The sequence below is a fragment of the Polynucleobacter sp. genome, from assembly GCF_030693775.1.
Taxonomy (GTDB): domain Bacteria; phylum Pseudomonadota; class Gammaproteobacteria; order Burkholderiales; family Burkholderiaceae; genus Polynucleobacter.
Window position 1 is genome coordinate 1 of sequence record NZ_JAUXZY010000005.1, and the last position, 57,671, is coordinate 57,671.

Below are 57,671 nucleotides of genomic sequence, written 5' to 3' on the forward strand. Positions count from 1 at the left end.
CCCCCCCGAAAAAGAAGTAACGCTCTGTGAATATAAACATACCCAATAGCAATTTAAAGGCAAAAATGGGGTCTAGTCCTATCAAGATTTTTATACTGGGATATTTTGCAAAACTCTTAATAAATGCAATTCTTAATCCTCTCTTCGCATCAATGTATAAGCTGGTCAGATGAAATCAAATTTTTCTTCTTGGCTCAATATTAAAAATGAGGCGCCTAAATTAATACCTATAATTTGGATACATTGGTGTAAAAAAAATAGACTTTTTTCTTCAATCGTACTCATACCAACAGTCCTATCTGTACTTTATTTTGGAATCATTGCATCCGATATATACATTACTGAATCAAAATTTGTAGTTAAATCAACTGAACAAAGTAGCGTGCCATCATTAGATGGACTCCTAGGGCGTATGGGCGCTGGCTCGTCAAATACGGACGCCTGGGGTGTTCAGTCTTATAGCCTATCTCGGGACGCCTTATCGAAGCTAGATAAAGAGCTGGAAATTAAACAGCACTACTCTAGCTCTGAAATTGATCCTTTTAATCGTTTTCCATCTATACGCATTTGGGACAAGAGCTTTGAATGGTTTCATGAATATTACCTTGGCAAGGTTACTGTACTCGTTGACCCAATTACTTCGGTCAATACCCTAACCGTTAGAGCCTATAACCCTGAGATTGCTTTAAAAATAAATCAATCCTTACTTGGCCTTAGCGAAGAGCTGGTGAACCAGCTTAACCTCAGGGCAAGACAAGATTTAATGAAATCTGCCCAGCGTGAAGTGGATATCGCTAAAAATAAGATACAAGACGTATCGAAAGAAATTAGCTTAATACGTAAGAAAGAGGGAATTAAAGATCCCGATGCGCAAGTAATTCAACTTCAAAGCCTGCACCTTGAACGTGAATTCGCTGACAAACAACTGGCGGCATCGCTATCCAGCCTTGAACAAGCCCGAACGGAGGCGTTAAAAAAACAAATTTATATAGAGCGGGTTGCTAACCCGATACTGCCCGATAACGCCATGGAACCAAGACGGATTCGCGGGATTATTTCTACCTTTTTATTGGCTATGGTTCTGTGGGGGATTCTATCCCTTCTCATTTCTGGGGTCAGAGAGCACCATGCCTAGCTCAAATATTGAACCCAAAAGAGCAAGACAGGACCTCAAATCTGCCTTTGATGTTCAAATTCGCGTGGTGGGCGCCCTCATTCTACGAGAGGTACTCACCCGCTATGGTAGGAAAAATATTGGTTTTTTGTGGCTCTTTATAGAACCCATGCTGTTTACCCTAGGCATCGTCATCATCCGAAACATCATTTTGGGCAATAGCGCCCTGAACCTAACGAATAATCAGCAGTTTTTTGGCAGCATGTCGTTTGCCGGATTTCTTTTGACTGGGTATTCTGGATTTATTTTATTTAGAAATATTTGCAACCGAATAAGCTCAACTTCCAGCAGCAATAGAGGGCTTCTTTACCACCGCAATATTCGAATTTTGGATCTAATTTTTTCAAGATTCATTCTAGAGCTCGCAGCTGTTAGTGCATCGCTCATCGCCCTCACCCTGACTTTTCATGAATTTGGCCTGATGAGGCTACCTGAAAATATTCTTAATGTGATTGTGGCTTGGCTACTGCTGGCATGGTTTTGTTTTGGCTTTGGTTTGATTGTGGGCTATCTCATGGAAGCCAGCAGCTTCTTTGATCGTATTTGGCCAATCATTCTGATTGTGTCATTGCCTTTTTCGGGTGTTATCTTCATGCTCAACTGGCTTCCAGCCAATGCTCAAGCCTTTCTATCCTGGTTTCCGCTCGTTAATGCCTTGGAATTTCTACGCGAATCCTATTTTGGGCCATCAATCAAGGCGATGTATTCAATTACTTATCTAGTGTCTATTAACCTGGTATTGACTTTTGTTGGCCTAACACTCTCCCGAAAAATTAGGCGGGTTCTGGAGTCCGAATGATTGAGTTGCAAAATATATCAAAATCGTTCCCCACCAAGATCGGACTCAATCCGGTCCTGCAAAACGTCAACTTAAGGCTCGAGCAAGGCGAAAAGGTGGCCGTGCTGGGTTCTAATGGATCTGGTAAGTCAACCTTAGTCAAGATCATCAGCGGTACATCGCTAGCCGATACGGGCCAAATCAAGAGCAATATGAGTATCTCTTGGCCATTGGGCCTGAGCGGAGGGTATCAAGGCAGCTTAACGGGGGTTGATAACCTCAAGTTTTTGTGCCGAATTTACAACGTAGCGTATGAGCCCACCATTGAATTTGTTCGTTCGTTCACCGATTTAGGGCATTTCTTAAATGAGCCCATCAAAACCTATTCATCGGGCATGAAAGCCAAATTTGGTTTTGCAGCATCCATGGCAATCGATTTTGATTGCTATCTGATTGATGAAGTTTTGGCCGTTGGCGATAGTCAGTTTCAAAAAAAATGCCACGAGCAATTGTTTGGACAAAAAGCAGACCGCAGCCTCATGCTGGTCTCGCATCAAGAAAAAATCATCCGAGAATACTGTCAAAAAGCTTATGTCCTGCATAACAAAACGCTGCACCCCTTTGAATCCATCGATAATGCTTTTCAGTATTACAAGGAGACCTTGCAATGAAAGTGTTTAAGGTACTTTTTGTCGTGTTATGCATCTCCGCATTAGCCGGCTGTTCGGTTTTAAGTAACTGGCTACCCTCCTCCGGCCCTAGCACCAGCTCCGTTCAAAACGCGGCAATCGATAACTCCGTAATTGAGGTAATTCCACTCAACGGGGAAGTGATTTCAAAAATCAATGCAAGCTCCAAGCAACAATTGTTTTCAGAGGTGTTTGGTAATGCCACGCGCGACTATTTAATCCGCCCCGGTGATGTATTGGAGATTAATGTCTGGGAGGCCAGCCCGCCCCTGCTGTTTGGCGGAGCTACGTTCCCCGGAATGACTGGCTCATCCGGCAGCCGTAACTCAGTCATACCGGAGCAAATGGTAAATCAAGATGGATTGATCTATATGCCGTTTGCGGGGGCCATCAAGGCACAAGGCAAGACCCTAACCCAACTTGAGTCCGAGATTCTGCTGACCATCCGCGGAAAAGCAAACTTTCCGCAAGTAATGGTGCGCATGTCAAAAAATACATCCGCCGTCACTGTTGTGGGTGAAGTCAATAACAGCACCATACTCCCATTAACTCCCAAGGGAGAGCGGGTATTGGATGCGATTGCCAGCGCGGGTGGGGTAAAACAACCCATCAACAAAATAACCCTGCAGCTCAGCCGAGAGTCCAAGAGCCATACCATTGCACTAGAAACCGTCATTAAGGATGCCAAGCAAAATATTATGCTGCAGCGTGGCGATGTATTAACCGCCTACTTTCAGCCATATAGCTTTACGAGCTTAGGCGCTACCGGAAAAAATGAGGAAATTCAATTTGAGGCCAACGGCATTACATTAGCTCAGGCACTTGGAAGAATGGGCGGTATTCTAGATAATCGAGCCAATGCAAAAGGCGTCTTCATCTTCCGCTTTGAAGATCCTACGCTAGCCCAGCAAAGCAAAGTCCGAACTCCAGATGGAAAAGTTCCGGTCATTTATCAAGTCGATATGACAAACCCAAGCACCTACTTTTTAGCGCAGAGCTTTAATCTAAAGAACAAAGACGTAGTGTACGTTTCCAATGCGCCATCCGTAGAACTACAAAAGTTACTCAACATCTTAATTTCTGTGGTGTACCCCTTGGTTAATGTAGGCATAATTCTTCCATAATAAAACCATATACGCTCAATGAAATTAAGCCTTAGAGCCAAATCATATAAAAGAAAAGTGTCAAGTGGTGGGCAAAACGAAGGATTCAAACTGAGTATTTTGCGGTTAGCAAAATTCAGTCTTATAAACCCATTTGGATCGCACTGAGAGGTCGAAATAATAACTAGTAATAATGCTTAGAGTGCTGCGTTTGATACCAGTATTAGTCGTGGACTTTATAAAATATCTTATATAAAAATTCCAAACTAAGTTGGAGAATTTCGATATAAAAGTTTTATTGTCAACACTTTATAAAGATGTTGAACCAATCGGAGTATTTCAATGAAGGTGATTATTTTAGGTGGCGATGGATTTTGCGGATGGCCTACTGCACTTCACTTAAGTAAAGAAGGTCATGACGTAACGATTCTAGATAACCTTTCAAGAAGATCAATTGATGATGAATTAGGTACGAATAGCCTAACAAACATTCCGTCAATTCACAAAAGACTATCAACATGGTCAAATCTCGGAAATTCTAAAATAAAGTTTATAAACATTGATATTGCAAAAGAATTAGGAAATCTAATTGACGTATTTAAAGAAGAGGAGCCAGAAGCTATTATTCATTTTGCAGAGCAGAGGGCCGCTCCTTATTCAATGAAATCAATGACTCATGAAAAATATACTGTTCATAATAATGTTTTAGGAACTCATAATGTACTTTTAGCAATCAACAAAATGCCAAACAAGAAAGCTGATTTAGTACACCTTGGAACTATGGGCGTATACGGCTACGACGGTGCTGAGTTTCCGATTCCCGATGGTTACCAAAACATTTATATCGAGAATGAATCGGGAGAAAAAATAAAAAAGGAAATCCTATACCCAGCAAATCCTGGGAGCGTTTATCACATGACAAAATGCATAGACGCACAGTTATTTCAGTTCTACAACAAAAACTATAAATTAAAAATAACAGACCTTCATCAAGGAATTGTATGGGGATGCAATACCAAAGAGACCCTAGAGCATCCTGATTTAGTCAATAGATTCGACTACGATGGCGATTATGGGACAGTATTAAATCGTTTTTTAATACAAGCATCCATAAATTACCCTCTAACTGTTCATGGAACAGGAGGTCAAACTAGGGCTTTTATCAATATAAAAGACACAGTTAAATGTATTAAGCTAGCCATTGAGAACCCACCAAGTGGCGAAAGGGTGCGGATTGCAAATCAAATGGCAGAAACGTTTAGTGTTAAACATTTAGCTGAAAGAGTTTCAAATCTTACCGGCGCGAAAATTGCATTTGTCAATAACCCACGTAATGAACTAGAAGAAAATGAACTCAGCGTAAAGAATGAAGTGCTATGTAATCTTGGATGGAATCCAATTAAGCTAGATGATAGCGGTTTACATGAAATTTACAGTTATGCCAAAAAACATGTGGGCAATATAAATTTAGAAATGATTCCCGCAACAAGTTGTTGGAATGAATCAAAAATGCCCGGCATTCCAACACTATGATTGTAATCACTGGTGGCAGTGGTTTTATAGGGACAAACTTATGCTTAACTTTAGATGCATTGGGTTTGGAATATCGGGTAATTGATAAAATAAGAAGCTCCCTTTGTATAGAACAAAGAACTGATATTGCATCAATATGTGATTATGAAGCGATTAAAAAATTAATAAGCCATAACGATATCATCGTCCATCTAGCAGCTGCAGGAAATGTTATTGAATCAGTTAAAAACCCAGACACCTGTTTTAACAATAATATATTGGGAACATTTAACGTATTGAAAGTGTGTAAAGATGTAGGAATAAGAAAATTAATCTTTGCATCTACTGGCGGAGCTATAGCGGGAAATAACTCAGGCTTAGTTACTGAAGAGACCCTACCAAACCCTATCTCGCCATATGGGGCATCAAAAGCAAGTTGCGAACAGTTATTGGCAGCATTTTCTGCTTCTTACGATATGAAAATTCATATTTTGAGGTTTGCAAATATTTATGGTCCTTATTCCGCTCATAAAAAAGGTTTAATTACCTCAATAATGAGATCGATTATCAATAATGAGGAGCTCTTAATCTATGGTGATGGCAATTCAAGCCGAGATTATTTGTATGTTGATGATCTAATTAGACTCATCATTTTCACCATAACAAATGAACTAGAATTCAACAAATTAAATGTAGCAACCTCTAAATCCCTCTCTATTAATCAAGTTTTGGATACTACCGAATTAATTCTTCAAAAAAAAATAAAAAAGAAGTACATGATGAAAAGAAATGGAGAAATTTATATTAATTCTCTATCTGGAGATCTAGCCAAAACACTTTATGGATTCCAACCAAAAATAGACTTTCAAACTGGAATTTTAAAAACATTTCAATGGTATGAGGAGAACTTAAGATGAAAAAAGGAATACAAGTAAATCATAAAATTCCGAGAACAATGACTTTAGAGGGTCTATGTTATTTGGGAGCAATGGCAAAACTTGTACCAGAGAATGGAATAATAGTAGAGGTTGGACCACTCTATGGGAGCTCAACCTGGGTTCTTGCAAAAAATGCACATCCAAGTGTAAAAATATTCTCAATCGACACATGGCAAGATGAACCTTGGGTTCAGTCATTCAGATTAAAAAAATATCCGGATGCCCCACCTCTATCTATAGATGCATTTAAAAGGTATACCGAAGATTGCACGAATATCTACCCAATTCAAGGCTGGGCTCCAGATGTTGTGTCAGCCAGCTGGGACAATAAGATTGATCTTTTTTTTGATGATGCCTCTCATGGTAATCCTGGACTTCAGAATAATTTAAATTTTTTCAAATCACATTTAAATAATAAATACATAATTTGCGGGGATGACTATTCATCTGGATGGAGAGATATTATTAGCGAAGTTACTTTGTTATCCGAATCACTTAATCAAGACCCTTATATTATGGGTAGGGTTTGGGGAATTTCTAATCATCCTTTATTTAGCAGCTCAATATTCAAAATTCTCAATGATAGTGAAATTAATACTAATGTAAGCATCAAATTCATGTCAGGCGAAGAGACGCTTAGCGATGGAATATTTTGGAGCGGAAAACTACACAAATTCGATATTGCCAATAAGATTAAAATTTTTTTTAATAATCTTAAGAGGGGATTAAATGTTACCGGAACCGCAATTTATTCTGATAATACTGTATTAATGGATACAACGTTAGATGGTAAAAATATTATCGAATTTTCACGTAATGAAAAAATAATTGGACTTAAATTTTCTTTGAGTGGAATTGATTCTAAAAATTATCAAATTAAGTATCAAATTGGAACTATAAATATGATGCTTGGAAAAAATTACCCCAACTCCAAACTAGTTACCGGGCCAATGCAAGTTAGCGTTGATCAAGATTCGTTCATAAATGCTTTAAGATTATTTGTTATAAAAAAAGATGAAATTAATCACTGATCGACATTATGTCGGAAACGGGGTTGCAGTCTATTCATGTCAAAAAAATGAGCAGCTCAGACTACCTTTCTTCCTAGAGTACTACAGGAAACTAGGAATTGAGCACTTTTATATTGTTGACAATGATTCTAGTGATGGCTCATTCGAATACTTAAAGAACCAAAGTGATGTAACGCTTTATCAAACTAAGGAACGGTATAAAGATTCATATGCAGGAAGGCTCTGGACCGACTACCTAAGAGATCAACATGGTATCAATAAATGGTGCTTGACGATTGATACGGATGAATTCTTAGTGTACCCATATTCAGAAATTTACAATATAAATGACCTTATTAAATACTTAGAATACGAGAAAGTAGAAGGTCTATTTTGCATCTTACTAGATCATTATCCGTCGCAAAAAATTTCTGAAGTTAAGTATAGTGAGTCAGACTCAGTCTTTAGTAAATATCCATATTTTGACTGCTCATCGAATTACACCATATACCAAGCAGAAAATTTTCCCTACATTCAAATTAAGGGCGGAGTAAGGCAGAGAAAAATGTGGTCAAAAAATGACTACAAGTCAGGCCCCTCTCAAAAAAAATTACCACTTATCTTATATAAAACTGGGTTTAAATATTTACATTCAACCCATAGCTGCACGCCTATAAGGCTAAGTAAAATAACTGGGGTTTTGTCACACTTTAAATTTATACCAAGCTTTATTGCATATGCAAAAAATGAAGTTAAAAATGGTGCAAGGGTGAACCCGAATGACTATAAAAAATACATAAAACAATTAGAGGGGGATGAAATGCTGTACGACCCTAATAATTCCATAAAATTTATAGATTCTACAACATATATAAGAAATAATTTTTCATCATGCAACATGAATTATTTAAGCATGATAAAAATATTGTCTGGGAAAAAAAATTTAAAGTTGGATTTATTTACAACTCCAAACCACACAACGCTTGATAATTATATTCTAACAAAAAATCTTGATCTTAATTATTCGATAAGCATAGAATCAAAAGATGAGATTCCTTATAAGAAAATGATCAAGCAAAAACCAAATAAATTCAATCTCAGCAATTCCCGATTAGACTTAGAAGATCAATCTGCAGCATCAACTTACATTAATCAAGAATCAAATAAATTCAATCTCAGCAATTCCCGATTAGACTTAGTAGATCAATCTGCAGCATCAACTTACATTAATTATCGAAATAGCATTAGTGATACTTATATATACACTAGCGACTATGTTGACTCAATCGCACTTAGGTTATTGAGATATAAATCGCTAAAAATAACTTATAAATTGCGAAGGCTTTTATTCTCAATTGGAATGATTTCCGAGAAATCATTAATAGAAGATAGATTAATAAATCTTATTAATAATAAAAATAGCTCCTTTCAAATTCATCACGCGTATGAATCAATATGGTGGGATATCACCTCTCCAATCCGGATCATTGGAAAAATTTTAAAACGGGTAAGATAAATGCCATTTTCTGAGTTAGACAAGAAAATTCTGAGTTTAAAAAATAAATATGAAAACGGTGGTGACATATCGTTAAACATTGATGAGCTTTTAAAGATCTCAAAGTCTTTTTTACAATTAGAAAAGCCTAGTCACTTCAAGCCATTTATTGAAAACCATTTTTTATCTTTATTACAAAAATATAAGATTGATTCTGGTTGTATCGCTGAAATTGGTGGCCATAAAAATTCTTTTTTACACCGGTTTGTCAAATTCGACACAAAATTTATATCTCTTTTCCCTTTTAAAGATGAAAGATATATTGTTGGAGATATATCAAATTGCCCTCACATAGAGTCCAATACCTTCGATGCAGTAATCAGTGTAAGTGTACTGGAGCATGTAAAAGACATTAGAGGCGCAGCAAATGAAATTTCGCGAATACTAAAGCCTGGAGGGGTTACTTTTCATGTAGTTCCTTTTAGCTATTTTTTTCACGGTGCGCCAGTAGATTACTGGCGTGTAACAACGTCGGCAATGGAGGATATGTTCCCATTATTGGATACGGAAGAGTGTTTTTTTTACTCCAAAAATCGAAGGCGCAATAATATAGGAAGCAATACAAATCCAGTGGATGGGGATGGAGGAGCTCAATTCCAGGTTGATGCATTAGGTGGCTGGCGAGAAAACTGGTTCACAGTTTATACAGGCATAAAGCCTGAGAATGGGTTGAAGAGATTTAAAGAAAAATTGCAAAACCAAGCAGCGGTTGACCTAGTAAAAAAATTCTCAGAAGATGGATTGGATATAAATGCATCAGTTCATCTAACTGAAAATATACTTAAACACATTGATTTTGATTTGACCTCAAAATTTATTATTCTTGACATGCCAAATAAAAACGCGTCAACATTAAATTTCCATAACATTTGGAATCTATGGGTCAATAGAAGTAAAAAAACATATTCACCTTCAGTGCAAAGACATAATCTTTTTGAAGTTATCAAGCATAAACATTTTTACAAGGCATACACAAATTTGCTGAAATAATACAGCCAATGCAATTAAAAATTAATAATTTTTTAAAGACTGAAAACTTACATAGTACGAACAATATAAAGTTTTTAATAATTAGCATAAAAAGGGTTAGCGCAATTTGAATGCAAGGATTTTCTTCATTGGTTTTAAGAGGTGGAAATTTCTAATGCTTCGCCTAATTTTTTCAAGCAATGAAAATCAATGTATTTTCGTAAAAAAAAATACTCTTGAAGGCATAGAGGTTAATGCCAAAGATTGCTTTGTTTTTTGGGGGCATACTGTACCTTTTGAAATTCTGAAAATTGCAAATCAGCATAAAGTAAAGATTCTAAGATTAGAAGATGGATTTATTAGATCAGTTGGATTGGGCTCAGATCTTATTCCACCACTCTCGTTAGTTGCAGATCAATCTGGAATGTACTTTGACAGTAGTAAACCAAGCGATTTAGAAGAGCTACTCCAAAGGCATTCATTTTCAAATAATGAGTTATCTAGGGCCAAAGAAGTTCACCGCATGATAGTGCGTAATAAAATCACGAAATATAATATTGAGCCTAACAGAACTGTCAGCTGGAATACTTTAAACAAAGTAGCCGTCCTTGTAGTTGGTCAGGTTGAAAATGACGCATCGATACTTGCTGGCGCCAAAGGAAGAGTTCGAACAAATTTGGAGCTGCTTAAAGCTGCACATGAAATGCATCCAGATGCATTTATTGTATACAAACCACACCCTGATGTGCACATGAATAATAGGAAAGGTTATATCAACCCCAAGCAAATTTATCTTTATGCAAACCATACTGAAATAAATGCATCAATCATAAGCTGTATTGAGGCTTCGGATTTTATCCATACAATTACCTCACTTTCCGGATTTGATGGCTTACTAAGGCAAAAAAAAGTCTTTGTCCATGGAGATCCTTTTTACGCGGGGTGGGGACTCACAATAGATCTTGGCTTAAGCGAACAATGCCGTCAAAGAAGAACTCGCAAATTAAGCATTACTGAACTCATTGCAGGGGCTCTTATAAAGTATCCACTCTATTGGGATTGGAATACAAAAAAAATTACAACTTGTGAAGCGACTGTTTTAAGCATTACTAAATATAGTCGTAATATACATTTGGATATAAATCGTAGTAGATCTCGAATCATTTTTCTTAAAAGAAAGTTTAATAAATTTATGATGCTCTTCAAAATATACCTTGGTCATTTATAGCCTCATTTATTCTGATAAATTTTTTCTTTAAAATTTCAACAATATTTTTAAAGATAAACAATAGATGCCTTCGTCTCCCGCTCTTTCTTTTTATTCAAATTCTCCATCCCCATTGCATCCTTTTAATGAGACAGGATCTTGTTTCGGAGTGCTATCTTGGGGGATCTATCGTCAGGATGTAGGAAATTTTTTTCCGAAATGTGATTTAAAAAGTCCGCTTGGTTTGCGATTTTCATATAAGTTAGATGGGGTCCTTACCTGGGGAGCAAAACCTAGTGGATTTTCGGCAAATGCTTTGGCAACGCGCCTATCTATCCCTTTGCTGCGAATTGAGGATGGTTTCTTGTACGGCCTAGAGCCAGCTTCACGCCGCATGAGTTTAGTGGTCGATGATGTAGGCATTTATTACGATGCGAGGCTTCCTTCTAGATTAGAGTTGTTAATTTCTGACCCCCTCAACACAGATCAACTTGTTAGAGCCCGGTCGGTGCAAGCTCTATGGACTCAGTATGGCATCTCGAAATACAATCATGCACCCAATTGGCTTCGCAGCAATGATGCCTGGTTTAGCTCTCCCTTTATTTTATTAATTGACCAAACCCGCGGCGATCAGTCGATTACTGGGGCTTTAGCCGATGAATCCTCTTTTACAGCCATGCTTGAAGCTGCGCTAACCCAAATGGCAATCGAACATATTGTGATTAAGGTTCATCCGGAGGTGGCGCGCGGCACGAAATTAGGGCACTTTGATGTCGCTCCAGACTCCGCTATTGCGTGTAATCCACGCATTCGGGTACTGGTGGATGACTATAGTTTGCCAAGTGTTATCAAAGAAGCCAGCGCAGTTTATACCGTTAGCTCGCAAGCAGGTTTTGAGGCCCTCTTATGGGGTAAGCAGGTGCACACTTTTGGTATACCCTTTTATGCAGGCTGGGGGCTAACTCAGGACTTTCTTCCCAAACCTAGACGGCGCTGCGACATTTCTTTAGAGCAGCTCATTCATGCCGCTCTCATTGCCTACCCTCGATACCTTCACCCAGAAACCAGTCGCTTATGCGAGGTTGAAGATCTAATCGCGTATTTGGGGTTTCAGCGCATGATGCGAAGCCGCTTTCACCTACCACTGATGCCGCTAGGTTTTTCTAAAAACAAACTACGTCACTTAAGGTGCTTTACTCAGGGCGCTCAGTGGATTGATGGCAATCATAATGATCATCCCTCACTAGGTGGCAATTCGACTGATGACACTTCTGGTCATAAGAATGGCATCGAGGTTCGCTGGGGAGGCGCGCATTCGCACAACACCGATTTCTCTGTCAATTTTGAGCGCATTCAGGTTGAGGATGGGTTTATACGGTCCATTGGCCTTGGGGCGGCACTAGCCAAACCTTACTCTTGGGTTTTTGATCGCCGTGGCATTTACTATGATGCGCGTTCGATTAGCGATCTAGAGCATATTTTGCAGAGCACTGTATTTGATAAGCAATTGCTGGCTAGGGCTGCTTTATTGCAAGTGCAGTTGATTGCACTGGATATCAGTAAATACAATTTAACAAAAACGAAAGCTGCACAAAGTGATTTAGCGGCATTAAAAATGATTCGGGAAGTACATCCCAACCGCTCTTGTTTACTTGTCATCGGTCAAGTCGAAGCCGATGCATCGATCAAGTATGGAGGCGTTGATGTACTCACCAATAGCGCTCTTCTGGAGGCTGTTCGAGAACAATATCCCGATGCATTTATTGTTTATAAACCCCATCCAGATATTGCTACATCGGCACGCTTTAGCGGTGGTGACTCCGCTGATCATCAAAAAAAATATGATCTAATCATTTCTGATATTGCGCTAGTTGACTGTTTGCCATTCGTGGATTCACTCCATACCATCAGCTCGCTCTCTGGATTTGAGGCATTAATCCGGGGCACTCCTGTTTTTTGTTATGGTCTACCGTTTTATGCAGGCTGGGGGCTGACGCAGGATCGCTATCAAATCGATCGTAGAACCCGGAAACTAACGGTTTTGGAGTTGATTGCGAGTTGCTTAATTTTGTACCCCAGTTACCTCCATCCAAAAAGTGGGTTGTACTGTACTCCTGAGTCATTAATTGCCGCCCTGCAAGCCATGAAACGTAATCCAAAAAGCTTGTTTTACACGTTATCGAATGGATTTATCGCCGCTTGTTTAGCTAAGCTAATGGGGCTCATCCATCGCCTCAAGGGAATATAGGAGGATCGTTGTATTGCGTTTGAGCGAATTTAGGCATTGCCCCACTTTGTTGTTGTTTAGAAATGAATACAACTTTAGTTGTTATTTAGACTGTTACTAAAAATTACAATAAAATTTTATTTGTGGAGTCTCCAGATGCCTATTGCAAAGTTTAATCTTCGCCTTACCTTAGCTCTTGCATGCCTTAGCGGTGCATCAGCATCTGCCCTCGCCCAAAACGCATTGGCGGGTTTTTATGGTCAAGTAGGTATTGGGTACGAGCGAACCAATACCAGCAATAATTCGGTTGTCTCTAGTGCTGGAGGCAGTTCTGTAATCTTAAACCCGACCGGATCTAATCCGCACCGCTCTAACTTTGCCGGCGCTATTGGTATTGGTCTGTATGTACCCATTCATGCTGATTTTTTGCTTGGCTTAGGCGCCGAATATGAGCCGCTCAGCCAGCAGACATCTAGCTACACGGTTGCTAGTCCTGGTCAAGCTTCGCTCAATGGTAGCTATAAAGTATCCAATCGATACAACCTCTTTTTCTCCCCAGCCATTGCAGTGAATCAAACGGGGCTTGCATATGCCAAGGTTGGCTTTACAGGACAAACTCTACAAGGCAATAGTGGGTTTTTAAGTCCGCTGAATCAAAATCAAACGGGTTATTCACTGGGTTTAGGCTATCGCCAAGTAATTCAGGGTGGTCTGTATGGTTTTGTGGAAGCCAACTACTACAGCTATAGCAAGCCAAATGCCGGTATTACTTCAGGTAATACCACTTATGCCGTTAATCCAGGCGTTAGCGCATACAACGGCTTGATTGGGGTTGGGTATCGGTTTTAATTCGGGGCATTCGCATGGCTTATCTGAATGCCGAACTGATAGACAGGCGGGCACCATCGCCCGCCTCGACTATTAGGCGAGCCATTCGGCAGGATGGGTTTAATCGCACTTTATTATTCAGTGATCTACCGAATTACAGCGATATTTTACTTTTGCAAGGGCCCGTTGGCCCGTTCTTTTCGAAGTTAGGGCACTACTGGCGTAATCGCGGAGCGAAAGTAACTAAAGTCAACTTCAATAGCGGAGATGACCTTTTCTACCCCCCTATTGGTCATTCGGTTATTCAGTACAAAGGTCGACTTTCGCATTGGCCTCAATTCTTAACTTCTTTATTGGTTGAGCGCTCTATACGAGCTGTGTTTCTTTTTGGTGACTTCCGCAAAATTCACCAGCCAGTTCACTCCCTTTGCGAGGCTCTTGGTATTGATGTATTTGTATTTGAAGAAGGCTACATTCGACCAGATCGCTTTACACTTGAAAAAAGTGGTGTGAATTACCACTCCATGCTAAGTCAGATGAATATGGATGCGATTCACAATCAGCGTGAATCAGGTCATGAGCCACCTATCAAGCGGCACTACGCCAACTCATATTGGTATATGGTGCGATGGGCAATTGCGTATTGGTTTCGAGGCCTCCGGAATCAATCGCATTATCCCGATTACACGCATCACCGTCATCTAGATGCTCGTATGGGATTGCGCTGGACAAGGGCTTTTTTGCGGTACTGGCTATACAAGCTAAGCGAATATTCCGTTAAAAGTCGACTGCTGCATTCAAAAAAGCAAGACGCGAATTCTCGGTATTTTTTAGTACCCTTGCAAGTGCATGATGATGCTCAAATGACTGCTCATTCAGACTTTACTTCAATTGAAGAAGTCATTGAAACGGTGATCAGCTCATTTAGTACGCATATCCACAATTCCAAGCGATCAGACATCCTCATTATCAAGCACCATCCAATGGATCGGGGACACACTAACTTTAAGCGCTTTATCCGCGATATAGCCAAGCTATACCGACTTGAGCAGCGCGTGATTTACGTGCACGATTTATCACTACCGGCTCTACTTGGCAAAGTATCGGGCTGCATTACCGTTAATTCCACCATCGGGTTACAAGCCCTCTATCGCAATGTGCCTACCATTAATTTAGGGCGGTCTTTTTATGACAAGCCCGGTATTACTTTTCAGGGGACGCTAGATGAATTTTGGTATAGCGAGGCCAAAGTGGATGGGGAGAAGGTGAAAGCGTTACGTAACTATCTCCTACACCACACCCAGGTAAACGGATCTTTGTATGATCCAGCCTACCAAATTGACTGAGCACTACATCCCGATTGCTAGTACCAGGTAATAGCTTAGCACCGCACCCCGATATGGACAGGCATGAGACAAGTCAAATATAACGTGCTAGAAAACCAAAACAAGGGATTTCAGGCTTTAAATGAAGGGGCTAGAATCGGTTGAAATTAGCTAAAAATTGTATATAATCTAGTTAAGGACTGGGGATTCTCGGTCGACATTAAGCTCCGGTTTTCCGGGGCTTTTTGTTTTTTTGTTTAAGGAAACTTCTTTAAACCCCAGCCATCGACTCTCCCACCCTTCTTCAATAATTTGTCCTTGAGCCCTTGAACTGCCCTATTGGGTTGCTCGGGTTTAAGTACAGAAACGCCCACTGGCCTTGCTACCAAGTCAGCAATTTGCAGGCCGCTTGAATTAGATTTCTTGTCGGCAAAGATGATCTCAAAGTTCAATTTTTCTCGGTCATAGTTCGCACCCCCACAGATACGCCTAAATTCCAGCTCTAGCTCATTGTCTTCAGCGTTGCCTCGCTTTTCGACAATGACATGTAAGGCAGGGTTAACGAACGCTTTGGCCGGATCAAAATCAGCCCACTCACCCTCTTGAATCAAAAATGCCTTTACCCGCTCGAGACCAAACTCTAAACCCAAGTGATATGGGTTTATTGGATTTGTATATTGCTTTTTATGTTCATCTTTATTAATCACAACACAAACCATATGAAATGGAAGCTCTTTAATAATGTCTGTCAGCTCATTCAAGAAAGCCTCCTTTAAAGCAGGCTTTTTTAGAAACGCAAAATGGCCGACATCCCTTCTAATGTCCCGCTCATGCAGAATGACTTGATCATGGCCAAAGTGGTTAAATTTAAACCGCTGAATAGCCGGAGTTATCTTGGTCATATAGTCGGTCTTTTTTGCAATCAAAAAAGCCAAAACAAATAATGGGTAATCAGGGTCAATATTACCCATGGATGGAGACCCGCTCTCATCCACAAATACCAAATAATTGCTCAACCCTCTGCTCATTTAAAACTCCTATGCAATAGGCCATTTTAAATCCTCTAAACCGTTACTTAAAGTAACGCTTATAAGATCGAAATCCGACCCTCAGATTCAAACTTTGCACCAAAATGCAATCGCACACTCAATCGCACAGTCATTTTTTAGCCATGTAGACCATTGATTTACATATAGTTTTGAAGAGCCACGACTTCTTTTAATCCGTTGGTCGCGAGTTCGAATCTCGCCCGACCCACCAGTAATACAAAGGGATCACAGAAATGTGGTCCCTTTTCTTTTGGCTGCATGGAATGTGTTGGCAACTGTGTGGACTCAATAGGTGATTTATTGGACCGTGATGGATCAGGATGAGAGGCGCTGGGTTACCGTTTGGACTATGAGCGTCTCTTGCTAGTGGTAGAGCGGCCTTCAATGTAAATGCTATAGTGAGTCAGAGGAATCAATCTATATATGGCGCTAGCACAAAACCCAATAACTCTAAGTAAACAATTTCAAATTGATCGCGAAGCCCTATCCCGATTAGATGTTCTTGATATCACGCTAACACTTGATACCAAACTCTTTGTTGATCCCCTGTTGCTCAAAGAAAGTCGGCACTCTGAATTCAATAAAAACGCTGTACAACAATATCGAACTCATTTTGAAACGATCATCAAATTACTAACCGGCAGTAAATATAAAGGTGATGCCGCTTGGCGAGCTTCAGAAAAAATGCTCGCATTCCCAGAGATTAATGGAACATGTCTAGGCTATGGTGGCGGCTCTATTCATGGGAGTGGATTTGGATCAAAATTAAGCGATAGAATTTTGAATGTTGCATCAGAGATTATTCAGATTGGCATTGATGACCCTGATCTCTTTATTGCAATGTCTATATTTGAATCAGATATTGGCCCCGATAGAATCAGCGATATGACAACTAACATTGTCATAAAGGCCATTTCCGAATTTAATGCGCGAATACTTAAGGAGCTGGGTTTAGAGGGTGAGGATTTTGAACATGGATGCTACCTAAGGAATCCATTTGAGAGCAAAAGCACTCCTATCATTTTGCTGCCAAAAGATATTCTTCGAGACCTGCCAATAGCCTCCGATTGGGATGGAATTGCAGCAGCAGCTAATCATAACGATGAGTTAAGGAGCAGAGTAAATAATCAGATTGCATCGATATGGACAGTTAAATCCAAGAGAGAAAAGGGGCAATTGAAAGCTGAAGCACTTGCATCTCGAGATGCATTTAACACATTGCTGGATAGCATTAAAGCAGTAAAACCTAATCCATATGATAGCGATAACGATCCCTCTGGATTGGTTTCATGGGCAGCCAGAGGAGAAGAATTTACAAAACGATTCCCGATTAATCTACTTCATTGGAAATCGGGCGAATCAGTTGATGGATTTAATGTGGTGAAGGAGATTATTAAGCAATTTAGACATCTGATTGAGCATCTAGGAATGAACAAAGAACTTTATCAATCGGATGGTAGCCCAAGGAATGAGTCGTCTGCTCAACATTACTTTTTTATGGTTGCTTATTGCTACTGCAAGGCAAATAATTTAGATATATCTCCAGAGATTGATACGGGCACTGGGAAGATAGATTTTAAGTTTTCCAGAGGATTTAAAGAAAGGATTTTGGTTGAAATTAAACTATCAACAAATAGCAAAACTGTTGCTGGATATACCAAGCAACTAGAAATATACAAAACCTCACAACAAACTATGAAGGCATTTTATGTGGTTATAGATGTTGGCCTAATGGGGAATAAAGATAAAAAGTTGATTGAAACCAGAAACCAATATAGAGCAAATAAACTACCCATTTCAGAACTAGAAATGATTGATGGGACCATCAAAGCATCTGCAAGTAAGCGCCAATAGAAATGTCGTGTTTCCCGACAAACTATGTAATTCTTCCGGCTGCTTCAACTTTATCAATAATTGCTTTAACCGCCCTATCAATCTTTCCACTAGCTGAATAATCAGCTACAGCCGATAGATTTGCTCTGCCCTCCACAATTAGATTTTCAGCTTTTGATTTAGCACCCTTCTTCTTAGGGCTAAAAACAGCTATGGAATGACCGCCTTGATCCTTAATTAATCGCATACAAGGAATGTCAGTCTCACCATCCCCAATAAAAATCATATTTTCAAATGGGACGGGCCTCTGCTCTTTTGGGACAAACTTATTAATAATAGTGTTGTCGTGAACATCAAGACTTCCTTTATTGATTCTGAACAAGTACTGTGTTTTAGTCGTGTAATTCATGGCAATAGCTGGCCATCGAGCAATACCGTTGTGATCGTACATAAATCCAGATGCATAAACCTTAGAAAATTCTTTAAATATCTTTGTGCCCTCAACCATCTCTCTCAGGCCAGATGAAATGATGAAGTGCTCAACCCGGACGCCTTTAGATTTGCCATATTGATTAATTCTTTTAAACCAAGAATCAACCCCAGGAAATAAATTAATCTTAGAGCCGAAATTCTTAAAATCAGCCCTACGTACGCTCACCTGCTCACTATCTGCTTTTCTCAACATCACATCCATATAGGCCAGGATTTCATCTGCATCTTGTTCTTTTGCCTTTTTCTTGACCTCATTCCAAAATTCTTTCGACTTCATTTGCAAAGCAGGGATAAAGTCATATTCCTGCATATTTCCAGGAGCTAAAGTCCCGTCAAAATCATAGGCAATGGCAAGAGGAATTAATTTTTTTGGCATAAGCTTGTTCACTAGAATCACAGATTATTATTAGATTTAGCATAAATCAAATAGAGGTCAAATGCCATCATTCTCGAACTTTCTCGCTAGTCTAGACAACGACTCTGGCCGTCGTGGAAAAGAATTCGAATATTTTGTTAAATGGTTTCTAAAAAATGATCCCGAATGGGCTACACAGGTCGACGAAATTTGGCTCTGGGATGAGTATCCTCAAAACTGGGGGAGGGACTGCGGCATTGATTTGGTGTTTAAACATAAAAATGGTGAGATATGGGCTGTACAAGCAAAATGCTACGCATCTACCACCTCAATTACCAAAGCTGATATCGATTCGTTTATTAGTGAATCGAATAGGCCGGGAATTGATAAAAGACTACTTATAGCAACTACAGATTTAATAGGTTCAAATGCAAAGCAAGTCTGTGATGCTCAGGAGAAAAAAGTAACCCGTTTCCTACTTTCCAATTTTGAAAAATCAGGTATTGAATACCCCAACTCATTAAACGAGTTAGCAACAAACAAGCCCAGAATAAAACCAACGCCAGATGCTCATCAACTAGAGGCCATTGAACAAGTTGTCACGAATCTCAAGAATGAAGAGCGCGGGCAGATGATTATGGCTTGCGGTACAGGGAAAACTTTTACTACTCTTTGGATAAAAGAAAAGCTTAAAGCCGATTCAACATTGGTCCTACTTCCCTCATTAGGACTGCTTTCCCAAACTTTGCATGAATGGACAAAAGCCGCAAATGAAAGCTTTGAAGTTCTCTGTGTATGTTCTGATGAATCTGTAGGGAAAAATGGGGTTGATGAAATAACCCACTCTATAGCGGACCTAGCCTTTCCAGTAACATCTAATGTTGAGGAAATTAAATCCTTTATTGGCAAGCCGGGTAGAAAGGTAGTGTTCTCTACCTACCAATCTTCGCCCCTTATCGCTAGAGCCCAGCTGGAAAAGGATGTGCCATTTTTTGACCTATCAATTGCCGACGAAGCTCATCGTTGCGCTGGAAAAGTTTCAGGTGATTTTTCAACAATTTTAGATTCACAGAAAATTCGATCTAAAAAACGCCTCTTTACAACAGCCACTCCCCGAACTTACTCAGCAATTATTAAAAAGGGGGCAGAGGAAAGGGGTATAGACATTATCGGGATGGATGATGAGCAAATTTTCGGCAAAAAACTATTCACCCTCAGCTTTGGTGATGCAATAAAAAGAAAGCTTTTGGCTGACTATCGAGTAGTTATTCTTGGCATCAATGAATCAACTACAGCAACCTGGATTGCTAACCGGGATTTACTAAAAGCAAATGACTCCTTAGAAATGGATGCAGAAAATCTTGCTGCGCATATTGGATTACTTAAGGCTATTAGAGACTATGATCTTCGGAGAATAATAAGCTTCCATAGTCGCGTGAATCGAGCGGAAAATTTTTCCATTGATTTCTTAAAAGTGGCCAGTTGGATTGATGAAAAATACAGGCCAAGTGGAGATATTAATTCCGACTTTGTATCAGGTGCAATGCCCACTGATAAACGTAGACGAAAATTACAGCAACTTAAATCATTAAATGACAACGAGCGCCGCCTCCTTACTAATGCACGCTGCCTTTCGGAAGGTGTTGATGTTCCCAGCTTAGATGGGGTTGCATTCATAGATCCACGTGGGAGCCAAATTGACATTATTCAGGCCGTAGGAAGGGCAATCCGAACAAATCGAAATGCCGCTAATGAAAAGATAGGGACAATAATTCTTCCGGTCTTTATTGGGAATAATGAAGAGCCTGATCAGGAGCTAGAAAATGGAAATTTCAAGCCAATTTGGGATGTATTAAATGCCTTAAAAGCACATGACAACGTTTTGGCAGATGAACTAAATGATTTTAGAGTGAGCCTAGGAAAACGTAACTCAAATAGCCCATCTATTACGTTCAATAAAATTGAGTTTGATCTACCTATATCAATTACCCAATCTTTTAGCGACTCTATCAAGACAAGATTAGTTGAAAACACAACAGATTCTTGGCCAGTTTGGTTGGATCAAACCAAGCAATATGTAAAAAATTTCAACAAAATTCCTATTGTCACAACTATTTTCAATGACTTTAAGATTGGTGCCTGGGTTGCAACCCAAAGAAATTCTTACCGCTCTGGTAGTTTAAATAGAGACAGGATTTGCAAATTAGAGGAGATTGAAGGTTGGTCATGGGATCAGCGTGACGATATTTGGAGCGAAAGATTTTCTTTACTGCAAAAATTTATCCAATTAAATGGTCACAGCAATGTTCCGATTAGATACCGCGAAGATGGCATAAACCTTGGTAACTGGGCAAGCACTCAAAGAGTTACCTATAAAGAAGGAGGCCTTAGTCCGGATAAGATTAAAAAATTAGAATCGCTCCCTCATTGGAAATGGGATTTTTTAAGCGACAAATGGAATGAGTTTTATGAAGCATTAATACAGCTTTCGCAGACCACCCCACCAAATAGCATTAAAAAAGGGGAGGTTTTTAAAGGTCTTGAAATTGGATCCTGGCTAAGAAACCAACGTAACAGCTATAAAAATGGCGACCTTTCAGAGGATCGAATAAAGAAGTTGGAATCGATTGATGGATTTACCTGGAAGGTAATTGATGCAAAGTGGGATAAAAACTTCAACCTCTTGCAGGAATTAGTTAGAGCAACAAATGATCAAAGCTTCCCAACTCCAACAGCCATCAATGAAAGCGGCTTGACTAACTGGATTCTGAATCAAAGATCCTCATATAAAAAAGGAACTCTCAGTGGCGAGCGAATTCAAAAGCTTTCCAAACTAAATGGATGGACCTGGACATCTAAAGCGGATTTATGGGATGAAGGATTTAAAGAATTATTGAAATATTTAGAGGTAATGCAAACAGCAAAAGTTCCAAGCAAATTTGTAACCTCAGGCGGCTATCAACTCGGTGCCTGGACTACGAAACAGAGGGCGCAATTTAAAAAGGGTGTACTAGCTGAGGATAGAATACAAAAACTTTCCCTTTTGCCGCATTGGATTTGGAGCTGATAATCACCAGCCCTTAACTACAGGGGCTTGTGGCACTTGCCTTGGTGCATTAATAGAGGTGTTTGGCTGCATAGTTACAGGTGCAGTAGTCGCCCCTTGATATTGCCCTTGAGGGGAATAAAAGCTAGTTTGTCCATTGTCTGTTTGAAATGACTGAACATTCTGCCCTTGAGCGTTATATACATTAGTCACGCCACTGGGGGATGTTTGGGTATAGCCCTGGTACTGCCCTTGTGGGCCATAAACGGCTTGAGAAAATCCAATCGCTGGAATAAACATCAAAACCGCTGTAATACGCTTCATATAGGCCTTATTGGTAATGCACTTGATTAGCTCAGTTTAGTTATGGGATCGATAACTGTCTAGCCCGGTTTATAAAGGTTAAACGACATAGAAGTGTCGCGTTTCGTGACACTTATTCCAATATAGTTGCATAGCTAATCAATATCAGTTACACTACCTCCATGTTTGAACAATGCCTCTATTTCAATACCACCAGCCTAGCTCGCCAGCTAGAGCGGGAATGGACTAGTGCATTTAAGCCTTTTGGCCTTACTCCTTCTCAAGCCTTTATGCTCAGGGTGGCATTGGATAAGGCTCCACTTCTACAAAGCGAACTAGCACTGGAAATGAATATCAGCCGCCCTACTGCTACTAGAGGTTTGGATGGCCTAGAGAAATTGGGTCTGATTAAACGACTAGCTTCTGAGAAGGATGGTCGGGAGCAAGAAATTCATCCAACCAAGAAGGCGGTTGAGATGAAAGAGGCTATTAATGCAGCAAGCAGCACCGTTACCAAACGTCTAAAGAAAGCATTAGGGAGTAGCCATTTTGAAGATGTTGTTGGACAACTTAGGGGCATTAGCTCTGCCCTGAAGTAATGGGACTTTTTATTTCCCTAATAGTTGCATAGCTAACTTATTTTATTAATTTTTAAAGGAGAATTACATGCCAATCTTGAACGTGAAAGTCAGCGGACAAAAGAATATCGAGACCACTAAATCCATTAATGAGCTGCTGCTAGACCTTACCTATCGAATTCTGGGGAAGAAAAAGGAAGTGACTGCCATTGCCATTGAATATGTAGATACAGACTGCTGGTTTGTAGGTGGCAAGCTATTAAGCGAGCAAGGCAAGAACAGCTTTTACTTTGACATCAAGATTACCGATGAGACCAATACCAAAGATCAGAAGGCTCAGTACATCAAGGAGGCATTTGAGGGTTTTGAAGGCATCCTAGGTAATCTTCATGAAGAGAGCTATATCTATGTGCAAGATGTCAGGGCTGCTAGCTATGGGTATGGCGGGAAAACTCAGGAATATCGATATCACCAATAATCCCTTAAATACCGCCGTAACCCAATGAAATATATGGGGTTACGGCTATAGAATTGGGCAAAATTTCCTAGGAAATCAGCCCCAAATCTACTAAAATAAACCTATGCCAACTAAGTTTGCCACCCAAACCCAAGCCCGCCAATACAACGTGTCTAACGCTGTGGCATCTGCTCGGATTGAAGGTATTGTTCCAACTAAGCAGTTAGAGCAAAACCTCACTGATTACGTTGCCGGCAAAAAAAGTATTGCGCAAATATTAGAAGAAACTAAACAACGCTATGTCACGCTACGACGCGGATGACACTTACTGCTACCCAGGTACAGACGTACTTCGAAACAAAGCAGAAATAACTAACGCAGAAGATTTAGACGCCTACGAAGGTGAGCTATCTACTTTGCGATCAATTGAGATTCTAGAAAACCCCATCGCAGGTCAATTTGACCTTGCTCATCTTCAGCGCATTCATTCAACCCTCTTTCAGGATGTATATGACTGGGCCGGGAAGATCCGCACAGTAGATATTAGCCGTGGCAATAGTCGTTTTGCCAATGTACGCTTTATTGAATCTGCGGCAAACGACATCTTTAACAAACTAGCTCGTGAAAACTGGCTCAGAGGCTTGGATGCCCACTTCCTATCAAAAAGATTAGCTCACTACTTATCAGAGATAAACGCCCTTCACCCTTTTCGAGAGGGAAATGGTCGCGTACAACGCATATTTATCTCGCAACTTAGTCAATCAGCAGGCTATCAACTGGACTACTCCGACCTAGAGCAGGAGCAAATTTATCGAGCAATGGAGCTAGCTTTTAATGGAGATGAATCCATTCTTGCCAATCTCATTCTGGAACGTTTGAAGAGCAGTGACTAGGTTTAAGCAATTTACTGACCTGTCTGCGCCAATTAAGCCTCTTTGAGCCCGTTGGTCGCGAGTTCGAATCTCGCCCGACCCACCAGTAATACGAAGCCTCTGAATGAAAGTTCAGGGGCTTTTTCTTTTACCTCGCAAATCCAATGCACATCTACACGCCGATTTAACCCACAAGCTTGGTCCTAAGCATCACCAACTTAAAGATCTCATACGGCGCACATTGATTAAGCGCGTCTTGCAATACGGTTCAGAAAAATCAGTCCCAACACAGGGCCTGGTAGCAATAACCAGGTGATGTAGTGGCCCATCAGGGGGAGAACTACCGTACTGATTTGAATTGAAATCATCGTAATCGTAAAGCCAATGGCATTTTGGATGGTCAGTGCAGTACCCACGATTTCAGGTGGACATGCTTGCGCTGATAGCGCCGAGAATTGTGGTGAATCAGCGATGACACTCATGCCCCAAACAATCCAAAACAGAATTTGTACCCACAGTGGCAATCCAGAAATCCATGGATAGAGTAAGCAGCAGATGCCAGATAGTACTAAAGCGCTTGAAGCAACTTTCACACCCCCAATGGATTTGCTCAGTTGCCCTCCTAGAAAGCAGCCAATCGCACCAATCCCAATGACAGCGAACGCAAGTCCCGATAAGTTAATGGGATTTTGAACTGAGTAGCTACTCGCAATCAGGAATGGCACTAGCGCCCAGAACGCATAGAGCTCCCACATGTGGCCAAAATACCCCAAGGCCGATCGACGATATTCCGCAATGGCAAAGAGCTCTCGAAAGCCGCTCAGTTTGACCCGTGAAGCACTACCTAATTTGAGGTGGGGGCCATCGCCAAGCCAAAAAATTATCCCCATAGCAACAAGAGCAAGGAAAGAAGACAGCAGAATCACCTCTTGCCATGGCCAATCCACACCGAAGTAGCGGGTCGCGTGCGGGATCGCTGTTCCGATGGTCAGCATTCCAACCAATTGAGCAATCCGCGAGCCTGCTTTTTGGGGGTCCCAGGTCATGATGAGTTTCATGCCAATCGGATAGATACCGGCCAAACAAATTCCAACCAAAAAGCGTAAGCAAGATCCGATCCAAAGGCTGTCCGCCAATAAAGCAAATACGGCATTAAACAAGGCCCCAAGCAAGGCACATACAGCAAAAAGATGGCCGGGCTTAAACCGATCTGCAATCCCACTGAGCGCAAAGACCAGAGTGCCGGCAACAAAACCGAGTTGCACCGCATTGGTCAATATGCCTATACCGGCAAGATTGATATTCCACGAATCAATTAAATTATCAGCTACCCCATTGATGGAAAACCAGAGTGAGGTACCCATCAACTCCGCAATCACAATCAATAGCGAGGCTACATTAGGGCTAATGGATCGAGAGGGTGTCGTATTAATCAATTGAGGATTAAAATATTAAGTAACTCCGGATCTGGCTCGATGCAATTTCTTCAGACTGTCTAGCAAACGCTGGTGACGATCAAGTCCTTCTAATTTCAGGCTAGTGGGTGTCAGGCCATAGAAACGTACACTGCCATCGATCGAGCCCAATACTGCATCCATCTTGTCATCGCCAAACATTCGGCGCAGATTATGGGTGTAGTTGCTCATGGTTAATTCGTTATCCAGATAGATGGCCAGTGCGGCATCGAGGGCTTGATAAAACAGCTTACGCTCTACGGTGTTGTCGTTGTATTGTAAGAAGGCGCCGACCAATTCCTGCGCCTCATCCCATTGCTTCAAGGCCAGATGAATTAATAGCTTTAACTCCAATACCGTCAATTGACCCCAGACAGTGTTTTCATCAAACTCAATACCAATCAGTGTTGCAATATCGCCGTACTCATCGAGCTCATTGTTTTCTAAGCGATCAAGTAAATCCGTTAGCCTCGAATCGTCCAGGTTCAATAGATTTAAGATGTCCTCACGAAATAAAAGCGCCTTATTGGTGTTATCCCAAATCAGATCTTCAATGGGGTAGATCTCGGAATAACCAGGCACGAGGATTCTGCAGGCCATTGCACCAAGCTGATCATAGACCGCTACATAGGACTCTTTATTGATCTTCTTCAGAATGCCAAACAAGGTTTCAGCCTCTTCTACATTGGTCTTAGCACCTTTGTTGGTGAAGTCCCACTCCACAAAGGCATAGTCTGATTTGGCACTAAAGAAACGCCACGACACGATGCCGCTGGAGTCAATGAAATGTTCCACAAAATTATTGGGCTCAGTCACTGCCTCACTCACAAATGTTGGCGGCGGCAAATCATTCAGACCCTCAAAACTACGACCCTGTAGTAACTCGGTCAAGCTGCGCTCGAGCGCAACTTCAAAGCTAGGATGGGCACCAAACGACGCAAATACGCCGCCTGTACGGGGATTCATTAAAGTCACACACATCACTGGATAGACCCCGCCAAGCGAGGCATCTTTGACCAAAACCGGAAAGCCCTGCTCTTCTAGACTTTGTATGCCGGCCATGATGCGCGGGTATTGATCCAAGACGACTTGAGGCACATCAGGCAGGGCAATTTCGCGCTCAATGATTTCTCGCTTGACTGCCCGCTCAAAAATTTCAGATAAGCACTGCACCTGCGCCTCTGCCAATGTATTGCCGGCACTCATGCCATTACTGACAAAGAGGTTCTCAATCAAATTCACCGGAAAGTACACCACCGCTTTATCTGACTGACGTATAAATGGCAGAGCACAAATGCCTCGCTCCACATTGCCGGAGTTGGTATCGATGAGATGCGATGCACGTAACTCACCCTCGGAGTTATAAATCTGCCGAGTGTACTCATCGAGTATTTCGGGCGGCAGGGCATCTTTCTTGCCAAGCTTAAACCAATGTTCATTGGGATAATGCACAAATGACGCATTGGCAATGTCCTCACCCCAATATGCACCGGCATAAAAATGGTTATTGCTCAGTCGCTCGATGTACTCCCCCAGCGCAGAAGCTAAGGCACTTTCTTTCGTAGACCCTTTGCCATTGGTAAAACACATGGGCGAATGGGCATCGCGAATGTGCAAAGACCAGACATTGGGAATAAGGTTTCGCCAAGAGGCAATCTCGATCTTGATTCCTAAGTTGGCCAGCACCGCTGACATATTGGCAATCGTTTGCTCGAGGGGCAAATCCTTACCCGCAATATAGGTCTCGCCTCCCACTCCAGAGTTAGGAACTAACAAGGCCTGCGCATCCGCATCCAGGCTTTCGACTTCCTCAATCACAAACTCAGGACCAGCTTGTACTACTTTCTTAACCGTGCACCGGTCAATCGATCGCAAAATGCCTTGCCGATCTTTGGCGGAGATATCTGCCGGTAATTCAATCTGAATCTTGAAAATCTGCCGATACCGATTCTCCGGATCCACAATATTGTTTTGTGAAAGGCGGATATTCTCTGTTGAGATGCCACGCGTATCGCAATACAACTTCACAAAATACGCTGCGCACAGGGCTGATGAGGCTAAAAAGTAATCGAATGGCCCAGGAGCAGAGCCGTCGCCTTTGTATCGAATTGGTTGATCAGCAATGACGGTAAAGTCGTCAAACTTAGCTTCAAGCCGAAGCTTATCGAGAAAGTTGACTTTAATTTCCATGGAAGCAGTTCCGAAAGTAATGCACAAATAGTGTGAGCCCTATTATCCACTGGGACTAAAAGCCGTCCGCATCTTCTACTTGGCTACAAAATTACAGCAGGCATGTGAAATTTACATCCTATTTATAGGAATAAAACACGATAACTCTTTAGCGTAAATGAGCTCGTATGAAGCTATCGATATCATCGATGCATTGAGTAATGCGACGTTTTAATTTCACCAGCGCGTCGAGTAAGGGCATAAAAAGTAGATTCTATGGCTTAGGGCCTAACCAATATCCCCAATTACAGCACAGTAATCTCGCTTTACCGGCTTTGTATGAAGGAAGGCATAATCTGCGAAATAGCATAGCTAAACTATTGTATTTGCTGCCTAAAGGGGGTGATGATGCCGCAAACGTACTCAGTAATGACACGACTAATTCATTGGCTTACGGCAGCGCTCCTCGTGGCCTCACTTGTGCTGGGGTTTTGGATGACCGACCGTTCGGCAGCCAATCTGTGGGATGAGCTAACCAATACTCTGTACTCCTGGCATAAGCTGATTGGCTTTATTGTCTTGCTGGTTACCGGGCTTCGCATCATCACCAAACTACGCTCCACTAGACCACCCTACCCCAGCAGTATTTCTCGGGGGCAAATTCAATTAGCACAGTCGGTTCAAGGTGCCCTGTATTTGCTTTTGGTGTTAGTTCCCTTATTTGGCTGGGCCGGAGTCACTGCATTTCCAGCACTCATTACCGTAGGTGGATACCATCTACCCGCATTGCCCGGTATACCCAAAGACCAAGCCCTAGCCAAGCAGTTGTTTGAGATCCACGGCTATTTAGTGCTAGCACTGATTGCGCTTGCCGTAGTCCACATCGCGGCTGGACTACAACACCTGCTGTTTAAAAAGGATGGGGTATTTGAGCGTATTTGGTTTAAGTCTTAATAATATGAAGACTAGCCACTACCTAAAATAGATGGCCGCTTTTTTTGGCTTTCGCTTTTAAGTAGGCATCGTTGTGCTCATTGGAAGGGTAAATGTGAGGAACCCTCTCCACCACTTCAATATCGCACTTGCCGAGTGCGGTAACCTTGGCTGGATTGTTCGTCATTAACTTTACCCGCTTGACGCCCAACATACGCAACATCTGTGCTGCAGGTAAATAGTTGCGTTCATCGGAGTCAAAGCCGAGCTGTAAATTGGCATCCACAGTATCAAAGCCAGCATCTTGCAATTGGTATGCGCGCAGTTTGTTGACTAGGCCAATACCACGCCCTTCTTGCGCTAGGTATAACAAAATTCCACTACCCGCTACAGCCATTTCACCAATAGCGCCGCGCAGCTGATTGCCGCAGTCGCAGCGCAAGGAGCCTACTAAATCGCCTGTAAAGCATTCGGAGTGGAGGCGCACTAGCACTGGCTCTGCAGGGTTTAGATCACCAACAATAATGGCCAAGTGCTCAATGCCGCCATCGCGGGGTCGAAACGCAACTACCCGAGCGTTTTCTGCATTTTCCAAGGGGACGCGTGCTTCACTCACCATCGTCAGTGAATACGCCGCAATCGTCATATACGACTGAATTGAGCTAGCCTGTACTGCAGGAATATCATCATTACCGGCACCCGTAACGATCAGCGCCGCTGGCAAAAGCCGCGATAACTTGGATAAGGTGACACATGCCTGCTCTAACGCGTCTGCATCCTTAACCTTTAAGCCTGCCATGTTTGGCGCCGTCATTGAAGCCGAAAGGGGATTAGCTAAATACTCTACTAAATCAAGCGGCATACCCTGCGGGTGCGACAAGACGCTGACTGGACGATCTGATTTATCAATTTCTAATACATTGACGCGCGTGCCAGTCATTACTAGCTCAGGAGCAGTACTACCCAGCTGCTTTAACAGCGCTAAATAGTCGGCAGTTAAGGCATCGACGGCTAACATCAATCGGCTACTATGTTCATCGTACACGCGCACCAATGCGCCACGGCGCAGCTCAGAAATAGCGCGGTCAACTTCAATAAGGGGGTCCGGCATCACCATTTTTTGAACAACCTGTTGTTGGGCAAATTTCTAAAAGAATATTATCCCACCCTATGGTAAATTCTTCAGCGAGGAGTTTTTTTCTAAAAAACCGTGAATAAGGTCTTCCCGCCGTGACCTCATACCCACTGCCAGCAGCACCTTCATCGAACCTGCTCTGGGAGCAGTTTTTGGGTGATTTTTTTACTGGTCAAGCACTCCCATCTTCGCCGCTCCAGGCTATTTTTGAACCCTTGCGGAGTCCGCAGGTAGACGGCATGGTTGTGGTCGGCCAAATTGGCCAAACCATGGATGGCCGGATTGCAACAGTTACGGGTCAATCGAAATACGTCAATGGTCCAGAAGGCCTGACCCATCTCCACCAATTACGTGCACTGGTTGATGCCATTGTGATTGGGGTTGGAACAGCACTAGCCGACAATCCGCAACTCACTGTTCGTCTTGTCAATGGAAAAAGCCCTGCACGCGTGATAATAGATCCCCGTGGCCGACTGCCCCATCAATCTCTGGCGTGGCAGGATGACGGCATTCGGAAAATCTGGATCGTTGGAGACGGGGTAAAGGTCTATCCCCTACCTCAAGTTGAGCTTATTTCACTGCCTGCAATCGATGGGCGAATTGATCCAATACAGATACTCCAAACTCTTTCCCTAAAGGGGCTGAAGCGGGTTCTAGTTGAGGGCGGTGCAGAAACTATTTCGCGTTTCATGGGCGCCCGATGCCTTGATCGACTTCATCTGATTGTGGCCCCGATTGTGATGGGGTCGGGGCGACCCAGTTTTAATCTGCCGTCCATTGAGCACATGGATCAGGCAACGCGTTTACCAGTGAAAACGCATCTTATCGGCAATGAAATTGTGTTTGATTGTGACTTACAACAACAGCGTAGTCCGATTACCTTGGTGTAAAGCGCCTTAAGGCAAGAGCAAATTGCTGAGCTGCCTCATCCCACGTTGGTTGCTGGGCTGCTGCTCGAAACGCGCCGCTCGACAGGTGTGAGCGATATGGCGCATCCTCGATGACCGTTTTTAAGGCAAGGGTCAATGCGGGAACGTCGCCAGGACTGACGAGTAAGCCAGCCTCACTGGGTACGGTATCGGGAATAGCACCGCCCTTTGTTGCAACAATTGGCAAGCCATAAGTCATGGCTTCGGCATAAACCATGCCGTAGCCTTCAAATAGCGAAGCTAGAACAAACACATCGGCTTGAGCATAGAGAGCTTCTAACGCTTGATCGCTCACAACCCCTAGCACCCGCACTTGATTCCCTAAATTAAAACGCTGGATATCAGCCAATAGCTGCGCGTACGCTGCGGGATTACGCGAAGTGTCACCGGCAATCGAGAGGGTCCAAGGTAAATCGACTAAAGGTGCAAGCGCTGCAAGTAAATCATGAAATCCCTTGCGCGGAATAATCGAACCAACCGACAATAAACGCACTGCATTTGCAGCATTTGTGCTACTTTTTCTTTTTGGCTCTGTGTGTAAAACGCAATCAGTGCCGGGCAAGACCACATCAATCCGATCCATTGGGACGCCATAATGCTGATGTAAATCGCGGGCCGTTGAAGGGCTATTCGCGATGACCCCACTAGTATGGCGAAGTGCTTCGGTCTCGCTCCGCTTTAGTAGCGTGGCCTGTTCTTCGCTTAATCCAAACTCAAATGCCAAGGGGTGATGAATCAGGGCAACTAAAGGATGATGCTCAGCGACACAAGCCGCTACTTCAGGAAGGGCTCCAAGGGCTAAGCCATCGATCACTATCGGTAATCCCGAGGTTAGCCCCTGCAATTGCGCTTTTGCCTGCTCTACTTGAGCGGGATTTGGCAAGGGGTAATCTTCCCCCAGACCAATTAACTGAATCTTCCAACCCAGGCTTTTAAGCCCTGCAATGATCCGCCGATCGTAAGCGTATCCGCCGGTTGGGGAATTTAAATTACCGGGGTAAACAAAAATGAATTGCTGCATACCAACAGCACCGGTATTCAATGAATTTCGGCCTCATACCAAGCGCGTGCAATGTGGGATTCAGAAATCGTGACGCGAATGGCGTGCAGCTCGTTTCCTGGTCGGCCCAGCTGATCGGCTCGTGCAGCCACAGCCAACTGATCAAAGATGTATTTCGTTAAGAACTCGGTTGTGGTGTTGACGCCCTTGAATTCCGGACGATCATCTAAATTGCAATAGTTAATCGGTTGCAATGTTGCCTTTAAGACATCGAGTGCACGACCAATATCAATCACGATGCCATTCGTATCGAGCGCTTTGGCAATAAAAGCGGCGTCCACCACAAAGGTTGCGCCATGCAAGGCTTGTGCTGGCCCAAAAACGGCACCACGAAACGAGTGGGCAATCATGATGTGATCGCGAACTTCAACTGTAAACACGGTATCTCCTCAAGGGTAACGAATTAAACAACACAGCACATTACTGCGCGGACCAAGTAATTCGGGCAAGCGATCGGGCAATTGCGCAAAATCAATGGCGGGTCTTAACAAACAGTCCAATCGCGCATCGCCCAATAATTGCATGGCAGTATGCAAACGGCGGCGGTGCGTCCAGCGTGGACGGTGCGAGCTGGCAATGTGTCCCACCTGGCTGGATTGCAGGCGTATCTGACGACTATGAAATGCCCCGCCCAATGGCGCCTGAATCGGACTAGCGCCATACCAACTTAATTCCAACACCGTTGCTTCTTCCCCTGCGGCGTCCATTGCAGTAGCAAGTCCAGCAGCACTCGCGCTGCAATGAAATACTACATCGCAATTTGACGGTGCAGACTCTGGGAGAGCAAATGCAACGCCCAATTCCTTTGCAATGGCAGCGCGCTCGGGATTGATATCCACCAAGGTTACGCTAGCCCCTGGTAAATGCCCACACAAATAAGCGACTAAACACCCGACAACGCCGCCGCCCACTACTGCAATTTGGTCGCCAGGGCCTGGAGCAGCATCCCATAGGGCATTTAAAGCAGTTTCCATATTGGCTGCGAGAACAGCACGCTCTGCAGTGACGGCGTCTGGCAATACCACCACATCCTCAATGTTGGCTTGATATCTGGTCTGATGGGGTCTAAGCGCAAATACCAGCCGACCAATCCAATCGACTGGCCCTAACTCTACCCGCCCCACATGAGAATAGCCGTATTGCACTGGAAACGGAAAGGCACCACCCATCCAAGGCGCAGCCATACGGCTGTACTCTGACTCAGGTACCAGCCCACGGTAGATAAGTGATTCAGTACCCCTACTCAAAGCACCAAACAACCCGCACACACGAATGCCTCCGCTGGGCAAAGGATCAAGGGAATCAGAGCGGATTTCAGCTCGCTCTGGCGCCACATACCAAAGCGACTGACTTAGACTGGCACTGGAAGAATGGGCGGCGGTGTGTGGCACAAATAAATCCTAGTGGTTAAGTGAAAAAGTGCACTCTACCCTATACTGCATATGCAATTTGCACAGTATAAGTGAGCTCGAGCACATCATTTGAATCCCCCTCACAATATAACCGCTGATCCGGTCATTCGCCTGCGGCGCCTGATTTTTGCCGTGCTGTCGTTGACTACTGTAGTGTTAATGCTCTACCTTGTAAACCAGGCCTTAGCAAGCAATACCCCCTTATTACTACGCATTCTTTTGCTTGTCCTATTTGCGCTCACCTTGCCGTGGATGGTGGTTGGTTTTTGGAATGCCATTATTGGCTTGATTCTGTGCCAATGCAGCAAAGACCCTGCTAGCCTTGTCTTGCCAAGCAGCATGCAAACCAATGGTAACGAGCCATTGACACACTCGACCGCGATTTTGCTATGCATTCGAAATGAGTCACCTGCGCGCTTGATTCGCAACCTACAAGTGATGTTGCACGGCTTGGCGACAGATCAACTCGCTGGGTTTTTTCATATTTACGTTCTGAGCGATACCAACGATGAAGGCATCGCCAAAGAAGAACGTGACCGCTTTGAGGCGATGAGCACTGAGTGGTCGAAGACCATTCCAATCACCTACCGTTGCCGCGAGAATAATGCTGGATACAAGGCAGGCAATATTGCTGATTTTTGCGGGCGCTGGGGCAAAAACCATGACTTTGCCTTGGTACTTGATGCTGATAGTTTTATGGTAAGTCATGCTATCACTCGCCTAGTACGGATGATGCAAGCCAATCCGCACCTCGGTATTTTGCAAGGTTTAGTGATTGGCTTACCTTCGAGTAGCGCATTTACTCGCCTATTTCAGTACGGTATGCGACTTGGTATGCGCTCTTACACCATGGGATCAGCCTGGTGGCAAGCGGACTGCGGACCTTATTGGGGGCATAACGCATTAATCCGTCTTGCGCCATTTATAGCCGATTGTGACTTGCCGATATTGAAAAGTCGCTCTGGTGAGCCCAAACCCATTTTGAGTCATGACTTGATTGAAGCAATACTCATGCGCCGCGCAGGCTATGAAGTTCGAATTTATCCAAGCGAAGATGCCAGCTGGGAAGAAAATCCACCGACACTTACAGAATATATTCGACGCGATTTACGTTGGTGCGAGGGTAATTTGCAGTATATGCAATTATTAACTTTGCCGAATTTGCGGCCAGTCAATCGGACACAACTTATTCTGGCAATCGGCATGTTTCTGGGCTCACCCGCATGGATTGCCTTGATTCTATTTTGTACCATTGCAATTGGGATGAGTAACTCACCGTCCGACTTAGTGAATATCGAATCTCTCTCAACCTTGTTACTGGTGACATTAGTGATGTGGTACTTGCCTAAAATTACTGGCGCGCTCGATGTGCTGTTACGTAGCTCGGAGAGCAAACGCTTTGGCGGGCGTTGGCGTTTTAGTTTGAGCCTTGTTCTTGAAATGCTGTTTTCACTTTTGATGACGCCGATTGCATGGCTTAATCACACCCTCTTTATATTAAGCCTAGCCTTTGGGCAAAAAGGCGGTTGGTCTGCGCAAACACGCGACGATCACTCGGTTTCGGTAGCGCAAGCCTTTCAGCAATGCTGGCCGCATACCTTGCTGGGGATCGCACTCACGAGCACCTTGTATTTCACGCACCCTGAAACCTTGCCCTACGGCCTCCTTTTTTTTGGTGGTTTAGTATTGTCGATTCCGTTAGTCGTACTCACATCACAAGCATGGCTTGGCCATTTCATAATCCGTTGCGGTCTCCTATCGCTTCCAGAAGAAATTGCGCCGCCGCCTGAGTTGCTGCCATTGCAACTGAACGCGCTTGAAATCAAGTCATCTACGGCACATACTAGCTAATGGGTATTTTTCACCTTTATTCCCGCGCACTTGACTTATTGGGCTCAGACCAACGTCTTGGCTGGACGCTGGCGTTTGCAAACGTAGCCCTGGCCTGTGCCCTCTTTGCAGAGCCTATTCTGTTTGGACGAGTCATTGATGCCTTATCGGATGCGCCAAGTACTGCTGAGTCGGTGACGTGGAGTGCGGTGTGGCCCTTATTGCTTCTCTGGATTGGCTTTGGTCTCTTTACGATTACCTGCTCTACTGCGGTGGCCTTATTCTCGGATCGGCTTGCCCACCGAAGACGGCATGCCGTCTTAACTTCCTACGTTGAGCATGTGCTGCATTTGCCATTAGCGCAGCACAGTAAAACCCATTCTGGAAGGTTAATGAAAATCATGCTGCAGGGCACGGATGCACTCTGGTGGCTGTGGTTAAGTTTCTTTCGCGACCACATGGCCGCAATTGTTTCGCTCATCATTTTGGTCCCTGTCGCACTCTATATCAATTGGCGCTTAGCCTGTGTGCTGATTGTGCTCTGCCTCGTATTTGGTTTTTTAACCCACTTTATTTTGCGTAAAACCCAAGTTCTCCAACAGCAAATCGAGGGGCACCACTCCGACTTGGCTGAGCTCACTGCCGATACGCTCAGTAATATCGCTTTAGTACAAAGTTTTGCGCGCATTCAGATCGAAATGCAGTCCCTGCAGCAAGTTAGCCAACGGGTTTTAGGAGCGCAATTTCCAGTTTTATCTTGGTGGGCATTGGTAACAGTACTCACCCGCTCAGCCACGACTATCAGCATTCTCTGCATCATTGTTCTCGGGGTTTGGCTATACACGCAGTCTCTGATTACCATCGGCGAGATCGTTACCTTTGTTGCTTTTGCAGGCATCATCATCGCCCGCTTAGATCAAGTAGTCGCATTTGCAAATAAATTAGCTGGCGATGCCCCACGCCTAAGGGAATTTTTTGAAGTCCTCGATATGGCCCCAGATATCAAAGACCGTCCAGATGCCATTGACCCCGGTAGGTGCGTCGGCCTCGTCGAGTTTCATGGGGTATGCTTTTCGTATCATGCGCCGCACCGAGCGGTTGATGATTTGAGTTTTGCGATTCAGCCTGGGCAAACGATCGCGCTGGTAGGTGCATCGGGCGCTGGTAAATCAACTGCACTGAGTCTGCTGTACCGTGCCTTTGATCCGCAATCTGGCCGTATTACGATTGACGGGATTGACATTCGGCAATTTCAGCTAACGGCTCTACGGCGCAATATTGGGGTTGTCTTTCAAGAACCGCTTTTATTTAACCGCAGCATTGCTGATAATCTGCGCATTGGAGCGCCAGAGGCATCCGATGCAGCTCTGCGTGAGGCGTGTATCCGAGCTCAAGCCTTGGAGTTTATTGAGCAACAGCCTGACGGTTTTGATACCATTATTGGTGAGCGTGGGCGCACCCTTTCCGGGGGCGAGCGCCAGCGCTTATCGATCGCACGGGTATTGCTAAAAGATGCGCCCATCCTGATTTTGGATGAGGCCACCAGCGCCCTCGATACCCCAACCGAAACAAGCCTTCTTAATGCATTAGCAGCGGTGACACAAACGCGGAGCACCTTGGTCATTGCCCATCGCTTGAGTACGATTCGGCAAGCAGACCATATTTTGGTGATGGATGCAGGCAAGGTTATTGAATTAGGTAGCTTTGATGGCCTCTACCAACAGGGCGGTCGATTTACAGCAATCATGCAGCAGCAGTATGGTTTTGCGCAGCCATTGAAATAGTTTTTAATTTGGGTAACAGTAAATAGAAATGGAATGCCCATGAGTGGATTTTCAGCAGAATGGTTAGCGCTACGTGAACCGGTAGATCACCGATCGCGTAACTTAGCTCTGCAAGCCCAGGTTATTCAATATCTGGAGCAGATTAAATCGGTGGTGCCAGGCGCCATTCATATCACCGATCTCGGATCGGGAACGGGGTCTAACCTCCGAGCATTAGCACCCTACATTGGCGTCAAGCAATCGTGGACTTTAGTGGACTACGATTCCGATCTTTTGCGGTCTGCGCGCGCTAGCTTAATTGCTTGGGCCGACAGTGTAGTGAGCGCAGACGAAGGGAAATCGAAACTCATCGCCTCGGGGTTGATTCATCCATTGACAATAACAAAAAATAGTAAAACGATTGCAATTGAATTTCAATGTGCCGATTTAGTCCATGATTACCAAACTATTCTGAACAAGCCTGCCGACCTGATTACAGCAGCTGCTTTTTTTGACTTGGTGGCCGAGTCCTGGTTAACTGAGTTTTGCGCTGCCCTTACCAAGCCCCTCTATACCGTGCTCACTTACGACGGTAAAGAAACATGGGGGCCACCCAATGCACTCGATGCAGATGTGTTGCGCGCTTTTCATGCGCATCAATCTACTGACAAGGGTTTTGGTGCGGCAGTTGGGCCCTCTGGGGCGCACTATTTGCAATCGCTGTTGCAGACCCAAGGCTTCACAACGGTCTGTGCGCCTAGCCCATGGATCATGGATGTACATAATCAGGCTTTAATCGAGCAACTCGCCATTGGCACTGCTAGGGCCGTGCGAGAAATGGGCGCTATAGCCGACGCCGCGGTCAATCAATGGGAGTACTCGAGGCGCAACGCGATGCAGTGTGAGATCGGCCACGTCGATCTTTTTGCCTACAGGGCCTAAAAAGTCGGCCGATTGTCGCCATTACCTCAAAAACGATATTTAGACGCTTAAAAAGGGTCGTCATCATTAGCCCCTTCTTTTTTGATATGATGATTGCTTCTTAACAGCCTAGGTGCTTTTGCACCACTATATGGAAGTCGTAATACTCATCGGACTAATTGTCCTCAATGGCTTGTTTGCCATGTCTGAAATTGCTCTGGTTACGAGCAGAAAAGCAAAACTCCAAAAATTAATTGATCGCGGTGACGACGAAGCCAAGGTGGCTGTCGAGCTTGGCGAAAATCCAACCAAATTTCTGTCGACGATTCAGATTGGCATTACCTCGATTGGCGTACTTAGCGGTGTCGTGGGTGAGTCTGCTGTCGCCATACCCATGTCACAACTGCTGATCTCCGAAGGTATGGATGCCAAATATGCTGAGTGGCTTTCTCTGGGTGTGGTAGTTGCAGTGATTACCTACCTCTCAATTGTGATTGGTGAGCTGGTTCCCAAGCGCATCGCTCAAAATAATCCGGAGCGGATTGCGCGTTATATCGCCAAGCCCATCTCTGCCCTTGCCTTTATCTCCAAGCCATTTGTACTTTTGCTGACGGGATCAACCAACTTCATATTAAAGATTTTGGGCATTAAGGACCACACTAACAATGAGGTAACTGAAGAAGAGATCCATGCGGTGCTCGAAGAAGGCACCACCGCTGGCCTGATTGAAGTGAATGAGCACAATATGCTGCGCAACGTCTTTCGCCTGGATGATCGCCAAATTGTTTCCCTGATGGTGCCGCGCGCCGATATTGTGTACCTAGATGTCGAGAACACCTTTGCAGAATCGATTGATTTAATCGATGCATCCGAACATGCCCGCTTTCCAGTAGTCAAAGGGGGCCTTGACAATATCCTAGGCATACTGAATGCACGCAAGATGTTGGCATCGGTTGCTAAAGGGGGGCTGCAAACCCTTGAAAATGGTTTGCAAGCGCCCTTATACGTACCCGAAACACTCACAGGTCTGGAGTTACTGGAGAACTTTAAATCGTCGCACAATCAAATGGCGTTTGTGATTGATGAGTACGGCGAGGTGATGGGCCTCATCACCCTGCAGGACTTAATTGAATCGATCACCGGTGAGTTCTCTACCAATGATCCGGAAGAATCCTGGGCAATCAAGCGTGAGGATGGCTCCTGGCTATTCGATGGGCATATTCCAATTCCGGAGTTCAAAGACTCGCTTGAACTCGACTCGGTTCCAGAAGAGGATTTGGGGCGTTATCACACCCTCAGCGGCTTGATGATGCTGCTCAGCGGCAAGATCCCCAATACGGGCGATATCGTAGAGTGGGCCGGCTGGAAACTGGAGATTGTCGACATGGACGGCAAGACAATTGATAAGGTGTTGGCTAAGCGAAGTTAGACCTAAAACGGTGATGTTATAACCGTCCAAGAGTCACTTGAGGCCTAAAACCGGGAAGCACGATTCTTTGCTCAAGCCTGCGTGCCGCAATCACAATGATTGAAACGAGCGCCAGGTATATGAGCGCAGCAAAAACATATGCCTTAAAAAACTGAAAATTCGTGGAGGCTAGCTCTTGAACTCGGGCAAAAAACTCCGTGTATTGGATCAAAAAGGCGACCGATGTATCTTTTAAATTATTAATGACCTGGTTAGTCAATGCCGGCACCGACAGCCGTAAGGTCTGGGGCAAAATCAAAAAGCGGAATACTTGGAGATGACTAAAGCCCTGCGTTCTACCCGCTTCCATTTCGGCTTTATTCAAACCATTGAGGGCAGTTGTCAGATACGCTGCGTTATATGCCGCCACATTCAATGTAAAGCCAATAAATGCCACTGTAAATGGCGTTAATCGAATATCCCACTGCGGCAAACCGTAGTACATCAAAAATAGCAAAACGATTAAAGGCATTCCTATAAAAAAGGAAATATACGCATTGGTGGCATAGCGCACCCATCGATGCTGACTCAGGGTGAGATAAAAAACCAAAATGCCCAAAAGAATGCCGGAGATACTAATGCTGACAGCCAATAAAATAGTATCTTGTAGGCCTGCCAAAATCAGGGGCATTTGCTCCAATAGATCGCGACTGAAAGCTGCCCAAGAACTCATGTACTAGGCCCTTGCGCCAAAAAAAGAACGGATGGCTACGGGCTGATGCTCGGCTGATAGATTGGCAATTGAGTCTGTAGCCATTATCCTCCCTTGATCTAAAAATGTTACCTCTGGGGCGATGTGCTCTGCTAAGGTGAGATCATGCGTGACGAGAACCATCGTGATTTGATCCTGATGCAAAGTCTGAATCAAGTCACCTACCTCCCTTGACATGACGGGATCCAAGGCCGAGGTCGGCTCATCCAACACCAATATTGCGGGATCCATTGCTAATGCCCTTGCAATCGCAACACGCTGCATTTGTCCGCCAGATAATTGTGCAGGGTATTTTTCTCGGTGCATCGCCATGTCAAAACGCTCCAGCTCATGCATGGCTTTTTCCTCTGCTACTGCCCTACTCATCCCCTTTAACTTTCGTAATGCCAGCGTAATATTAGCCATCACATCGAGATGGCGATACAAAGCAAATTGCTGGAATACAAAACCGATGCTTTGACGTAAAGCCCGAACGTCTACATCGGCATCCATAATATTTTGACCCTTAAACACAATAGATCCCGATGTTGGCTCCACGAGCCGATTAAAGCACCGCAAAAGGGTCGATTTTCCGCAGCCTGACGGACCCATAATGACTCTTAAATCGCCCTCGACTAGATCTAAATCAACACCGTTTAATACGGTTTGGGCATCGAACTGCTTGACTAAATTACGCACCGCAATCAGCGGTACTCGATCTGCTTTTTTAGAGGACATCATGGTGTAATCGCATTTAAATAGGGGCTATACCCGGTACACGAAAGCGCTTTTCAGCCTGGTTCACCGCGAACAGAAAAAGCCGATAAATCACAAAGTACAAGATGCCAACGGCCAAGTACACCTCAATACCGCGCAGGGTTGTTGCCGTTAATGCCATTGCTTGCTTGGTGATTTCTGGAATTCCAACGGTGTAAGCAAATGGTGAGCTTTTGAGGACGGAAGTAAATTCATTGACCATGCCCGGCACCGAAAATCGAATCATTTGCGGGAACTGAATGTAGCAAAATAGTTGCAGGCGACTCATACCCATTGCTTCTGCAGCCAAGATCTCAGCAGGATCAACGGAGGCAATGGCCCCGCGAAAGACTTCTGATAAATAAGCCCCCGCAATCAATCCCAAACTGCACATCATCGCTACGAGCGGAGAAATCCGAATCCCAATCGATGGCAAACCAAAATACACCAAGAACAGCAATACCAGCACTGGGACACCGCGGAAGATGTAAGTGTAGGCATCAAGAGCGAACGCCAAACCGGGAACTGACAAAGAGCGTAGGCCAGTGATCACCAGCCCAACCACAACGCCGGTTACGCTACAGGCAAACGTCACTAGGATGGTGTACGCAACACCCCACCCTAGCTGCGACAGAATGTCTATAAAGCCCACTAGCGTAATACTGAATTACTTCATCCAGCCATCAAGAATGGCTTTGATTTTTTCAGGGCCAAGTTCAGTTAAATAGGCGTTGAAATCATCGCGTAGTTTTGAGCCTTTAGCAAATGCAAAGCCAAGTTGATCAAAGCCTTTGAACACATATGCACTTTCGATTGGTAAATTCATTTTATATTTGTAATTCGCAAATACGGGCTCTTCGATAAATGCTAAATCAAGATTGCCATTTTGCAGGTCAGTCACCACCTCTGCATAGGATGGGTAGAGCTTTACATTTTTTAAGCTGTAATAGCCTTTTGGCTCTAACTCATTCTTGATTAAATCATCGTAAGCCATACCCCGGGGATAGCCAATGGAGTATTTCTTAAGCTGTGTTAGATCAGTAATCACAATATTCTTTTTCGTTGTACTAACCAGATGCCATGCATTGTCATAGTATGGCTGTGAAAAATCCATCGCCTCTTTGCGTTTGTCGGTGATCGATATACCGGAAAAAGCGACGTCCGCTTGGCCGCTAGAGACGGCACCAAGCATGCCTTGCCAGTCGTACGGCGTTACTTTCAATGTGCAGCCTCGTGATTGACAGTACCCCTCAAAAATCGTCATATCAGCGCCGACGATTTTGCCTTTGTCATCAAATAACATCGGCGGCGATGTGGGTGAAACGGCGACGCGTACTACTTTTGCGTCTTCTTGCTTAGAGCAACCAATGAGAACTGCGCCAACAAGGCACAACACGGCAGCATATAAAGTATGACGTTTCATGGGGGGCACCTTCTAAATGAATGGATCGAGACTGCAATTGCTCAGCAGAATGTAATTCCCTACCATCTTATAGGATTTAATTGTCTGCGCAGAGGAAACGCTCACCAAGATGGGGTGACATACCAAGCCATCCTGTGGGGACTCACCACTATGAAGGCTAGTGTGGCTTTAATCCCGGCTGCCAAGTGTATCCACGTGCTTTCATACAAGCGCGATAGAGCTCTTGATTCGTTTGTACGCCGGAGTATCCGCTCGCACCACCCCACCCCGGTCCCCATCCTGGACCCCAGCCAGGAGATCCACTCATATAACTGAAGGGTTGCTGGGATTCTTGTAGGCAAGCGTATTTGTCTTGATCCACTTGCAATAGCTGTGTGCCGTCTTTGACCCAATCGCCCAAAGGTGCGGCGCATCCCACCAGCATCAGTATTGTGATCACCGCTAACGGAAAGGTATTTTTAGCTAAGCACTTATTCATGGCTTGAGTGATGTTCGGATTGCCCTATTCAATTGATTTGCTTAGTTGCTCTAGATCACTTATGGAGAGCCAGCACCACTCGCCCTCTTTTAGATCAGCTGGCATGGCGTAGTTTCCAATTGAGGAACGATGCAATTGAGCGACGTGATTACCCACCGCAGCCAGCATGCGCTTTACCTGATGGTAGCGTCCCTCCACAATCGTCATTGCGAGGCGTCTTTCTTCCAAAATAGTGCAGGCTTTGGCGAAGCAGGGTTTTGGGTCATCGTCCAGCACAACGCCACTTAGCAAGAGGTCGATTTGCTTTTGGGTGATCGGCTCAGCCGTAGTGATCTCATAGACCTTACCAATGTTTTTCTTGGGGGTGGTCATGCGGTGAATGAATTGCCCATCATCCGAGAGTAACAATAAGCCTGTTGTGTCTTGATCCAGGCGCCCGACGCATTGCACTGCTCGCTCAATCAAGGGTCTTGGCAAGAGGCTATAGACGCTCGGGTGATGCTTGGTCTTGTGGGAGCATTCGTAATTGGCAGGCTTATTAAATGCAATATAGGCTTTTTCGTGATAAACCCAATCCACACCCTCAACCCGCAATACCAGGCCTTCTGGATCCATTTTGACTTCAGGATCATCGGCAAGTACGCCATTGATCTCGACTAAATCGGCATACACCAAATCACTGCAATAGCGCCGGGTACCAAAACCTTGGCTAAAGAGTATTTTTTCGAGCGTAAGGGGTTTGGCCATGCAGTGGGATTAAGTTCGATGAATGTCTGCCTAGCAGAATACACCGATCAACCCACCGCCGGCAAAGCGCGCCTTTACTTTTTATGCTGCTCGACGTGGAAGGTCGCCTTCTCTAGGGCGTCCACGGCATCAACCCCCACCATATCAGCACCCAAATCCTCTACCAATTCGGGGTTTTGATTAAACACCGGGCTGCCAATCATGATGCCAACGTGAGGGTTCAGCGATACCGATCGCACTTCCGTAATCATGCGCTTGAGATCCGGAAATTGCTCACGCACGCTTGCGGATAAGCCAATCACATCAAACCACTGCGTCTTTGCCATACGCAAAATATCGGCTTCGGTTGCAGCAAGCTCACCCCAAACACGCCAGCCTGCACGTGCAAAAAACTCAGACACCATAAAGAGGCCTAAGGTGTGCTGCGAGCCAGGCAAAGGCACTAACATCACACTCTTGCCTTGCTGCTTGTACTCGGCGTATTCCTGAAAAACCGGACTCAGGTCATACATTAATTGCTTAATGCGCCATAGCGCTACCGTGACTTGCGTAAAGTCAGCTTCGTCACTTTCCCATTGTTCGCCAAGCTTACGCGCTACCGGGGTCAGTAAATTAAGGTAAATCTCTTCCAACTCAATACCATTCGCAAACAATTCTTTAACGTAGTTTGCCGAAGGGGTGGCATCGTCTTGCAAAAGTAAGATTAAAAGCTGATCAATGTGCGCCCCATCAATACTAGGATGCGCAGGAATATTGAGTTGACCGTTTTCTAATCGGTCGGCCCTTAAGTGATGCTCCACAATGTGCGGCAGGATATTGCCTTCAATTGTCTTCACCAGAGAACTTAAATACTCTTCCGGGGTACATGCCTTGGATAAAGGATGGGCCTCGATTGGACTGTTCGCACCCCCATCAATCGGCGCATCATTGGTCAAGCAATCGGCCCATGCATTGCGCTGGCTGTTATTGATTGCATCGGGCGCACTGGAGACCGGCTTGGTTTTGATAACCAATTTCTCGCGCGCTAAATCAACTAACCTGAGAAGGTTCATGTTATTCGGTTAAATGGTCCCACCAGATCATTTTTACGAGGAAATATTAAATATACGTAAATGAAATCGAAGGCAAATAAGAGGTCCAGGCAAGTAAATGAACTTACGTTATAAATGGTTTTTTTCTTTCCTGCACTGCCTCCAATACCACTAAGGGATTACCTTAATGGGCGCTTTCACATCATAAAAAAATAATGCGTCGCAGAATGGCCAGCCAAACTGCAATCAAGGCGCGTGATTAGGTTTACTTTGCTCGGTGGCTTCAGGGTTTAAGCCGTAACGCTTCACTAAAGTCCAGATGTGTTTAGGCACCATATTCTTGATTTTGTGGGGCGCAGTTTGCCGCAAGTGCAAAACCGACTCTATACCCTTCATCTCAACGCGGGCTTTAGCAAATTCGAGCCCACGAGGACCAAATCGGGGCATGACCCAGGCCATGATAGGACGCAAAAAATTGGGCATGCGGTTAACGGGCAAGCCTCCAGCGGCTAATTTGACGTTTTTCATAAAACCTTGCACTGCCGAGATGCGTTTACCTGCAGTAGTGACTGGCTCGAGCGTTAATTCAGGAGCAATCAAATCCAGCACGGCTTGTCCTCGTGGATTGCGCACAATCACCCACTGCGCTCCGGTGCCGGCCATATAGCCCACCGTGATATCGGATAAGGCGTTGACGTAATCCACGCAGGTCTTACAGGTCAGCGGAAAAAAATCGCTGGGCAAATCGGATAAAGGCAAATTCAGAAACGGGATCTCTTGTTTGGCGCCATTTTTAAAACGCAATTCCACTTTGTAGTCGGCCCGAAACTCCAAGTAAGTGATGCTATCGGGATCTTTATTCAACAAACTCAAAAAGTGATGAAAGTGTTCCGTCGTCGTATTGTCTGAACACGGCGAACCCACGATCAGGAGTTTTTCAAAACCCAGTTCACGCTCCAAGGCGCGCGCCGCATACACCTGACACGGAATACCAATCATCGCCACTTTTTTATGGCCGGCTTGTTTGGCTAGTTCCAGATACTGCACTACGGGTGCATACCCCATGCGCATGCCGCGGCACTGAGCCATGTCCGCCGCCTTAGTCACAATAATGGGCACGGGTTTCCAGCGGTCTTGGGGATCACCAGTTACCGTGACCACGGCATCCACAATGCCTTTTTCAAGCAGCAGTTCACCAATGCGTGTGATGATGCCAGTCCACTGCGCTCCGGCTAGAGGCTCTTTCATCTGCGCCCGTGCCATGCTGAGGTAAGGTCCAAAAAAGACCTCATCGGACTCAATCAGATTGCGCGGACGGCCATGCACTGCGGTTTCGAAACCGGGATAGTCCGGCTGAATAAATTGGCAAGCGGAGCCGCAGCGCTTGGGATTACTACTGCGCGATACGCCGCAATCAGTGCATAAATCCCGATAGGGTGCAGCGACTTGATTTACGGCGCTGTCGTGCATGCCTCAATCGCAAAACGGGCTCGTACCCGAGCTTCAATCTGCTTGGCTGAGATGCCATACAGCTCCATCAGCGAAGGAATATCGCCGTGCTCAGTAAATTGATCGGGTAAGCCAATTTGCAAGGCCGATACTGAAATATCGTGCTCTGCTAAATATTCGAGGCAAGCACTGCCCGCCCCGCCCATCACACAGCTGTCTTCAACAAGCACGATGCCATCGTGGCTCGATGCAATGGATTGGAGTAATTCCTCATCGAGTGGCTTTACAAAGCGCATATTGACTACCGTAGCATCGATTGCCTCGGCGACTTCCATGGCGGTATACAGCATCGGTCCAAAGCAAATGAATGCAATGCGCTTAGCAGGACTGCCTTGGATACTGCGCTCTAACCGGCCTTTACCAATCACCATCGCTTCGAGCGCCGTGCCTGCATCGGGGCCTTGGCCACTGCCGCGGGGGTAGCGAATCGCCGATGGGCCATCGAAGGCAAAGCCAGTCGTGAGCATATCGCGGCACTCGCGCGCATTGGCCGGCGTCATTACTAACATATTGGGTAAACAGCGTAAGTAGGCAATATCAAACGCGCCCGCATGCGTGGCGCCATCGGCGCCGACCATACCAGCCCGATCAATCGCAAAGACCACGGGTAAATTTTGCAAGGCTACATCGTGCACCAACTGATCGTAGCCACGCTGCAAGAAGGTGGAATAAATCGCAACGACGGGTTTTAATCCCTCACAGGCAATACCGGCAGCAAACGTTACAGCATGTTGCTCGGCAATACCGACATCGTGGTAGCGCGCTGGAAAGCGACGCTCAAATTCCACTAGGCCTGAACCTTCGCGCATCGCCGGCGTAATACCAATCAAACGCTCATCGGCTGCGGCCATATCGCACAACCAGTTACCAAATACTTGGGTGAAGGTTTGTTTGGACGGCTTGCTGGGCTGTATTCCGGCTTCAATATTAAATGGGCTGGGGCCATGGTAAGCAATTGGATCAGCCTCAGCATGATCGTAGCCTTTGCCCTTTTTGGTCACAATGTGTAAGAACTGCGGACCCTCGGTTTTAGCCAGCTTATTAATATTTTCTAGCGTAGCAACGAGGGCATGAATGTCATGCCCATCAATTGGGCCGTAGTAATCAAAACCAAATTCTTCAAAGATAGTGGCTGGGCCAACCATGCCTTTGGCATGTCCTTCAAGACGCTTGGCAAACTCCCGCAGCGGCGGCGCATAGGACAGGACGCGATCAAGGCCGCGCTTCGTTACTGCATAAGCTGAGCTACTAATCAGTTTTGCAAAGTAGCGGTTGAGCGCGCCTACCGCTGGGGAAATCGACATCTCGTTGTCATTGAGAATCACGATCAGTGGCACGTCTTTGCGCACGCCAGCATTATTCATCGCTTCAAAAGCCATGCCTGCACTCATCGAGCCATCGCCAATCACCGCCACGACCGTGCGATCTTCGCCTTTAGTCTTAGCCGCAACCGCCATACCCAATGCCGCTGAAATGCTGGTCGACGAATGCGCCGTACCAAACGCGTCGAACTCACTCTCGGAGCGCCGCGGAAATCCCGAGATGCCATTGAACTGGCGCAAACTGGCCATGCCCTCACGACGGCCGGTCAATATCTTGTGCGCGTAACTCTGATGACCCACATCCCAAATAATCCGGTCTTCTGGGGTATTGAGTACATAGTGCAGTGCTAGGCTAAGTTCTACCGTACCTAAATTGGATGACAGGTGGCCACCCGTTTTAGCAACCGACTTTAAGATGTATTCCCGCAAATCATGCGCGAGTTGCGGCAGTTGACCTGGATCGCAGTCTCTTAGATCCTGCGGCGATCCAATGGTCTCTAAAAGATTGGTTACTTTAAGCATAGCGACCTCACTGTCCTATTTTTGGCCATACATACTGGCGATAATTTTTTTGAAATCATCCAATTCATTGGCGGGGGATGTTTTTAAGGCATGAATCGGCGCATGCATTAACTTATTCGCCAAGGCTTGCGCCATTGTCGCCATTACATCCATCGGATCATCGCCCTTTGCCAAACGCCGGCGAGCTTTTTCCAATTCAATTTGCTTAAACTGCTCGGTTGATTCTTGGAGCGACTGAATAATCGGTACAACCGTGCGGCGCTCAAGGGATTCATAAAACTCGCTCACGCCCTGATCAATGATCGACTCTGCCTCTGTCACTGCTTGCAAACGGCTTTCCTGGCCTGCTTGCACCACCTCACCCAAATCATCTACGGAATACAAGTAAATGTCGCGAATCGATTTAATCTCGGGCTCCACATCGCGTGGAACGGCTAAATCGATCAACACCATTGGCCGGCGATTGCGGGCTTTCAATGCGGTTTTAATCATGCCCATACCGATGATGGGCAAGGAGCTGGCAGTACAGGAAACTACAATATCAAATTGATGCAATTGGCTTGGCAGGTCCTGCAAAGCAAATACCTCGGTAGCGATGCCTTGCTGCGTAAACACAGCAGCTAATTCATGGCCCTTATCAAGAGTGCGATTGGAGATCGTAATTTGCTTGGGCTTACGGGTTGCAAAATGATTGGCGCACAAGGAGATCATTTCACCGGCACCAATAAAGAGCACTTTGCTATTGCCAATATCGCCAAAAATACGCTCACTTAGGCGTACGGCGGCGCTCGCCATCGATACCGACTGGCTACCAATTTTCGTATTGCCGCGAACCGCTTTCGCTATCGAGAAGGTCTTATTAAATAATGGCTTTAAGTAGGAGCCTAGGGTACCCACCTCATCGGCGTGCTGCACCGCTTGTTTCATCTGCCCCAGAATTTGGGTCTCACCCAGTACCATCGAATCGAGGCCACAGCCCACTCGGAAGGCATGCTTTACCGCCAGATTTTCTTTGGCAGAGTAAATGTAAGGCTTGAGCTCATGGTGATGCATGTTTTTTTGCGCCACGAGCCAATCAATTGCTTTGGCTTCCAGGTGATTATCGGTGTAATCCAAATCATTGGCAGCGCAATAAATTTCCATGCGATTACAGGTCGACAAAATCGCCACTTCGGGCGAGCTTGCTGCATTGGTACCTTTGAGATAGGCCCGTAAATCCAGCAAGGCATCGCGCAAGACCTCAGGTGCAACGGCCACACTCTCCCGAATATCAATCGGTGCGGTGTGGTGGTTTACGCCTAGGTTGAGTAGTTTCATGGTGATATCCGCTTAAGCAAACGGTCCATTGAGGCGAATCGTTTCCCAATTGAGGGCCATCGCAATCGAGACCCACACCAAGTAGGGCACCATCAGCCAAGCCGCGAGGCTCGATACCGGAATCATCGCCACAATAATGGCGGCGACCGATCCCCATAAAAAGAATGCTTCGATCATCGACCAATCCGGACGGTGTAGCTTGAAATACAAGACACTCCACAAAATGTTGAAAGCGCCGTTTAATAAAAATAGAACGATCACGATGGATTTTTGATTGGCGCTCGGGCTGCGACTCCAAAACTCAAGCCAGGCAAACGCCGATGCGATAAAGATGCAGGTCCACACCACCCCAAAAGCCCAATCGGGTGGCTTCCATGGTGGTTGCACTAAAGCTTTGTACCAAGCCCCTACTTCAGTCGCAAGGCCACCCGCAATCGCCACGACTAAAACCCAAGCTGCGGCAGCCAGTACATGCTTTTGAAGAAGGAAGTCCGTGGTGCTCATGCTTTATGCCTTGGCAATACCCAAGAGGTGCCCCATGTCTTTAAAGAAAATCTTCACGTGCGCTAAGGGCTTCTTGCGCACCAGCTTTTTATGCATGTATGACTCGAAGGTCAACTTTTGCACATCCTTGTCTTCGCACATCTTCACAAAGCTCTCACGGCGCTTATTGGTGGTGTACCAAAAATACTGCATGATGCCGAGCACGATGAAGGTCAAGCGATGCTCTTTCATGAAACGCTTACGCGCCAGTTGCAAGCATGCGGGATTCTTGCTCTCTAAAAATTCCATCACGGATTCGCCGGCCAATTGACCGCCCAGCATGGCGTAATAAATGCCTTCACCCGATGCCGGAGCGACGACTCCAGCAGCATCACCGGCAAGAACCACTTGCTTACCATCATCCCATTTTTTGAGAGGCTTCATCGGTAGGGGTGCGCCCTCGTGGCGAACCAGCTCGGCATTTTCGAGGCCGATTTCTTTACGGAGTTTGCCAACGGCATGGCGCAGTGAGAAACCTTTGTCTGCGCTGCCCGTGCCGATACTTAAAGTATCGCCGTGGGGAAATACCCAGCCATAAAAATCAGGGGACAAGGGCTTTTGATAAAACACATCGCAGCGATCCGGGTTATACGAATCAGGCTTAACCGAGGGCGTCTTCACAATCTCATGGTAGGCAAAGACATAATTGGCCTCAGCGCAGCCCTTTACGCCGGCGCTGCGGCCCACTTGCGATTTAGCACCATCTGCACCAATTACCGCCCTTGCCAGGATGCTATCCATAGTGCCTTCTACTGTGGACTTGTTATCGCGCACCTTAAAGTGAATGCGCGCCAAGTCACCTTCCCGCGTTAACTTCTCAAAAATACCATCGCGTCGCTCTGCGCCATGTTGAACTGCGCGATTGCGTAACCATTCATCAAATTCCGAACGGTCGACCATGCCAACAAAACCATTCTCAATCTGAATGTCGACTTTTTTACCCGCTGGAGAAATCATGCGCGCTGAAGTGGATTTAGCAACCAACAACTCATCGGGAATCGCAAAGTCTTTAATGAGGCGTGGCGGTATCGCGCCGCCGCAAGGCTTGATGCGCCCCCGTCTGTCTAGCAGCAATACTTTCTTGCCTTTTTTGGCAAGCGTCTCTGCCGCAGTAGCGCCAGCTGGACCGCCGCCAACTACGACGACGTCATAGACAAGGGAATTTTGGTTTGTTTGCATAATCACTTCTCCACTTTCGAAGCTAAATAGGCTGATGCGATAAATAATCCGGACTCGATACTAAATACACTGGCATAGGCAAGGGATTGGCTCTCCATCAGGGCTCTAGCGACATCGCTGGCTGCAGCGCCAAGGAGGCCGCCCACACCAAAAGCAATCGCTTGCGCGCCGCCCCAAAGGCCAATTCGTACGCCCTCTTTTCCGGCGCCGCCTGCAACGGCCAAACGCATCATCGAGGCAATCGCAGCAATGGAAAATGCGCCATTGGCTAGGCCCAACAGAAAGACGTTAAAACGCAGTGGCCACTCAGGCCCCACCATGCTGCCAATAGCTAGTCCCAGCATCGCTATACCCGAAGCCACGCAGCCGTAAATCATCCACAGACGTAAGGAGCCGCAGTACGCCCGTAATCGACTTGAACCGCAAATCGCCACGAGTAGCATACCCATCAGTACGCCCGAGTGCTGCACGCCTGAGAGACTGGTCGTTTGCCCTAAGGTATAGCCAAAGACGATGCCTGCAAATGGTTCCAAGATTAAATCTTGTGAGCTAAACGCAAACATGGAGATAAAGATAAAGATCGAGAAGCGACGCGCATCTCCATCTGCCCACACTTCAGCCAATGCCTGACGGAACGGTGTTTTACGTTCTACGTGCACAGGGCTATTTTGTAATTCAGGGGTTTCCAATCGATAGAGGGCGGCGATGGTTACCAATACCGCAATCGTTGAAATGATCCCGGAGATCACGACCACCTTATATGGTTCGTAGGGATCCAAAAACTTACCGGCCATGATGCTGGTGAACGCAAATCCAAAAATCATCATGAGCCACACAATAGTGGCTGCTGCTGCGCGGCGCTCATCGTTGACGCCCTTGGCAAGCAGTGCCAATAGCGAAGTGCCGCTAATGCTGACGCCAATACCAATCAGGAAAAAAGCCAATGCAGCGCACGCAATACCCAGAATCAAGTAGCTTGCCATTAATGCGGTGGAGAGCGCTGCCCCAAATCCGCCCAGGGCCAACACGCAGATACCGCCAATAATCCAAGGCGTCTTCTTGGCTCCACTGTCAGAAGCGTGACCCATACGAGGACGTATGACTTGAATGAAGTAATGAAAGGCCACCAACAGACCCGGCAGAATCGCAGGTAGCGCCAATTCCACCACCATGATGCGATTGAGGGTTGATGTGGTCATCACCACAATCCCGCCAATGGCCGTTTGCACTAAACCCAAACGCACGATATCGAGCCAGCCAAAGCCGCTCGTACGGATAAATGTCGGAGTGAGTGCGATGCTCATGAGCGCGCCCCGAATGCGTGAATAGCAAATGCGGAAACCATCATGCCGCTCACTAAGAGTGGCACGCCAAAGCCGCTATAGAAGAGTGCGTAGCGCACGGGGTCAGATAAAAACTTTCGCATCAATACCAGCTGACACACGATTAAGCCAGCAATCGCGAGTGCGTAATTACTGCGATCCCAATACAAGAGCAAGATTAGAACAATCACTTGTGGCACGATCATGACCCAACACGCCAAGCGCGCTGCGCGATCAACGCCGAGCTGAACTGGTAAAGAGCGCACGCCCATTCTGCGATCACCCTCGATCGCCTTGAAATCATTGAGGGTCATGATGCCGTGGGCACTGAGGCTATACAAAATTGCAAAAGTCAATGAGGGCATGCTTGGCGCCATACCGCCTGCAAGGAGTGCGGCGCCTGTAATCCACGCCAAGCCTTCGTAACTTAATCCGCAGGCTAAGTTTCCCCACCAACCATTTTGTTTCAGCCTAACTGGGGGCATGCTGTAGGCCCAAGCCAACACCAACGCTAATATCGTTGCAATGAATCCCCAGTAACCTAAAGTGCTCGCGAGTAACAAGGAAAGAATGGACCATGCAATCGCAATGTACAAACCCCAGTGACCTGGAATGCGCCCCGATGGAATCGGTCGATTGGGTTCGTTAATCGCATCCACATGGCGATCAAACCAATCGTTAGTGGCTTGACTGGATGCGCAGACCAAAGGGCCTGTGAGTAATAATCCAATCAACATGATCTGCCAATTGGCAGTAAGGGAATATCCAGATGAGATTGCGCCGCAAGCAAATGCCCACATCGGCGGAAACCACGTGATGGGTTTGAGCAGCGTCGCGACAGCACTGATCTGAGGCATATTCATGTAAATAATTTTTACATTGACATATCAGACTGTCAACTAAATTTGACACTATTTCCCCGTTTGGGGCTTGGGAGTTACCCTATTCTACGGGTTTACCATTAGATTACTGCAAAGAGCAGGAATCCTTCAAAAAGGGTTTTAGCGCCCTTCCCGAAATCCCCATTTCCACAGGCCTTCGCTCGAAAACGGCAAGACCAGCAAAATATGTTCCAAAATGCCAAGCGACAGGAGAGTCGCAAGCAGGGTTTTAGACGTTAAGGCAAATGCACTCTCGGTCGCCGTAAAGATATCAATCCATAGCGGCGTAACGACAATGACTGCAAGCACAACCGAAAACGGCATCAAGTAGTTCATCGCACGGCGGCGAAAGTAAGTCTGTAAATACTTGAGATGGTCTGGCAAGAAGCGTTCATTTAAATTGAGTACGCCCAAGAAGATATTGATTTTGGCACTTTGGCGCATTACCCACAAAATCACGAAAGCCCACAGACCCGTCGTATTTGCGGCATCGACATGCAATACGGCTAATACGATGCCCAGCACGAGCAGAGCAAGCTCATGGTGATTGATGGTTTGAAATGCGTACCAGGCGCGTTGCCAACCCCTGGCGTCCGCTGGACAGAGTACTCGGCGTGAACCAGTAATGTAGCCCAGCAAGAAAGCCAATTCTTGCCAACCCCAAATCAAGATGGCACAGGTGAATGCGCAGTAAGCTCCGAGCACCGTATCTTGCGTGCTGGAAATACTGATGCCCCAAAAGGCAAAGAACAAGAGTACGCACGATGCAAAGAAGATTGGCCGAAAGAATTTTTTAGAAAAGCATTCGAGCCATAGAATCGCGCCCGTGCTAAACCACCATACCAAGATGGCAAAAACGAATGGAACGATCCATGCTGACATTACGCTGCGAACCCCTGCTCCATAACTACCATGCTGGCGCCATGCGAATGTCCGCAGGCAATTCGTTTGGCACGACGGGGAGCATATAGATGCGCGCAAATACCAATGCAGCATTGGCCGCTAAGTAGCCGCGCTTCACGTAAGAGAACAGACCACCCTGCACTTTGGCTGCTTCAACTTCATCGGAGATTTCCCGCAGGCGATTAAAGCCAGCCCACAAGCGATCGTCGTCTAAATTAATCGTAAATGGAAATACTTGCTTGGATATATCCGATGTGATCTGCAGCACTTTACGATCATAGTCGGCTACCGATACACCTAAGGCAGCGTGGAACTCTGGCCTCGAATGATCGCGAACATACATGGTGGCGTAGACCGCAATCAAGAAGAAGCGAATCCACAATTTATTACGGCCTTCAAGCAAATAAGGATTGGCGCGCATCATGAGGGCAAATGCTTCGCCATGGCGGAATTCATCATTGCACCACTTTTCAAACCACGTAAAGATCGGATGAAAGCGCAGCTCTGGGTGTTTTTCAATAATGCGGAAGATGGTGATGTAGCGAGCGTAGCCAATCTTCTCCGACAAGTAGGTTGCATAGAAAATAAATTTGGGCTTAAAGAAGGTGTACTTTTTCTCGCGCGCCAAGAACCCCAAATCGACGCCGATACCAAAGTCTTTTAGCCACTGATTAATAAAACCGGCATGGCGGCTTTCATCACGAGCCATATAAGAAAATAAATCTTTTAAATCGGGGTTCTTGATGCGCTTTTTGATTTCGGCATACAGCACGCAGCCAGAGAACTCGGAGGTAATGGAGCTAATGAGAAAATCCAGAAACTCTTGGTACAAGCCTTCTGGTAATTGCGAATAGTCTTTCACCATGTCATCTGGACGCTGAAAGTGCGTTTGATTAATGTCCTTATCAAACTCCTTCATCAAGCGATTCCACTCGGGACGCACCGACTCGATATCAAAGCTATCCATTTCTTTAAAGTCGGTGGTATAAAACCGCGGACTTAACATCGTGTTCTCTAAAGCACGATCGGTTGACTCACTAATCGTGTTGGCGTGCATGGTTGCGGTGGTCATACTTCTACCCTCTTTCCTAAATTCAGATTTATTGCGGTTGTATTATCTGCCTGCTGCTGCGCTGGCTTTTGCCTAGGGTACTTTTTGGCATGGGAAAAACGTGTTGTGGAGAAGCTCACTTCATAGAGCATAGTGAGCTCTAGGCGTGCCGTGCAATAGGTCCACAAACGACTGAGCAAACCCGCTCTCGAAATCGTAGCTTTACGGGTAAATTCCATTTGCTGACCGAATTCAATATGTGTGAGCGGATCATGAATCAAGACCTGATCGCCGGGACCAATCTCAATCCCTTTCAGTTCCGCATGGGCGTATAAAAATTCAGCGGTATTCGATAGCTTAATTTGGCAATCGACAATCTCTTTGTCCATTACTGCACCCCTTGTGGCTTAAGTAATACTGCAAACTCAATTACATTGTCTTTACCAAACGACTCTAAATCAATGCGATTGCCGATTGCAGGGTCTAGTAGCGTTAGCCGGCCATCGGCCCGCGCAATTAACTCAAATGGAATGGCTTGATTGACTTCTTTAATGCGCCGCTCGCGTGCCATGGCCCGCAAGATTCCCCGCACAAACCCAGCCTCTCCCTCAATGACTTTTACTACGCGGCCATCGGTTGCTGAAATTACCGCAATCGAGCCATCGCTACGATCTTCAAATCGCAATTGCTTCGTAATCACCGCCTGCGCATCGGTCTCGCGCGTTAACTTACCGGAGTCGACGAAATCGGCCACAAACAAAATCAAGGCTGCTAAACCACCCACTGCAATGAGTGCCAGCGATTTGGGGATGCGCATACCGCGATGGGAGGGCTGTGCTGTATTCATGCTGCTTTAATTTCTCCGTTTAGCCCCGAATGACTGCTTTGTACATCAGCATACACGGGGGCATCGGTCTTTGCTGCGCGCACAGTCTGCTCGGCTAAATCTACTTGATTGGCTTTAGCCCATGCATCGGATAACAAACTAGCAACCTTCTGGCTATCTGGGATGCAGCGCAACATGGGCTCAGGATTAGCCCAAGCGCCAGGCTTAGCATGTGGCCATAAGTGAAATACTGCAATCTTGTTATGTTCATCCAGCTTCAATGGAATATCGCCGACGCCATGCTGACCTACATTTAAACCCGCACTCTGAATTTTCTTCAAGGGCAAATTGAAGGTCATATTAAGCACAATGCCAATGCGCATCACAATGCGACGATCCGTCAGCGTATACAGGGTGGTTGAACAGATTAAATGGGCAAAATAAGCAAGCAACCCCAAACACGTTGCCGAAAGCAGCGTCATCCACAGCATCGACATTCCTAAGCTGGCAATGGCGTCGCCATCGTAGATACCGGAGAACAAGCGGTAGGCCAGCAAAATACCAAAGTAAATACACAGCGCCCGCATATGAAAAACCCGTAATGCAACTGCCTTAAAGTCAGGGGCGCCTTGCCAAAGGATCGATTCTCCCTGTGGCAATTTCTCGGGCAAACCCAGCTGAGCCTCAAACTCATGCTCCGGACTTGAATGCAGATTGGGGTTCATACGAGGGGCTCCTGACGCTCAGGTGTTGCGTATAAAGTGCCGCCGCCGTAATACGCCATAACCTTCTCTTCTTCGAGTAAGGTAATTTGCTCGGGGTGCTTGGTGGTTGGTACATGAGCAAACTGCGTCGATAGAATCGACTTCACAGCAATGTCATGCTTACCAATACGGCAGAAGTTGATTGGCAACAATACGGTATTGCCGCTGCCCAACCTCACTTCCAAGTAACGAATGGTCACTTCCATGTGATCGATCCAGGCATCCGCAACGACGCCAGCGACATTGCCATCCGCGCCAACCACTTCCATGCCAATCGGGTTGCGGTCTTTGGCTGATAAAGCAAAGGCAGGCAATAAACGCAGTGGACGAATGCGGGCATGGCCTTCTAAGTCATAGTCGACATGATCCGCGCGCTGTGCATACGATCCTGGCCCTACTCCCGCCAGCATAGGATTACCCGTTGGCTGCATGGGAGCCCCATTCCAGGGATGCGATGGTTCGGCGGCAATGCGCTCCACCTCAGGCGGTGTAGGCAAAGGGGCGGTGTATGTTTTGCCGAATTCCGTTTTATACGTCACTGGCCGCGGCATACCTAAGATGCCGTCTTCACGACGCACTTGACCAAAACGCTCAGTCTCCAGCGGAAAGCCTTCTCGCTTGCTTTCGAGGGTCAAGTAAATTACAAGGCCAATAAAAAAAAGCAAAAAGATATAAAAAGCGATTTGCGCTACATCGATGTACTGCGTTATTGCTCCGGTTCCCATTTTCTACTCCTTTACAAAATTAACTAGCCTGGAAAATCAGCTAAACCAAACTTTTTGATGCCTGAAACAGAGCGCTGATGGCGACTTGCCACCAAAGGCCCTAATGCCACTAATGTTGCAAACAACAAATAAATCTCAATGTGATACACCACGCTATAGCCAGTCCCCGCACCGTTCAGTACTGGCCCAATCGCACCGCTGGTCGCTAAGGTGGAAACGCCATCTCGAATCACGCCGCCAATCGACATGCCGATACCGGAGCAGGTGGCAGTCACCGCGCCCCAAGCCCCAATCACCATGCCGGTCA

General features: G+C 45.5%; 55 protein-coding genes (1 of these 55 running past the window's edge). 25 read left to right on the forward strand and 30 right to left on the reverse strand.

Annotated features, from left to right (window positions below; genetic code table 11):
* The first annotated feature begins 169 nt into the window (after positions 1–169).
* From Q8M75_RS07960 to Q8M75_RS08020, 13 genes are all read left to right on the forward strand, one after another.
* Complete coding sequence (locus Q8M75_RS07960) at positions 170–1,135, forward strand: hypothetical protein (protein ID WP_305488268.1); 966 nt, start codon at positions 170–172, stop codon at positions 1,133–1,135.
* Positions 1,128–1,973 (forward strand): ABC transporter permease, encoded by an 846-nt coding sequence (locus Q8M75_RS07965; RefSeq protein ID WP_305488271.1) that lies wholly within the window; start codon positions 1,128–1,130, stop codon positions 1,971–1,973. Before Q8M75_RS07960 ends, Q8M75_RS07965 begins: the two co-directional genes overlap by 8 nt.
* Positions 1,970–2,623: an ABC transporter ATP-binding protein gene (locus tag Q8M75_RS07970; RefSeq protein WP_305488274.1), complete on the forward strand. Its 654-nt coding sequence runs from the start codon at positions 1,970–1,972 to the stop codon at positions 2,621–2,623. The genes Q8M75_RS07965 and Q8M75_RS07970 overlap by 4 nt, the downstream gene beginning before the upstream one ends.
* The gene (locus Q8M75_RS07975; protein WP_305488277.1) at positions 2,620–3,765 is read left to right on the forward strand and encodes a polysaccharide biosynthesis/export family protein; all 1,146 of its coding nucleotides are present in this window, start codon (positions 2,620–2,622) and stop codon (positions 3,763–3,765) included. The genes Q8M75_RS07970 and Q8M75_RS07975 overlap by 4 nt, the downstream gene beginning before the upstream one ends.
* Before the next feature lie 321 nt (positions 3,766–4,086).
* A complete protein-coding gene (locus Q8M75_RS07980) occupies positions 4,087–5,277 on the forward strand; it encodes an NAD-dependent epimerase/dehydratase family protein (protein ID WP_305488280.1) in 1,191 nt (396 codons plus the stop codon).
* Entirely contained in the window at positions 5,274–6,173 is a 900-nt protein-coding gene (locus tag Q8M75_RS07985; protein WP_305488282.1) for an NAD(P)-dependent oxidoreductase, read from the forward strand. Before Q8M75_RS07980 ends, Q8M75_RS07985 begins: the two co-directional genes overlap by 4 nt.
* Entirely contained in the window at positions 6,170–7,225 is a 1,056-nt protein-coding gene (locus Q8M75_RS07990; protein WP_305488285.1) for a class I SAM-dependent methyltransferase, read from the forward strand. Before Q8M75_RS07985 ends, Q8M75_RS07990 begins: the two co-directional genes overlap by 4 nt.
* Positions 7,209–8,720 (forward strand): glycosyltransferase family 2 protein, encoded by a 1,512-nt coding sequence (locus Q8M75_RS07995; RefSeq protein ID WP_305488288.1) that lies wholly within the window; start codon positions 7,209–7,211, stop codon positions 8,718–8,720. Before Q8M75_RS07990 ends, Q8M75_RS07995 begins: the two co-directional genes overlap by 17 nt.
* Complete coding sequence (locus Q8M75_RS08000; RefSeq protein ID WP_305488290.1) at positions 8,721–9,749, forward strand: class I SAM-dependent methyltransferase; 1,029 nt, start codon at positions 8,721–8,723, stop codon at positions 9,747–9,749.
* Positions 9,750–9,903: 154 nt separating this feature from the next.
* A complete protein-coding gene (locus Q8M75_RS08005; RefSeq protein ID WP_305488293.1) occupies positions 9,904–10,956 on the forward strand; it encodes a hypothetical protein in 1,053 nt (350 codons plus the stop codon).
* 223 nt (positions 10,957–11,179) lie between these two features.
* The gene (locus Q8M75_RS08010) at positions 11,180–13,183 is read left to right on the forward strand and encodes a capsular polysaccharide biosynthesis protein (protein WP_305488295.1); all 2,004 of its coding nucleotides are present in this window, start codon (positions 11,180–11,182) and stop codon (positions 13,181–13,183) included.
* A gap of 135 nt (positions 13,184–13,318) precedes the next feature.
* Positions 13,319–14,011: an outer membrane beta-barrel protein gene (locus Q8M75_RS08015; protein WP_305488297.1), complete on the forward strand. Its 693-nt coding sequence runs from the start codon at positions 13,319–13,321 to the stop codon at positions 14,009–14,011.
* Between the two features lie 14 nt (positions 14,012–14,025).
* Entirely contained in the window at positions 14,026–15,336 is a 1,311-nt protein-coding gene (locus Q8M75_RS08020) for a capsule biosynthesis protein (protein WP_305488299.1), read from the forward strand.
* 236 nt (positions 15,337–15,572) lie between these two features.
* Here Q8M75_RS08020 and Q8M75_RS08025 read toward each other — a convergent pair whose 3' ends face one another.
* Positions 15,573–16,343, reverse strand: a complete 771-nt coding sequence (locus tag Q8M75_RS08025; protein ID WP_305488300.1) for a DUF3800 domain-containing protein — start codon at positions 16,341–16,343, stop codon at positions 15,573–15,575.
* Between the two features lie 444 nt (positions 16,344–16,787).
* Here Q8M75_RS08025 and Q8M75_RS08030 point away from each other — a divergent pair, with 444 nt between their 5' ends.
* Positions 16,788–18,218: a hypothetical protein gene (locus Q8M75_RS08030; RefSeq protein WP_305488302.1), complete on the forward strand. Its 1,431-nt coding sequence runs from the start codon at positions 16,788–16,790 to the stop codon at positions 18,216–18,218.
* A gap of 22 nt (positions 18,219–18,240) precedes the next feature.
* Here Q8M75_RS08030 and Q8M75_RS08035 read toward each other — a convergent pair whose 3' ends face one another.
* Positions 18,241–19,065 (reverse strand): HAD family hydrolase, encoded by an 825-nt coding sequence (locus tag Q8M75_RS08035; RefSeq protein WP_305488304.1) that lies wholly within the window; start codon positions 19,063–19,065, stop codon positions 18,241–18,243.
* Positions 19,066–19,126: 61 nt separating this feature from the next.
* On the opposite strand from Q8M75_RS08035, the gene Q8M75_RS08040 reads away from it, so the two are divergent.
* Positions 19,127–22,111, forward strand: coding sequence for a DEAD/DEAH box helicase (locus Q8M75_RS08040; RefSeq protein WP_305488306.1), 2,985 nt, complete (start codon positions 19,127–19,129; stop codon positions 22,109–22,111).
* Positions 22,112–22,114: 3 nt separating this feature from the next.
* On the opposite strand, the gene Q8M75_RS08045 is transcribed toward Q8M75_RS08040, so the two are convergent.
* Entirely contained in the window at positions 22,115–22,414 is a 300-nt protein-coding gene (locus Q8M75_RS08045) for a hypothetical protein (RefSeq protein WP_305488308.1), read from the reverse strand.
* A 161-nt stretch (positions 22,415–22,575) separates the two neighbouring features.
* Here Q8M75_RS08045 and Q8M75_RS08050 point away from each other — a divergent pair, with 161 nt between their 5' ends.
* From Q8M75_RS08050 to Q8M75_RS08065, 4 genes are all read left to right on the forward strand, one after another.
* Positions 22,576–22,992: a MarR family winged helix-turn-helix transcriptional regulator gene (locus tag Q8M75_RS08050; RefSeq protein WP_305488311.1), complete on the forward strand. Its 417-nt coding sequence runs from the start codon at positions 22,576–22,578 to the stop codon at positions 22,990–22,992.
* Between the two features lie 67 nt (positions 22,993–23,059).
* Positions 23,060–23,449, forward strand: a complete 390-nt coding sequence (locus Q8M75_RS08055) for a 4-oxalocrotonate tautomerase family protein (RefSeq protein WP_305488313.1) — start codon at positions 23,060–23,062, stop codon at positions 23,447–23,449.
* Between the two features lie 103 nt (positions 23,450–23,552).
* On the forward strand, positions 23,553–23,750 hold the full coding sequence (locus Q8M75_RS08060; RefSeq protein ID WP_305488315.1) for a hypothetical protein: 198 nt from the start codon (positions 23,553–23,555) through the stop codon (positions 23,748–23,750).
* On the forward strand, positions 23,728–24,321 hold the full coding sequence (locus Q8M75_RS08065; RefSeq protein ID WP_305488316.1) for a Fic family protein: 594 nt from the start codon (positions 23,728–23,730) through the stop codon (positions 24,319–24,321). The genes Q8M75_RS08060 and Q8M75_RS08065 overlap by 23 nt, the downstream gene beginning before the upstream one ends.
* Positions 24,322–24,545: 224 nt before the next feature.
* Here the strand turns inward: Q8M75_RS08065 and Q8M75_RS08070 are convergent, their stop codons facing one another.
* On the reverse strand, positions 24,546–25,736 hold the full coding sequence (locus tag Q8M75_RS08070; protein ID WP_305488318.1) for a nitrate/nitrite transporter: 1,191 nt from the start codon (positions 25,734–25,736) through the stop codon (positions 24,546–24,548).
* 15 nt (positions 25,737–25,751) lie between these two features.
* Positions 25,752–27,944, reverse strand: a complete 2,193-nt coding sequence (locus tag Q8M75_RS08075; protein WP_305488320.1) for an OsmC domain/YcaO domain-containing protein — start codon at positions 27,942–27,944, stop codon at positions 25,752–25,754.
* 408 nt (positions 27,945–28,352) lie between these two features.
* Here Q8M75_RS08075 and Q8M75_RS08080 point away from each other — a divergent pair, with 408 nt between their 5' ends.
* Positions 28,353–28,877 (forward strand): cytochrome b, encoded by a 525-nt coding sequence (locus tag Q8M75_RS08080; protein ID WP_305488322.1) that lies wholly within the window; start codon positions 28,353–28,355, stop codon positions 28,875–28,877.
* Positions 28,878–28,899: 22 nt separating this feature from the next.
* Here the strand turns inward: Q8M75_RS08080 and ribA are convergent, their stop codons facing one another.
* Positions 28,900–29,967 (reverse strand): GTP cyclohydrolase II, encoded by a 1,068-nt coding sequence (gene ribA, locus Q8M75_RS08085; protein WP_305488324.1) that lies wholly within the window; start codon positions 29,965–29,967, stop codon positions 28,900–28,902.
* A 119-nt stretch (positions 29,968–30,086) separates the two neighbouring features.
* On the opposite strand from ribA, the gene Q8M75_RS08090 reads away from it, so the two are divergent.
* Entirely contained in the window at positions 30,087–30,881 is a 795-nt protein-coding gene (locus tag Q8M75_RS08090; protein ID WP_305488327.1) for a RibD family protein, read from the forward strand.
* Here the strand turns inward: Q8M75_RS08090 and Q8M75_RS08095 are convergent.
* From Q8M75_RS08095 to Q8M75_RS08105, 3 genes are read right to left on the reverse strand one after another with little or no spacing between them, the layout of a single operon-like run.
* Positions 30,868–31,941 (reverse strand): glycosyltransferase family 4 protein, encoded by a 1,074-nt coding sequence (locus Q8M75_RS08095; protein WP_305488330.1) that lies wholly within the window; start codon positions 31,939–31,941, stop codon positions 30,868–30,870. The two genes, Q8M75_RS08090 and Q8M75_RS08095, sit on opposite strands and share 14 nt — an antisense overlap.
* A 17-nt stretch (positions 31,942–31,958) precedes the next feature.
* Positions 31,959–32,360, reverse strand: a complete 402-nt coding sequence (locus Q8M75_RS08100; RefSeq protein ID WP_305488333.1) for a 6-carboxytetrahydropterin synthase — start codon at positions 32,358–32,360, stop codon at positions 31,959–31,961.
* Positions 32,361–32,369: 9 nt separating this feature from the next.
* Entirely contained in the window at positions 32,370–33,371 is a 1,002-nt protein-coding gene (locus Q8M75_RS08105) for a zinc-binding alcohol dehydrogenase (RefSeq protein ID WP_305488334.1), read from the reverse strand.
* A 90-nt stretch (positions 33,372–33,461) separates the two neighbouring features.
* On the opposite strand from Q8M75_RS08105, the gene mdoH reads away from it, so the two are divergent.
* The 4 genes from mdoH (at position 33,462) to Q8M75_RS08125 (ending at position 39,335) form a co-directional block, all read left to right on the forward strand.
* Positions 33,462–35,243: a glucans biosynthesis glucosyltransferase MdoH gene (mdoH, locus tag Q8M75_RS08110; RefSeq protein ID WP_305488336.1), complete on the forward strand. Its 1,782-nt coding sequence runs from the start codon at positions 33,462–33,464 to the stop codon at positions 35,241–35,243.
* Entirely contained in the window at positions 35,243–37,006 is a 1,764-nt protein-coding gene (locus Q8M75_RS08115) for a glucan ABC transporter ATP-binding protein/ permease (RefSeq protein ID WP_305488338.1), read from the forward strand. The genes mdoH and Q8M75_RS08115 overlap by 1 nt, the downstream gene beginning before the upstream one ends.
* 39 nt (positions 37,007–37,045) lie before the next feature.
* Positions 37,046–37,927 carry a class I SAM-dependent methyltransferase gene (locus Q8M75_RS08120; protein ID WP_305488340.1) on the forward strand — a complete coding sequence of 294 codons (882 nt, stop codon included), beginning with the start codon at positions 37,046–37,048 and terminating at the stop codon, positions 37,925–37,927.
* 130 nt (positions 37,928–38,057) lie between these two features.
* Positions 38,058–39,335: a hemolysin family protein gene (locus Q8M75_RS08125; protein ID WP_305488345.1), complete on the forward strand. Its 1,278-nt coding sequence runs from the start codon at positions 38,058–38,060 to the stop codon at positions 39,333–39,335.
* Positions 39,336–39,351: 16 nt separating this feature from the next.
* Here Q8M75_RS08125 and Q8M75_RS08130 read toward each other — a convergent pair whose 3' ends face one another.
* From Q8M75_RS08130 to Q8M75_RS08230, 21 genes are all read right to left on the reverse strand, one after another.
* A complete protein-coding gene (locus Q8M75_RS08130; RefSeq protein WP_305488347.1) occupies positions 39,352–40,047 on the reverse strand; it encodes an amino acid ABC transporter permease in 696 nt (231 codons plus the stop codon).
* A 3-nt stretch (positions 40,048–40,050) separates the two neighbouring features.
* Positions 40,051–40,806, reverse strand: coding sequence for an amino acid ABC transporter ATP-binding protein (locus Q8M75_RS08135; protein WP_305488349.1), 756 nt, complete (start codon positions 40,804–40,806; stop codon positions 40,051–40,053).
* 13 nt (positions 40,807–40,819) lie between these two features.
* The gene (locus Q8M75_RS08140; RefSeq protein ID WP_305488352.1) at positions 40,820–41,473 is read right to left on the reverse strand and encodes an amino acid ABC transporter permease; all 654 of its coding nucleotides are present in this window, start codon (positions 41,471–41,473) and stop codon (positions 40,820–40,822) included.
* A 15-nt stretch (positions 41,474–41,488) separates the two neighbouring features.
* The gene (locus Q8M75_RS08145) at positions 41,489–42,244 is read right to left on the reverse strand and encodes a transporter substrate-binding domain-containing protein (RefSeq protein WP_305488354.1); all 756 of its coding nucleotides are present in this window, start codon (positions 42,242–42,244) and stop codon (positions 41,489–41,491) included.
* A gap of 157 nt (positions 42,245–42,401) precedes the next feature.
* Positions 42,402–42,722 (reverse strand): hypothetical protein, encoded by a 321-nt coding sequence (locus Q8M75_RS08150; protein ID WP_305488356.1) that lies wholly within the window; start codon positions 42,720–42,722, stop codon positions 42,402–42,404.
* A gap of 24 nt (positions 42,723–42,746) precedes the next feature.
* On the reverse strand, positions 42,747–43,469 hold the full coding sequence (locus tag Q8M75_RS08155) for a pseudouridine synthase (RefSeq protein WP_305488357.1): 723 nt from the start codon (positions 43,467–43,469) through the stop codon (positions 42,747–42,749).
* Between the two features lie 74 nt (positions 43,470–43,543).
* Positions 43,544–44,521, reverse strand: a complete 978-nt coding sequence (locus Q8M75_RS08160; RefSeq protein WP_305488359.1) for a B12-binding domain-containing protein — start codon at positions 44,519–44,521, stop codon at positions 43,544–43,546.
* Positions 44,522–44,746: 225 nt separating this feature from the next.
* Positions 44,747–45,970, reverse strand: a complete 1,224-nt coding sequence (locus tag Q8M75_RS08165; RefSeq protein WP_305488361.1) for a Coenzyme F420 hydrogenase/dehydrogenase, beta subunit C-terminal domain — start codon at positions 45,968–45,970, stop codon at positions 44,747–44,749.
* A complete protein-coding gene (dxs, locus tag Q8M75_RS08170) occupies positions 45,952–47,853 on the reverse strand; it encodes a 1-deoxy-D-xylulose-5-phosphate synthase (protein WP_305488362.1) in 1,902 nt (633 codons plus the stop codon). The genes Q8M75_RS08165 and dxs overlap by 19 nt, the downstream gene beginning before the upstream one ends.
* Before the next feature lie 15 nt (positions 47,854–47,868).
* A complete protein-coding gene (gene hemA / locus Q8M75_RS08175) occupies positions 47,869–49,170 on the reverse strand; it encodes a glutamyl-tRNA reductase (RefSeq protein ID WP_305488363.1) in 1,302 nt (433 codons plus the stop codon).
* Between the two features lie 12 nt (positions 49,171–49,182).
* A complete protein-coding gene (locus tag Q8M75_RS08180; protein ID WP_305488365.1) occupies positions 49,183–49,674 on the reverse strand; it encodes a TspO/MBR family protein in 492 nt (163 codons plus the stop codon).
* 3 nt (positions 49,675–49,677) lie between these two features.
* Positions 49,678–50,892: a geranylgeranyl diphosphate reductase gene (locus tag Q8M75_RS08185; protein WP_305488367.1), complete on the reverse strand. Its 1,215-nt coding sequence runs from the start codon at positions 50,890–50,892 to the stop codon at positions 49,678–49,680.
* A 2-nt stretch (positions 50,893–50,894) separates the two neighbouring features.
* A complete protein-coding gene (locus Q8M75_RS08190; protein WP_305488370.1) occupies positions 50,895–52,196 on the reverse strand; it encodes a BCD family MFS transporter in 1,302 nt (433 codons plus the stop codon).
* Entirely contained in the window at positions 52,193–53,077 is an 885-nt protein-coding gene (gene chlG / locus Q8M75_RS08195; protein WP_305488371.1) for a chlorophyll synthase ChlG, read from the reverse strand. Before chlG ends, Q8M75_RS08190 begins: the two co-directional genes overlap by 4 nt.
* A 138-nt stretch (positions 53,078–53,215) precedes the next feature.
* A complete protein-coding gene (puhE, locus tag Q8M75_RS08200; RefSeq protein ID WP_305488373.1) occupies positions 53,216–53,977 on the reverse strand; it encodes a putative photosynthetic complex assembly protein PuhE in 762 nt (253 codons plus the stop codon).
* A gap of 25 nt (positions 53,978–54,002) precedes the next feature.
* Positions 54,003–55,070 carry a magnesium-protoporphyrin IX monomethyl ester (oxidative) cyclase gene (gene acsF, locus Q8M75_RS08205; protein ID WP_305488375.1) on the reverse strand — a complete coding sequence of 356 codons (1,068 nt, stop codon included), beginning with the start codon at positions 55,068–55,070 and terminating at the stop codon, positions 54,003–54,005.
* The gene (locus Q8M75_RS08210) at positions 55,067–55,438 is read right to left on the reverse strand and encodes a hypothetical protein (RefSeq protein ID WP_305488377.1); all 372 of its coding nucleotides are present in this window, start codon (positions 55,436–55,438) and stop codon (positions 55,067–55,069) included. Before Q8M75_RS08210 ends, acsF begins: the two co-directional genes overlap by 4 nt.
* A complete protein-coding gene (gene puhC / locus Q8M75_RS08215; protein WP_305488379.1) occupies positions 55,438–55,896 on the reverse strand; it encodes a photosynthetic complex assembly protein PuhC in 459 nt (152 codons plus the stop codon). Before puhC ends, Q8M75_RS08210 begins: the two co-directional genes overlap by 1 nt.
* The gene (gene puhB / locus Q8M75_RS08220) at positions 55,893–56,600 is read right to left on the reverse strand and encodes a photosynthetic complex putative assembly protein PuhB (protein ID WP_305488381.1); all 708 of its coding nucleotides are present in this window, start codon (positions 56,598–56,600) and stop codon (positions 55,893–55,895) included. The genes puhC and puhB overlap by 4 nt, the downstream gene beginning before the upstream one ends.
* Entirely contained in the window at positions 56,597–57,364 is a 768-nt protein-coding gene (gene puhA / locus Q8M75_RS08225; protein WP_305488383.1) for a photosynthetic reaction center subunit H, read from the reverse strand. The genes puhB and puhA overlap by 4 nt, the downstream gene beginning before the upstream one ends.
* 23 nt (positions 57,365–57,387) lie before the next feature.
* A protein-coding gene (locus Q8M75_RS08230; protein WP_305488384.1) for a BCD family MFS transporter crosses the window boundary here: on the reverse strand, positions 57,388–57,671 show its end. Its footprint extends 1,147 nt past the window's final position; 284 of the gene's 1,431 nt are visible here — the last part of the coding sequence; its start codon lies off the right edge, out of view; it ends in the stop codon at positions 57,388–57,390.

Coding starts and splice junctions, on each gene's coding strand:
- Q8M75_RS07960 (WP_305488268.1), top strand. CDS start 170: ATGAAATCAAATTTTTCTTCTTGGCTCAATATTAAAAATGAGGCGCCT.
- Q8M75_RS07965 (WP_305488271.1), top strand. CDS start 1,128: ATGCCTAGCTCAAATATTGAACCCAAAAGAGCAAGACAGGACCTCAAA.
- Q8M75_RS07970 (WP_305488274.1), top strand. CDS start 1,970: ATGATTGAGTTGCAAAATATATCAAAATCGTTCCCCACCAAGATCGGA.
- Q8M75_RS07975 (WP_305488277.1), top strand. CDS start 2,620: ATGAAAGTGTTTAAGGTACTTTTTGTCGTGTTATGCATCTCCGCATTA.
- Q8M75_RS07980 (WP_305488280.1), top strand. CDS start 4,087: ATGAAGGTGATTATTTTAGGTGGCGATGGATTTTGCGGATGGCCTACT.
- Q8M75_RS07985 (WP_305488282.1), top strand. CDS start 5,274: ATGATTGTAATCACTGGTGGCAGTGGTTTTATAGGGACAAACTTATGC.
- Q8M75_RS07990 (WP_305488285.1), top strand. CDS start 6,170: ATGAAAAAAGGAATACAAGTAAATCATAAAATTCCGAGAACAATGACT.
- Q8M75_RS07995 (WP_305488288.1), top strand. CDS start 7,209: ATGAAATTAATCACTGATCGACATTATGTCGGAAACGGGGTTGCAGTC.
- Q8M75_RS08000 (WP_305488290.1), top strand. CDS start 8,721: ATGCCATTTTCTGAGTTAGACAAGAAAATTCTGAGTTTAAAAAATAAA.
- Q8M75_RS08005 (WP_305488293.1), top strand. CDS start 9,904: ATGCTTCGCCTAATTTTTTCAAGCAATGAAAATCAATGTATTTTCGTA.
- Q8M75_RS08015 (WP_305488297.1), top strand. CDS start 13,319: ATGCCTATTGCAAAGTTTAATCTTCGCCTTACCTTAGCTCTTGCATGC.
- Q8M75_RS08020 (WP_305488299.1), top strand. CDS start 14,026: ATGGCTTATCTGAATGCCGAACTGATAGACAGGCGGGCACCATCGCCC.
- Q8M75_RS08025 (WP_305488300.1), bottom strand. CDS start 16,343: ATGAGCAGAGGGTTGAGCAATTATTTGGTATTTGTGGATGAGAGCGGG.
- Q8M75_RS08030 (WP_305488302.1), top strand. CDS start 16,788: ATGGCGCTAGCACAAAACCCAATAACTCTAAGTAAACAATTTCAAATT.
- Q8M75_RS08035 (WP_305488304.1), bottom strand. CDS start 19,065: ATGCCAAAAAAATTAATTCCTCTTGCCATTGCCTATGATTTTGACGGG.
- Q8M75_RS08040 (WP_305488306.1), top strand. CDS start 19,127: ATGCCATCATTCTCGAACTTTCTCGCTAGTCTAGACAACGACTCTGGC.
- Q8M75_RS08045 (WP_305488308.1), bottom strand. CDS start 22,414: ATGAAGCGTATTACAGCGGTTTTGATGTTTATTCCAGCGATTGGATTT.
- Q8M75_RS08050 (WP_305488311.1), top strand. CDS start 22,576: ATGTTTGAACAATGCCTCTATTTCAATACCACCAGCCTAGCTCGCCAG.
- Q8M75_RS08055 (WP_305488313.1), top strand. CDS start 23,060: ATGCCAATCTTGAACGTGAAAGTCAGCGGACAAAAGAATATCGAGACC.
- Q8M75_RS08060 (WP_305488315.1), top strand. CDS start 23,553: ATGCCAACTAAGTTTGCCACCCAAACCCAAGCCCGCCAATACAACGTG.
- Q8M75_RS08065 (WP_305488316.1), top strand. CDS start 23,728: ATGTCACGCTACGACGCGGATGACACTTACTGCTACCCAGGTACAGAC.
- Q8M75_RS08075 (WP_305488320.1), bottom strand. CDS start 27,944: ATGGAAATTAAAGTCAACTTTCTCGATAAGCTTCGGCTTGAAGCTAAG.
- Q8M75_RS08080 (WP_305488322.1), top strand. CDS start 28,353: ATGACACGACTAATTCATTGGCTTACGGCAGCGCTCCTCGTGGCCTCA.
- ribA (WP_305488324.1), bottom strand. CDS start 29,967: ATGCCGGACCCCCTTATTGAAGTTGACCGCGCTATTTCTGAGCTGCGC.
- Q8M75_RS08095 (WP_305488330.1), bottom strand. CDS start 31,941: ATGCAGCAATTCATTTTTGTTTACCCCGGTAATTTAAATTCCCCAACC.
- Q8M75_RS08115 (WP_305488338.1), top strand. CDS start 35,243: ATGGGTATTTTTCACCTTTATTCCCGCGCACTTGACTTATTGGGCTCA.
- Q8M75_RS08120 (WP_305488340.1), top strand. CDS start 37,046: ATGAGTGGATTTTCAGCAGAATGGTTAGCGCTACGTGAACCGGTAGAT.
- Q8M75_RS08125 (WP_305488345.1), top strand. CDS start 38,058: ATGGAAGTCGTAATACTCATCGGACTAATTGTCCTCAATGGCTTGTTT.
- Q8M75_RS08130 (WP_305488347.1), bottom strand. CDS start 40,047: ATGAGTTCTTGGGCAGCTTTCAGTCGCGATCTATTGGAGCAAATGCCC.
- Q8M75_RS08135 (WP_305488349.1), bottom strand. CDS start 40,806: ATGATGTCCTCTAAAAAAGCAGATCGAGTACCGCTGATTGCGGTGCGT.
- Q8M75_RS08145 (WP_305488354.1), bottom strand. CDS start 42,244: ATGAAACGTCATACTTTATATGCTGCCGTGTTGTGCCTTGTTGGCGCA.
- Q8M75_RS08150 (WP_305488356.1), bottom strand. CDS start 42,722: ATGAATAAGTGCTTAGCTAAAAATACCTTTCCGTTAGCGGTGATCACA.
- Q8M75_RS08155 (WP_305488357.1), bottom strand. CDS start 43,469: ATGGCCAAACCCCTTACGCTCGAAAAAATACTCTTTAGCCAAGGTTTT.
- Q8M75_RS08160 (WP_305488359.1), bottom strand. CDS start 44,521: ATGAACCTTCTCAGGTTAGTTGATTTAGCGCGCGAGAAATTGGTTATC.
- Q8M75_RS08165 (WP_305488361.1), bottom strand. CDS start 45,970: ATGCACGACAGCGCCGTAAATCAAGTCGCTGCACCCTATCGGGATTTA.
- dxs (WP_305488362.1), bottom strand. CDS start 47,853: ATGCTTAAAGTAACCAATCTTTTAGAGACCATTGGATCGCCGCAGGAT.
- hemA (WP_305488363.1), bottom strand. CDS start 49,170: ATGAAACTACTCAACCTAGGCGTAAACCACCACACCGCACCGATTGAT.
- Q8M75_RS08180 (WP_305488365.1), bottom strand. CDS start 49,674: ATGAGCACCACGGACTTCCTTCTTCAAAAGCATGTACTGGCTGCCGCA.
- Q8M75_RS08185 (WP_305488367.1), bottom strand. CDS start 50,892: ATGCAAACAAACCAAAATTCCCTTGTCTATGACGTCGTCGTAGTTGGC.
- Q8M75_RS08190 (WP_305488370.1), bottom strand. CDS start 52,196: ATGAGCATCGCACTCACTCCGACATTTATCCGTACGAGCGGCTTTGGC.
- chlG (WP_305488371.1), bottom strand. CDS start 53,077: ATGAATATGCCTCAGATCAGTGCTGTCGCGACGCTGCTCAAACCCATC.
- puhE (WP_305488373.1), bottom strand. CDS start 53,977: ATGTCAGCATGGATCGTTCCATTCGTTTTTGCCATCTTGGTATGGTGG.
- acsF (WP_305488375.1), bottom strand. CDS start 55,070: ATGACCACCGCAACCATGCACGCCAACACGATTAGTGAGTCAACCGAT.
- Q8M75_RS08210 (WP_305488377.1), bottom strand. CDS start 55,438: ATGGACAAAGAGATTGTCGATTGCCAAATTAAGCTATCGAATACCGCT.
- puhC (WP_305488379.1), bottom strand. CDS start 55,896: ATGAATACAGCACAGCCCTCCCATCGCGGTATGCGCATCCCCAAATCG.
- puhB (WP_305488381.1), bottom strand. CDS start 56,600: ATGAACCCCAATCTGCATTCAAGTCCGGAGCATGAGTTTGAGGCTCAG.
- puhA (WP_305488383.1), bottom strand. CDS start 57,364: ATGGGAACCGGAGCAATAACGCAGTACATCGATGTAGCGCAAATCGCT.